This window comes from Empedobacter sp. UBA7248, assembly GCF_002472945.1.
Classification (GTDB): Bacteria; Bacteroidota; Bacteroidia; order Flavobacteriales; family Weeksellaceae; genus Empedobacter; species Empedobacter falsenii_C.
In genome coordinates this window covers 255,659-313,329 of sequence record NZ_DKSU01000016.1, presented here as the reverse complement: position 1 = coordinate 313,329, position 57,671 = coordinate 255,659, and the positions used below count along the sequence as shown (strand labels likewise).

The 57,671-nt window shown below is 31.3% G+C and carries 57 protein-coding genes (2 of these 57 running past the window's edge); 27 read left to right on the top strand and 30 right to left on the bottom strand.

The window, feature by feature from the left end; all coding sequences use genetic code 11:
• The 12 genes from B4A23_RS16020 to B4A23_RS15965 form a co-directional block, all read left to right on the top strand.
• Nucleotides 1-409 carry the end of a hypothetical protein gene (locus B4A23_RS16020; protein WP_291121380.1) on the top strand. 2,108 nt of this gene lie to the left of the window's left edge, so 409 of the gene's 2,517 nt are visible here — the last part of the coding sequence; its start codon lies off the left edge, out of view; the stop codon is at nucleotides 407-409.
• Nucleotides 410-424: 15 nt separating this feature from the next.
• The gene (locus B4A23_RS16015; RefSeq protein WP_291121378.1) at nucleotides 425-550 is read left to right on the top strand and encodes a hypothetical protein; all 126 of its coding nucleotides are present in this window, start codon (nucleotides 425-427) and stop codon (nucleotides 548-550) included.
• Between the two features lie 105 nt (nucleotides 551-655).
• On the top strand, nucleotides 656-838 hold the full coding sequence (locus B4A23_RS16010) for a hypothetical protein (RefSeq protein WP_291121377.1): 183 nt from the start codon (nucleotides 656-658) through the stop codon (nucleotides 836-838).
• 144 nt (nucleotides 839-982) lie between these two features.
• The gene (locus B4A23_RS16005) at nucleotides 983-1,429 is read left to right on the top strand and encodes a lysozyme (protein ID WP_291121375.1); all 447 of its coding nucleotides are present in this window, start codon (nucleotides 983-985) and stop codon (nucleotides 1,427-1,429) included.
• Nucleotides 1,404-1,958 (top strand): hypothetical protein, encoded by a 555-nt coding sequence (locus B4A23_RS16000; protein ID WP_291121373.1) that lies wholly within the window; start codon nucleotides 1,404-1,406, stop codon nucleotides 1,956-1,958. Before B4A23_RS16005 ends, B4A23_RS16000 begins: the two co-directional genes overlap by 26 nt.
• A 108-nt stretch (nucleotides 1,959-2,066) precedes the next feature.
• Nucleotides 2,067-3,920 carry a M1 family metallopeptidase gene (locus tag B4A23_RS15995; protein ID WP_291121371.1) on the top strand — a complete coding sequence of 618 codons (1,854 nt, stop codon included), beginning with the start codon at nucleotides 2,067-2,069 and terminating at the stop codon, nucleotides 3,918-3,920.
• A complete protein-coding gene (locus B4A23_RS15990) occupies nucleotides 3,920-4,693 on the top strand; it encodes a type III pantothenate kinase (RefSeq protein WP_286477316.1) in 774 nt (257 codons plus the stop codon). Before B4A23_RS15995 ends, B4A23_RS15990 begins: the two co-directional genes overlap by 1 nt.
• A 144-nt stretch (nucleotides 4,694-4,837) precedes the next feature.
• Nucleotides 4,838-5,413, top strand: a complete 576-nt coding sequence (locus B4A23_RS15985; protein ID WP_286486871.1) for an RNA polymerase sigma factor — start codon at nucleotides 4,838-4,840, stop codon at nucleotides 5,411-5,413.
• Complete coding sequence (locus tag B4A23_RS15980; protein WP_291121369.1) at nucleotides 5,397-6,059, top strand: hypothetical protein; 663 nt, start codon at nucleotides 5,397-5,399, stop codon at nucleotides 6,057-6,059. Before B4A23_RS15985 ends, B4A23_RS15980 begins: the two co-directional genes overlap by 17 nt.
• A gap of 29 nt (nucleotides 6,060-6,088) precedes the next feature.
• Nucleotides 6,089-7,129, top strand: coding sequence for a PorT family protein (locus tag B4A23_RS15975; RefSeq protein ID WP_291121367.1), 1,041 nt, complete (start codon nucleotides 6,089-6,091; stop codon nucleotides 7,127-7,129).
• A gap of 151 nt (nucleotides 7,130-7,280) precedes the next feature.
• A complete protein-coding gene (locus tag B4A23_RS15970) occupies nucleotides 7,281-7,730 on the top strand; it encodes a hypothetical protein (protein WP_219034524.1) in 450 nt (149 codons plus the stop codon).
• Nucleotides 7,730-8,200, top strand: a complete 471-nt coding sequence (locus tag B4A23_RS15965; protein ID WP_291121365.1) for a hypothetical protein — start codon at nucleotides 7,730-7,732, stop codon at nucleotides 8,198-8,200. Before B4A23_RS15970 ends, B4A23_RS15965 begins: the two co-directional genes overlap by 1 nt.
• Before the next feature lie 49 nt (nucleotides 8,201-8,249).
• Here B4A23_RS15965 and B4A23_RS15960 read toward each other — a convergent pair whose 3' ends face one another.
• The 5 genes from B4A23_RS15960 to B4A23_RS15940 are packed head-to-tail and all read right to left on the bottom strand — an operon-like array spanning nucleotide 8,250 to nucleotide 12,230.
• The gene (locus B4A23_RS15960; protein ID WP_280061879.1) at nucleotides 8,250-8,537 is read right to left on the bottom strand and encodes a hypothetical protein; all 288 of its coding nucleotides are present in this window, start codon (nucleotides 8,535-8,537) and stop codon (nucleotides 8,250-8,252) included.
• The gene (locus tag B4A23_RS15955) at nucleotides 8,538-9,035 is read right to left on the bottom strand and encodes a YkgJ family cysteine cluster protein (RefSeq protein WP_291121363.1); all 498 of its coding nucleotides are present in this window, start codon (nucleotides 9,033-9,035) and stop codon (nucleotides 8,538-8,540) included.
• Complete coding sequence (locus tag B4A23_RS15950; RefSeq protein ID WP_291121361.1) at nucleotides 9,017-9,448, bottom strand: pyrimidine dimer DNA glycosylase/endonuclease V; 432 nt, start codon at nucleotides 9,446-9,448, stop codon at nucleotides 9,017-9,019. The genes B4A23_RS15955 and B4A23_RS15950 overlap by 19 nt, the downstream gene beginning before the upstream one ends.
• A gap of 34 nt (nucleotides 9,449-9,482) precedes the next feature.
• Entirely contained in the window at nucleotides 9,483-10,838 is a 1,356-nt protein-coding gene (locus B4A23_RS15945; RefSeq protein ID WP_291121359.1) for a WG repeat-containing protein, read from the bottom strand.
• Between the two features lie 36 nt (nucleotides 10,839-10,874).
• The gene (locus tag B4A23_RS15940; protein ID WP_291121357.1) at nucleotides 10,875-12,230 is read right to left on the bottom strand and encodes a hydroxymethylglutaryl-CoA reductase, degradative; all 1,356 of its coding nucleotides are present in this window, start codon (nucleotides 12,228-12,230) and stop codon (nucleotides 10,875-10,877) included.
• Between the two features lie 177 nt (nucleotides 12,231-12,407).
• Between B4A23_RS15940 and B4A23_RS15935 the strand changes: the two genes are divergently transcribed.
• The 4 genes from B4A23_RS15935 to B4A23_RS15920 all read left to right on the top strand — a co-directional run bounded on the left by B4A23_RS15935 (nucleotide 12,408) and on the right by B4A23_RS15920 (nucleotide 18,796).
• Entirely contained in the window at nucleotides 12,408-14,567 is a 2,160-nt protein-coding gene (locus tag B4A23_RS15935; RefSeq protein ID WP_291121355.1) for a S9 family peptidase, read from the top strand.
• Between the two features lie 171 nt (nucleotides 14,568-14,738).
• Nucleotides 14,739-16,223, top strand: a complete 1,485-nt coding sequence (locus tag B4A23_RS15930; RefSeq protein WP_286474640.1) for a peptide MFS transporter — start codon at nucleotides 14,739-14,741, stop codon at nucleotides 16,221-16,223.
• A 29-nt stretch (nucleotides 16,224-16,252) separates the two neighbouring features.
• Entirely contained in the window at nucleotides 16,253-18,337 is a 2,085-nt protein-coding gene (locus B4A23_RS15925) for a peptide MFS transporter (protein WP_291121353.1), read from the top strand.
• 15 nt (nucleotides 18,338-18,352) lie between these two features.
• Nucleotides 18,353-18,796: a thioredoxin family protein gene (locus tag B4A23_RS15920; RefSeq protein WP_280046184.1), complete on the top strand. Its 444-nt coding sequence runs from the start codon at nucleotides 18,353-18,355 to the stop codon at nucleotides 18,794-18,796.
• Here B4A23_RS15920 and B4A23_RS15915 read toward each other — a convergent pair.
• Nucleotides 18,786-20,750 carry a ComEC/Rec2 family competence protein gene (locus B4A23_RS15915; protein WP_291121350.1) on the bottom strand — a complete coding sequence of 655 codons (1,965 nt, stop codon included), beginning with the start codon at nucleotides 20,748-20,750 and terminating at the stop codon, nucleotides 18,786-18,788. The two genes, B4A23_RS15920 and B4A23_RS15915, sit on opposite strands and share 11 nt — an antisense overlap.
• A 75-nt stretch (nucleotides 20,751-20,825) precedes the next feature.
• Here B4A23_RS15915 and B4A23_RS15910 point away from each other — a divergent pair, with 75 nt between their 5' ends.
• The gene (locus B4A23_RS15910) at nucleotides 20,826-21,263 is read left to right on the top strand and encodes a DUF2141 domain-containing protein (RefSeq protein WP_244957980.1); all 438 of its coding nucleotides are present in this window, start codon (nucleotides 20,826-20,828) and stop codon (nucleotides 21,261-21,263) included.
• Between the two features lie 16 nt (nucleotides 21,264-21,279).
• Here the strand turns inward: B4A23_RS15910 and B4A23_RS15905 are convergent, their stop codons facing one another.
• The 5 genes from B4A23_RS15905 to lpxB form a co-directional block, all read right to left on the bottom strand.
• Nucleotides 21,280-22,635, bottom strand: coding sequence for an outer membrane beta-barrel protein (locus B4A23_RS15905; RefSeq protein ID WP_291121348.1), 1,356 nt, complete (start codon nucleotides 22,633-22,635; stop codon nucleotides 21,280-21,282).
• Nucleotides 22,622-23,179: an RNA polymerase sigma factor gene (locus B4A23_RS15900; protein ID WP_291121347.1), complete on the bottom strand. Its 558-nt coding sequence runs from the start codon at nucleotides 23,177-23,179 to the stop codon at nucleotides 22,622-22,624. Before B4A23_RS15900 ends, B4A23_RS15905 begins: the two co-directional genes overlap by 14 nt.
• Nucleotides 23,180-23,192: 13 nt before the next feature.
• Nucleotides 23,193-23,621 carry a hypothetical protein gene (locus tag B4A23_RS15895; RefSeq protein WP_286501548.1) on the bottom strand — a complete coding sequence of 143 codons (429 nt, stop codon included), beginning with the start codon at nucleotides 23,619-23,621 and terminating at the stop codon, nucleotides 23,193-23,195.
• Between the two features lie 36 nt (nucleotides 23,622-23,657).
• Nucleotides 23,658-24,098, bottom strand: a complete 441-nt coding sequence (locus B4A23_RS15890; protein WP_291121344.1) for a hypothetical protein — start codon at nucleotides 24,096-24,098, stop codon at nucleotides 23,658-23,660.
• A 248-nt stretch (nucleotides 24,099-24,346) separates the two neighbouring features.
• The gene (gene lpxB / locus B4A23_RS15885; protein ID WP_291121342.1) at nucleotides 24,347-25,459 is read right to left on the bottom strand and encodes a lipid-A-disaccharide synthase; all 1,113 of its coding nucleotides are present in this window, start codon (nucleotides 25,457-25,459) and stop codon (nucleotides 24,347-24,349) included.
• 100 nt (nucleotides 25,460-25,559) lie between these two features.
• On the opposite strand from lpxB, the gene B4A23_RS15880 reads away from it, so the two are divergent.
• Nucleotides 25,560-26,069 (top strand): DUF2480 family protein, encoded by a 510-nt coding sequence (locus B4A23_RS15880; protein WP_291121341.1) that lies wholly within the window; start codon nucleotides 25,560-25,562, stop codon nucleotides 26,067-26,069.
• A gap of 41 nt (nucleotides 26,070-26,110) precedes the next feature.
• Here the strand turns inward: B4A23_RS15880 and B4A23_RS15875 are convergent, their stop codons facing one another.
• From B4A23_RS15875 to epsC, 5 genes are all read right to left on the bottom strand, one after another.
• Nucleotides 26,111-27,535 carry a lectin-like domain-containing protein gene (locus B4A23_RS15875; protein ID WP_291121340.1) on the bottom strand — a complete coding sequence of 475 codons (1,425 nt, stop codon included), beginning with the start codon at nucleotides 27,533-27,535 and terminating at the stop codon, nucleotides 26,111-26,113.
• A 7-nt stretch (nucleotides 27,536-27,542) separates the two neighbouring features.
• Complete coding sequence (locus tag B4A23_RS15870; RefSeq protein ID WP_280061866.1) at nucleotides 27,543-28,379, bottom strand: hypothetical protein; 837 nt, start codon at nucleotides 28,377-28,379, stop codon at nucleotides 27,543-27,545.
• Between the two features lie 245 nt (nucleotides 28,380-28,624).
• The gene (clpB, locus tag B4A23_RS15865) at nucleotides 28,625-31,237 is read right to left on the bottom strand and encodes an ATP-dependent chaperone ClpB (protein ID WP_291121337.1); all 2,613 of its coding nucleotides are present in this window, start codon (nucleotides 31,235-31,237) and stop codon (nucleotides 28,625-28,627) included.
• Nucleotides 31,238-31,394: 157 nt separating this feature from the next.
• Entirely contained in the window at nucleotides 31,395-32,303 is a 909-nt protein-coding gene (cysK, locus tag B4A23_RS15860) for a cysteine synthase A (RefSeq protein ID WP_291121335.1), read from the bottom strand.
• A 12-nt stretch (nucleotides 32,304-32,315) separates the two neighbouring features.
• A complete protein-coding gene (gene epsC, locus B4A23_RS15855) occupies nucleotides 32,316-33,089 on the bottom strand; it encodes a serine O-acetyltransferase EpsC (RefSeq protein ID WP_291121333.1) in 774 nt (257 codons plus the stop codon).
• 333 nt (nucleotides 33,090-33,422) lie between these two features.
• Between epsC and B4A23_RS15850 the strand changes: the two genes are divergently transcribed.
• Together B4A23_RS15850 and B4A23_RS15845 are read left to right on the top strand one after the other, a co-directional pair.
• Nucleotides 33,423-33,848, top strand: coding sequence for a DUF2147 domain-containing protein (locus B4A23_RS15850; RefSeq protein WP_038333244.1), 426 nt, complete (start codon nucleotides 33,423-33,425; stop codon nucleotides 33,846-33,848).
• Nucleotides 33,849-33,997: 149 nt separating this feature from the next.
• The gene (locus B4A23_RS15845) at nucleotides 33,998-35,830 is read left to right on the top strand and encodes an ABC transporter ATP-binding protein (RefSeq protein ID WP_291121331.1); all 1,833 of its coding nucleotides are present in this window, start codon (nucleotides 33,998-34,000) and stop codon (nucleotides 35,828-35,830) included.
• Nucleotides 35,831-35,888: 58 nt separating this feature from the next.
• On the opposite strand, the gene B4A23_RS15840 is transcribed toward B4A23_RS15845, so the two are convergent.
• The 11 genes from B4A23_RS15840 to B4A23_RS15790 form a co-directional block, all read right to left on the bottom strand.
• Nucleotides 35,889-37,118, bottom strand: coding sequence for a 3-phosphoshikimate 1-carboxyvinyltransferase (locus B4A23_RS15840; protein WP_291121329.1), 1,230 nt, complete (start codon nucleotides 37,116-37,118; stop codon nucleotides 35,889-35,891).
• Nucleotides 37,119-37,120: 2 nt separating this feature from the next.
• Nucleotides 37,121-37,447, bottom strand: coding sequence for a nucleotide pyrophosphohydrolase (locus B4A23_RS15835; RefSeq protein WP_038333238.1), 327 nt, complete (start codon nucleotides 37,445-37,447; stop codon nucleotides 37,121-37,123).
• An 88-nt stretch (nucleotides 37,448-37,535) separates the two neighbouring features.
• Nucleotides 37,536-39,542 (bottom strand): DUF3857 domain-containing protein, encoded by a 2,007-nt coding sequence (locus B4A23_RS15830; RefSeq protein ID WP_291121327.1) that lies wholly within the window; start codon nucleotides 39,540-39,542, stop codon nucleotides 37,536-37,538.
• A 7-nt stretch (nucleotides 39,543-39,549) separates the two neighbouring features.
• Complete coding sequence (locus B4A23_RS15825; protein WP_291121325.1) at nucleotides 39,550-41,442, bottom strand: DUF3857 domain-containing protein; 1,893 nt, start codon at nucleotides 41,440-41,442, stop codon at nucleotides 39,550-39,552.
• Nucleotides 41,443-41,463: 21 nt separating this feature from the next.
• A complete protein-coding gene (gene dtd / locus B4A23_RS15820; RefSeq protein ID WP_291121324.1) occupies nucleotides 41,464-41,913 on the bottom strand; it encodes a D-aminoacyl-tRNA deacylase in 450 nt (149 codons plus the stop codon).
• Nucleotides 41,914-42,047: 134 nt separating this feature from the next.
• Nucleotides 42,048-42,320, bottom strand: coding sequence for a hypothetical protein (locus B4A23_RS15815; RefSeq protein ID WP_291121322.1), 273 nt, complete (start codon nucleotides 42,318-42,320; stop codon nucleotides 42,048-42,050).
• Nucleotides 42,321-42,423: 103 nt separating this feature from the next.
• A complete protein-coding gene (gene rsgA / locus B4A23_RS15810; RefSeq protein ID WP_286486919.1) occupies nucleotides 42,424-43,344 on the bottom strand; it encodes a ribosome small subunit-dependent GTPase A in 921 nt (306 codons plus the stop codon).
• 6 nt (nucleotides 43,345-43,350) lie between these two features.
• Nucleotides 43,351-44,430, bottom strand: coding sequence for a bifunctional 3-deoxy-7-phosphoheptulonate synthase/chorismate mutase type II (locus B4A23_RS15805; RefSeq protein WP_286486920.1), 1,080 nt, complete (start codon nucleotides 44,428-44,430; stop codon nucleotides 43,351-43,353).
• Between the two features lie 46 nt (nucleotides 44,431-44,476).
• A complete protein-coding gene (locus B4A23_RS15800; protein ID WP_291065122.1) occupies nucleotides 44,477-45,325 on the bottom strand; it encodes a prephenate dehydrogenase in 849 nt (282 codons plus the stop codon).
• Nucleotides 45,322-46,464 (bottom strand): pyridoxal phosphate-dependent aminotransferase, encoded by a 1,143-nt coding sequence (locus B4A23_RS15795; RefSeq protein ID WP_291121319.1) that lies wholly within the window; start codon nucleotides 46,462-46,464, stop codon nucleotides 45,322-45,324. The genes B4A23_RS15800 and B4A23_RS15795 overlap by 4 nt, the downstream gene beginning before the upstream one ends.
• Nucleotides 46,461-47,282 (bottom strand): prephenate dehydratase, encoded by an 822-nt coding sequence (locus B4A23_RS15790; RefSeq protein WP_286513662.1) that lies wholly within the window; start codon nucleotides 47,280-47,282, stop codon nucleotides 46,461-46,463. The genes B4A23_RS15795 and B4A23_RS15790 overlap by 4 nt, the downstream gene beginning before the upstream one ends.
• A 243-nt stretch (nucleotides 47,283-47,525) precedes the next feature.
• Here B4A23_RS15790 and B4A23_RS15785 point away from each other — a divergent pair, with 243 nt between their 5' ends.
• On the top strand, nucleotides 47,526-48,221 hold the full coding sequence (locus B4A23_RS15785) for an ABC transporter ATP-binding protein (protein ID WP_286501511.1): 696 nt from the start codon (nucleotides 47,526-47,528) through the stop codon (nucleotides 48,219-48,221).
• A gap of 31 nt (nucleotides 48,222-48,252) precedes the next feature.
• Here B4A23_RS15785 and B4A23_RS15780 read toward each other — a convergent pair whose 3' ends face one another.
• Entirely contained in the window at nucleotides 48,253-48,765 is a 513-nt protein-coding gene (locus B4A23_RS15780; RefSeq protein WP_291121317.1) for a thioredoxin family protein, read from the bottom strand.
• 62 nt (nucleotides 48,766-48,827) lie between these two features.
• On the opposite strand from B4A23_RS15780, the gene B4A23_RS15775 reads away from it, so the two are divergent.
• Together B4A23_RS15775 and ychF are read left to right on the top strand one after the other, a co-directional pair.
• Nucleotides 48,828-49,229, top strand: a complete 402-nt coding sequence (locus B4A23_RS15775) for a hypothetical protein (RefSeq protein ID WP_291121315.1) — start codon at nucleotides 48,828-48,830, stop codon at nucleotides 49,227-49,229.
• An 82-nt stretch (nucleotides 49,230-49,311) separates the two neighbouring features.
• Nucleotides 49,312-50,403 (top strand): redox-regulated ATPase YchF, encoded by a 1,092-nt coding sequence (gene ychF / locus B4A23_RS15770; RefSeq protein ID WP_291121313.1) that lies wholly within the window; start codon nucleotides 49,312-49,314, stop codon nucleotides 50,401-50,403.
• 54 nt (nucleotides 50,404-50,457) lie between these two features.
• On the opposite strand, the gene B4A23_RS15765 is transcribed toward ychF, so the two are convergent.
• Nucleotides 50,458-51,597 carry a methionine aminotransferase gene (locus B4A23_RS15765; RefSeq protein ID WP_291121311.1) on the bottom strand — a complete coding sequence of 380 codons (1,140 nt, stop codon included), beginning with the start codon at nucleotides 51,595-51,597 and terminating at the stop codon, nucleotides 50,458-50,460.
• A gap of 107 nt (nucleotides 51,598-51,704) precedes the next feature.
• On the opposite strand from B4A23_RS15765, the gene B4A23_RS15760 reads away from it, so the two are divergent.
• The 4 genes from B4A23_RS15760 to B4A23_RS15745 are packed head-to-tail and all read left to right on the top strand — an operon-like array spanning nucleotide 51,705 to nucleotide 57,383.
• A complete protein-coding gene (locus B4A23_RS15760; protein ID WP_291121309.1) occupies nucleotides 51,705-53,555 on the top strand; it encodes a DNA topoisomerase IV subunit B in 1,851 nt (616 codons plus the stop codon).
• 42 nt (nucleotides 53,556-53,597) lie between these two features.
• Nucleotides 53,598-54,104: a hypothetical protein gene (locus tag B4A23_RS15755; protein ID WP_291121307.1), complete on the top strand. Its 507-nt coding sequence runs from the start codon at nucleotides 53,598-53,600 to the stop codon at nucleotides 54,102-54,104.
• A gap of 4 nt (nucleotides 54,105-54,108) precedes the next feature.
• The gene (locus tag B4A23_RS15750; protein ID WP_291121305.1) at nucleotides 54,109-56,676 is read left to right on the top strand and encodes a DNA gyrase/topoisomerase IV subunit A; all 2,568 of its coding nucleotides are present in this window, start codon (nucleotides 54,109-54,111) and stop codon (nucleotides 56,674-56,676) included.
• On the top strand, nucleotides 56,676-57,383 hold the full coding sequence (locus B4A23_RS15745) for a rhomboid family intramembrane serine protease (protein WP_114998285.1): 708 nt from the start codon (nucleotides 56,676-56,678) through the stop codon (nucleotides 57,381-57,383). Before B4A23_RS15750 ends, B4A23_RS15745 begins: the two co-directional genes overlap by 1 nt.
• A 70-nt stretch (nucleotides 57,384-57,453) precedes the next feature.
• On the opposite strand, the gene B4A23_RS15740 is transcribed toward B4A23_RS15745, so the two are convergent.
• On the bottom strand, nucleotides 57,454-57,671 hold the end of the coding sequence (locus B4A23_RS15740) for a C40 family peptidase (protein ID WP_038334971.1). It continues 415 nt past the right edge of the window; 218 of the gene's 633 nt are visible here — the last part of the coding sequence; its start codon lies off the right edge, out of view — the gene reads right to left on this strand; the stop codon is at nucleotides 57,454-57,456.

The following is a 57,671-nucleotide window of genomic DNA, read 5'->3' as shown; positions in this document are numbered from 1 at the left end:
AGCAATAGAATTCTCAGGCGCATCAACACATAATATTAATTATAATATTCAATCCAATTATTATATAGGATTTATTGGTGTTAATGACCAGCCGTTATTAACTACTAATGTAGAAGTAGGATTTCATGTAGTTAATACATATCAATCTACTGCTATTGATTTTTTACCTTCAAACACAGGAGCAGGGATAGCAGGGATGCCCATTGTAGATACAATATATTTTATGTTCAAAGGTAATATTTGTACAATGTATTTCTTTCAAAAAAACAAATTACAAATAGTTACAACTAATGCTTTAAAAGGTGATTTAGGTTTAAAAGTTTATAGAAATCAAGGAAATTTAGTAGGGGGTAATCTAAATCTAAATATCGCGACTAAATATGTCAAGAATATTCAAAATAGGCCATAAATAAAACTACTACCAATGGACAACGTGAAAGGAAGAATACTTTTAAAACAGCAAATTTCAAATCTGAAGGAAGTAGGATTTGAAGATATAGAACGTACAGTTAATGTAATGCAAGCGCATATTGATGGAGGTAATTACTAGCAATTTTATGTCAATTATTTCATCTCATACACTCGTGATGGTGTAGATGTTTCACATTTATTTAAAAATCAAACATCTTATGACTGGTATATCAATAATAGCGAAATGATTCAACAACGAGATGCAGATTTTAAACTACTCCTAGATGAAAAAGGAGAATTTATATTAGTCCCTGCTTTTGATTACATAATGGATGTATTTGATGGTTTGAATGCAATCTCATATGAAGTTTTAAAATTTTATATAATTGAAAATGATATCGATGGTAAATTGGATCTAACAGTGTAAATGGTTGCAGAGCTTGTTCCGAATTTTCGGCAAGAAGTTGTTCAACTTCACAGAAAAATAAACATTTAAAATAGTATTTAAAATCAATTTAAAAACATGTGTAAAATTACACATGCAGGATAACTCATTTTAAAAAATAAAAAAATGAATATAGGAAAAAAAGGCTTAATGCTTATAAAAAAATATGAAGGTTTTTACCCAAAACCATATCTCGATCCAATTGGTATTCCTACTATTGGTTATGGTGCAACATATTATCCTAACAAGGTAAAAGTAACTATGAAAGACAAATCTTTGACAGAAAAAGAAGCATCAGAATTATTAGTACAAATGCTAAAAGTATACGAAAATCAAGTTGCATTATTAGTGACAAAACCAATCAACCAATCTCAATTTGATGCATTAGTATCATTTACATATAATCTTGGTGCAACAAATTTATCTCACTCCACTTTGTTGAAAAAAGTAAACAAAAATCCAAATGATAAATCAATTGCAGATGAGTTTATTAAATGGAATCGGGCAGGAGGAGTTGTATTGAATGGTTTAACAAAAAGACGTAAGGATGAAGCAATTTTGTATTTTTCTTAGTATATTTTTTTTATTCTTAGCTTGTGCCACAAAACAAAAAGTAAAAGAGATTAAGAATGTAAAAATTGAGACAGAAAACTTAATAAAATTCGATTCTATTTCAGAACTAAAAACGATTCAATCAAAAACAGAAAAAATAGAAGAGTACAATAAAATTGAAAATGATTTTAATGAATTGTTTATTCAATATGATGGAAGTCAAAGTGATAATTTAAGTATTTTAGTTAATAGAAATTCTGAAAAAACAGAATTTAATATCACAGGAAAAGGAAAAGTATCATTTAACCAAAATAAATTGAAAGATGTAAAGTCTAATATTTATAAAAATTCATTGGATACAATTTATGAGCATACAGTAAACTTAGAGCAGGAAAAATTGATTAATCAAAAATCAACATTTAATTCTGATCAAAAAAAGAATGAAAAAACAACTAAAGGTATTCAGTTTGGATTTTATTTATTGATTTTTGGAATAATCCTCTGTTTTTTATTTGCATATATTTTTATTCGTTTTTTTAATAATAAGTAAACTAATCAATTTTTAAAAAGTATAAAAACCCAAAAGCTTGAAACAAAACTGACTTGTTTCAAGCTTTTTTGTATTTTTGAGAGATTAAAGTTTAATGATTAGTTAGAAATGAGAAAATTTACTTTACTAATTTGCCTTTGTTTGGTACAATTTGCTTTTGCGCAACGCAAAGGATATTGGCAACAAAAGGTAGATTATAAGATTGATGTTGATATGAAAGAAAAAGCATATCAATACGATGGAAAAATGCAATTGAAATACACGAACAATTCAGGACAAAGCCTGAATAAAGTTTATTTTCATTTGTATTTTAATGCTTTTCAACCAGGAAGTATGATGGATAATCGTTTGCAAAACATTCCAGATCCTGATAAAAGAATGGCAACGAATGTTGGAACAAAAGAAAATCCTAAATATGTTAGCCGTATTTCTGAATTAAAACCAGATCAAATCGGTTATCAAAAAGTGACTTCTCTTAAGCAAGATGGTAAAGCTGTTTCTTATAAAGTTGATGGAACAATCTTAGAAGTTACGTTAGCAAAGCCAATTGCAGAAGGACAAACTTCTACTTTCGATATGGTTTGGAATGCGCAAGTTCCTGAACAAATTCGTCGTTCTGGACGTAACTCCAAAGATGGTGTAGAATTTTCTATGGCGCAATGGTATCCAAAAATGGCAGAATTCGATCCAGAAGGTTGGCATTTAGATGAATATGTTGGTCGCGAATTTTTTGCTCCTTTTGGTAATTTTGATGTTACAATTAACATCGATAAAGATTATGTTGTGGGAGCATCAGGAGAATTACAAAATCCAAATAATGTAAAAGGTTATGTAAAAAATCCTACAATCAAAGCAAAAAATGGTAAAGTAGCTTGGAATTTCAAAGCTGAAAATATTCACGATTTTGTTTGGGCTGCAGATAAAGAATTTATTGTGGAGCACGAAAAATCTAAACATGGCGTAGATGTTTATTTAGTTTACCAAGATAATGATAAATCTTCTGCGTGGAGGCAAGCGATGCCTTATGCATTAGGTTTCTTCGATTATAATTCTGAACATTTTGGTGAATATCCTTGGAAAACGTATTCAATTATTCAAGGTGGTGACGGTGGTATGGAATATGGTACTGCAACTTTAATTGCTGGAGGAAGTAATTTAAATAGTTTAATCGGTACAATTTTCCACGAAGCAGCGCACTCTTGGTACCAACAATTATTTGGAATCAATGAAACGTACAACGAATGGTTCGACGAAGGTTTTACATCATATGTAGAGCAAATGGCACACCTTAATGTTGTAGATAAATTAAAAGTAATGCCTTCTAATCCAAATCCAGATGCTTACAAAGGATATATTAGTTTAGCACTTTCTGGAAAAGAAGAACCTGCAAGTTTATTGGCAGATTATTACAACACCAACTATGCATATTCTTTGGAAGCTTATTACAAAGGTCAAGTTTTAGCGATTCAATTGGGTTATATTATTGGGAATGATAATTTGAACAAAACATTTTTAGAATTCTATAAACAATGGAAATTCAAACATCCTTCTGGAAACGATTTCAAACGTGTGGCAGAAGAAGTTTCTGGAATTAATCTTAAATGGTATTTCAATTTATTTATCAATACAACACGCAAAATTGATTACGCTGTAGAAGCTGTAAACGGAAATACAATTACAATTGCTAATAAATCAGATTTTGCAATGCCGATTGATTTATTGGTTGAATATACAGATGGTTCTAGAGAATTATTTTACATTCCTTTACGTGAAATGCGCGGAGAAAAACCAGCAGAAAATTTAGTGGAATATCAAGGTGCTAAAAGAACAATTTTAGAAGATTGGTTCTGGACAAAACCTACATATGACGTTAAAGTTTCAAAAGAAATTAAACAAGTTACCATCGATCCAACAAAACGTTTGGCAGATGTAAATGATAAAAATAACGTATTTACAAAATAATGTTATTAGCAGTAAATATTGGAAATACTAATCTTCGTTTCGCGGTTTTCAAAAGTGAAACGGAGATTATTACATGGACAATCAATTCAAAACCTTATCGTACCGAATACGAATTTTTTGCAAAATTCTCGAACATGTACGAGCCTTTCGGAATTGAGAAAGACGATATTACAGATATTGTGATTGGTTCGGTTGTGCCACCACTTACAGCAAGCGTTAAGATTGCTTTACAAAAAATTCACAAGTTCAAACCAATGGTTGTAGATCGTAATACGCCATCAGCAATCAAGCATAAGTCAAACCAAATGGGAACAGATTTATATGCGAATGCGGTAGCTGCGCATTATCAAAATTATCAAGGTAAAAAAATTGTCATTGATTTTGGAACTGCGCTAACTTTTTTAGGGATTGACGAATCGGCAAATGTTGGTGGAGTAGTGATTGCTCCCGGAATTATTACTGCCTTAAATTCGTTGGTAGGAGAAACGGCTCAATTACCAACAGTCGAACTGAAAGCACCTAAAACTGTTTTAGGGTCTGATACAGAATCTTGCATGCAATCAGGAATGGTTTATGGTTTTTTGAGTATGGTCGAAGGAATGATTGATCGTATCAATGCTGAAGAAGGTGAACAATGTTATGTGATTTCGACAGGTGGAGTTGGCGGTGTTTACAAATCGTTGACAGATAAAATTGATATTGATGATCGTCTACACACGATAAAAGGTCTTAAAATATTATACGAATTGAATAAAGATTCGTTTCAGAAATAATTTATTTTAGATAAATATGATTAAAAAGCTCGCTAATTGCGAGCTTTTTTCGTTCTATATCAAATCATTTCAAAAAAAATGTTTAATTTTCTGTAACCTTTTTACAAACCTTGAGTCTATTAAGTAAGAAAGCAATTAACACACGTGAAATTATTTGTACTAAATCGAAAAAGTAAAGAAGAAATTTTAGTCGATCGACTAAAAAAGAACGATGCTTTGGCGCAAAAAGAACTCTACGAACAAAGCTCCAAAAAGATGTTGAGCGTTTGTAGAAGCTACATCGAAGACATGCATTATGCAGAAGATTGTATGATTAATGGTTTTTGTAAAGTCTTTAATCATATCGAGAAATTTCAAAATAAAGGAAGTTTCGAGGGATGGATGCGTCGAATTATGGTCAACGAATGTTTAACTTTTTTACGTGCAAATAAAACATTGATTTATGTTGATGATGTAAGAGTTTCTAATTATGATGAAGCGGATGAAGAAGTAGAGGAAACGTGGTTAAATTTTAATGTGCAAGACATGTTAGATCAACTTTCAGAACCTTATCGATTGGTGTTTAATCTTCATATTCTCGAAGATTATTCGCATCAAGAAATTTCAGAAATGCTGAATATTTCGGTATCGACTAGCAAAACGCAATTGTTTCGTGCAAAGGCAAAACTGAAAGAAATTGTTCTAAGTAAAAAGAAAATGACAAATGAAAAACAACGATAAAATATCAAACTATATAAAAGACGATTTAGAAAATCGTGAATTGAATCCTTCTCATGATGCGTGGGACAGAATTCAAGCTCGTATGGATGTCGCTCCATCACCACAAAAATCAAATTTTAAATGGTGGTTGTCTGCTGCGGTTGTGGCGTTATTTACGGTTTCTACATCAATTTATTTATTCTCGAATCAATCGAAAGATGATCAACCAAAAGAATTTGTAAATCATCAGGAACAAAATAATCCGCAACAAATTCAATCAGATTCTAATACAGTTCATTCTTCAGAATCGATTTTAGCGAATAATGAAAAGATTGATTCCTCTAAAAAAGAAGTTGAAATTCAGACACAAGAAGAGAAGAAACCAATTCAACATGGTAAAGTTCAAGTGGCAATAAACGAAGAATCTCAACAAGTTGAAATGGCTTTTCCAACGAAGAAAGAAGCTACTGTAGAGAAGAAAGAAGATTTAAAATCAGAAGCTCAACCAAAGAAAAATATTGCAGCTAACACAACATTAGATTCTGTAAAAGTGAACAAAAAGAAGAAGAATTTTGTGGATCCAAATATGTTGTTGTATTCGATCGAAAATAAAGAAAATCTAAAGGAGTCAAACCAATCGCGCGTGGTTTCTATCGGCTTCAAATAAAACATTAATATCCCTAAATTAGCAAGATTATGATAAAAAAACTTATCGTAGCAGGATTATTATGCTTATCAGCTACATCATTATATGCTCAAAAATTTACATTTGATTTGAATGATAAAAATGACGAAAAAATCAGTCCAATTGTAAAAGATCGCATCAGCGAATTTACGTTAGTGATTCGTCAAATTGTTCAGGAAGAAAAATCTGCAATGGAAAAGAAAATTGCGGCAGTTGACAAAGAATTAACAGAAGGAAAACTGAATGCTTCTGAGGCTACAGCGAAGAAAGAAGCGATTGCGAGCGTGTATTCGGGAACGATAAATGATCGTATTCAGGAGGTAAATTTCAATTTAGATGATATCATCAAACAACAAGTTGCATTTTCGATTATGAATGGTGAAGACCCAATTACGCCAAAAACGAAACAAGATGTGACGAAACGTTACCGAATTGCGAATCAAATTAACGGTTATGCTTCTTTTGGATACATGGCGTTTACAGGAAAAAAAGACGAAGAATTGAACAAACACGAGAAGTTTTCGAGCAATTTAACAGTAGGTTTAATGTATGAAAGACAATTATCGTTAACAAGTCCTGTTAACTTTTTGGCAGGAGGGTTATTTTCGTGGAGAACGTATCGCATCGACGATGATATGCGCTTTAATCGTGACGAAAATGGAAATGTTGGCTTGGTAAAAAGTGATAAATCGTTAGACAAATCGAAATTGCGTTCGGCTTATTTTATGGTTCCGGTTGGATTTAAATACAACTTTTCGAAAGTCAAAAATATTACCGAAGATTTTGCATATCGTCCGCAAGGAAAACACTATATCGCAGCGTATATGTATGGAGGAACGTTGTTGTCATCGAATAATATTTACAAAGGAGATGGTGTTCGCAACAAAGAACGTGGAAATTATAATGTGAATAATTTTATCTACGGAGCTGAAATAACAATTGGTTTAGGATTGATTGATGTCTTTGTAAGAAAAGATTTGAACAATTATTTTAAAGATAACACATTCGATAATCGTAAAATGATTCAGTTTGGCATAAATCTTGGTATATAAAAAATATCTCAATCATAGTTTTAGTGTTGAAATTTTATAACATAACATTTTTAAAATATAATGAACCTCAGATTTATCTGAGGTTTTTTATTTGTAGAAAAATTTTCTAAATCTGTTCAAAAAAATTGTAAATTAGTACAAATCCAAACAAATGGTAAAATCTAAACTTAGTTGGCAAACACTTCTTCTCGTCATCATTTTTCTATTATTAATGATGGTTAACTTTACGTTTGTCAAAGCTTTTTGGTTTGGAGGAAATTTTTGGATAGACGAACCTTTTTTGCGCATTGGCGTTTTCATGATTTCTTTGCTTGCGTCGATGTCAATTTTATATGATTTAACGTTTAATTTGACCTTATTTACGTTAAAAGAAGAAACGTTCGAAATCAGAACAATTTTCAAAAAAGATGAAATTCCATATCGAGCAATTTATTATTTGTACGAAGAAGAAGATATTTTTCGTTTGAATCGCAATCAAATTCTAACCATTCAAACCAAAAAATCAAAGTTCAGATTACGCAGTTTTTTTGATTCAAATTACGATGAGGTAAAAACTAAATTGACCGAAAAAGCACAGCAATACGTTAATTTATTGGCTTAATGAGTACCGAAAAGTCAACGATAAAAGCTGATGTTGCGATAAGATGGACAATATTAATTGTGTTGTCTATATTTTGTCTTGTAAAAATTGTTGGTGAAAGGAATAAATTTTCTTCAAAAAGTTTTGTATTCGTTACTCCTCAAAAATTAGATGAACAAGAAGATAGTTCATTTTATATAGTTTATAATTATTGGAAAAATCCAATTTATAAATATGATTCAACAATTATAAAGGTGAATTATAATAAAACTGATGCGGTTTATTATGCTGAATTAATCCAGAAAATGCAGAAAAATAATGTTGAAAAATCTGGAATTAAATTCAAATTAAATGATAATAATACGTTTGCTGATTTGACGAATTTGCTGCAAATTATAGAAAATGAAAATCATAAAAATTTCACATTCGATTTTGAAAACGATTATTTATATATTCTAAATCTAATTCAGATTCAGATAAAATCAAAATGATAGAAGCTCAATTATAAATTAAAAAACGTCGCTCACAGAGCGACGTTTTTTAATTATTACTATTGTTTTTTAAGTAAATCAGAATGTTTTGTATTAGCACTAAAATTGCAAGAGACGTAAAAAACATAAAGCCAACATAAATGGCAACTTGTTTGTCTTGACCAATTTTTATGAAGATAAAATAAGCCAAAAGCGTTCCCATGATTTGCATCAAAACGGCGCGCCAAGCAATTTTTTTTACAACAGCAGCGTCTTTGGTCCTAAATCCAGCAATTCCTTGATAAATTGTCGGAAATATCAACATAATAAATGCGATTATTTTTAGAGGTGTTTCCATTTATACTTTTATTTCTTTCTGCATTTGTTCCACAACTTCGTAGGTTGCAGGACAAATTAGCGTGTTTTTTAAGGTAAGATGATTAATTTGATAAAACTTTTTGCGATCTGTATGCGGATATTCACGGCAAGCCTTCGGGCGATCTTCGTAAACCAAACAATAATTGTCGCTATCCAAAAACGGACAAGGAACTTGCTGCAAAACGTAGTCGTTATCCTCATCAATTCGTAAGTATTTATCAATAAACTGACTTGGTTTCAAGCGAAAAACATGTGCCAAACGCTCAATATCTTTTTGCGTAAAAAGTGGACCAGTTGTTTTGCAACAATTTGCACAAGAAAGACAATCAATACGATTGAAAACATCTTCGTGAATTTCTTCCATTTTTTGATCCAAGTTTTTAGGTGGTTTTTTCTTCAACTTCTCCAAAAACTTTTTGTGTTCGCGTTGTTTTTCTTTTGCTTTCGCAAAATATTCTTCTAAGAAATGATCTCCCATTTTTCTATTTCTCCTTCTTTTACTTCGAAAATCTCAGCGCAATCAACCATTTTGAGGTTTTCAATTTGTTTGAATCGCTTAGGATCTCTTTGTTCTAACTTCTTTAATAAATGGTTGAATTCATATTGCATTTGACCTGTTGTAACCTCAATTTTAATCCTTTTGAAATCAAAATCAATTTTATTTCGATCAAAGTTATAACCTCGTCTTGTGGCTTCGTCCCAAACTTCTGCCAAATATTGATTAATCGCTCCAAGCGGTTTTTCTACAGCTTTGAAGCGAATTAATTGCGGATGATTTTTATAACCTTTTGTATTGCCTTCCAAAACATTTTTTGCCAAGAGCGTTTCGCGCCATAGAGCTACAATTCCTTTTGCATCGAGATATTTCGGATGAACAGACCAAATTCGCATTTGTAAGATTTCTTATTTATTTTTAATAAATTAACTATTCTTCGGGATTAACAAATTTGAATGTCTTTCCATCTTTTTCAAACTCAAATGTATTCTTATCATCATTAGAAATCTTATATTTATCATAAATAGTAGGAATTACCTCTTTTCCTTTAATATTAAACATACCTACTTTTTTATTTTTAGATACGAAAAATAGAAGGTAGTCATCGTTAGCTTTTTTTATATAATCATATTCTATAGGAATGATAATTTGGTTGTACTTATTTAATAAACCATATTTATCATTTTGCTCAACTATAAAGGTGTCATAAACAGGGAAGCTAATATTATCATAAATAGCTGGAATTATATAATTATTTTTTTGATCTTTAATTCCTTTTTTTCCAACTTCATCGATGTTAAAAAAATCACCCCAATTTGAAATTTTTGCAGAAGAAAATGGAATAATCATCTTTCCTTTGCTATTGATGACTCCCATTTCTCCTTCATTATTTTTTATAATAAATGTATCTTTAGCTCCATCATATCTCCAAAAATGAAAATCTGACGCGATAATATTTCTGTTAAAATCATAAATAACATCTGTATTATCTCTATCAACAAGTATAACTTTAGCATCTTCGTTTATAATTATATTTTGATTCATTCCTTCTTCTGGAAAATCTATTAATATTGATCCGTCTAGATAAAACAATCCTGCATTAGAATTATTTGTTTTGTAAATTTTAACAAACCTTTTTGCGTTAGAAGAAGATTTATGGGATACAGATTCTACTTCTTTATAAAAAGGAAATATGATTTTCTTAGATTCAAAATCGAAAATACTTTCTTTTCCATCTTTCGTTATAATTAAAATATCTTTTGGGTTAAATCTATCATATTCAATAGGTAATATTTCGTTGAACTCTAAATCAAAAATCCCATATTTATTATTTTTTTTTGCAAGAAGATATTTTTCTCCATAAATATATTTTACAAAATCTAATTTTAATTCGTCTTTTTTATCTATTATTTCTTTTGGATAATAATACTCTAACTCAGGAGGAGAAGTTTCTCTCTTCTTAAATAAGAGTTCTAATCTTGGTTTTCGAATTTCTTTATTTTCAAATTCATATTTATGTAACTCGTTAAATGCGTATATGTTATCTTTAGATAGAATCTCATAGTTTCCTTTTTTTGCAATTTCCTTTTGAAGTTTATCAATCTTCTTCAAATTATCCTCACAAGCCATTACCATATTATTAAAAGTAATCATAGCTTGTTTTGCATTATTATCCTTTAATAAATTTTTAATATCTTGATTATAATTTTCAAAACATCTTTTATCTTGAGAATATAATAAAATTGAAAAAAATATAAAAAGGAATGATATTCTATTCTTTATCATAAATATATTTTAATAAGTAATTGAATATGAGTAATTTTATTTATCTTTTTTGATGTCTTCTACATTTTCTACACCACGTAATCTGCAAAACTCTTCGATGACATTGTGATGAGAAACCGTTTTATCTTTGAAATAATTGACAAAATATTTCTTTTCTTCCTCTGTTGCTTCCAATTGATTCAAGATATTCATCAAGTGCATTTTCATGTGACCTTTCTGAATTCCAGTTGTAACCAAAGAACGCAACGCACCAAAGTTTTGCGCTAATCCAGCAACAGCAACAAATCCCATCAATTCTTTAGCATTTGGTTTTCCAAGAATTCCCATCGCTAATTTTACTAATGGATGTAAAGCTGTCAGTCCACCAATTGTTCCAAGAGCAGTTGGTAAATCAATCCAAAAACGGAAAACTCCGTCTTTTACTTCGCAATGTGTTAATGAAGAATATTGACCATCTTTTGCGGCATATGTATGCGCACAAGCCTCTACAGCACGAAAATCGTTGCCTGTTGCAATGACAACAGCATCAATTCCGTTCATAATTCCTTTGTTGTGAGTTGTTGCACGATAAGGCTCTATTTCTGCAATTCGAACCGCACGAGAAAACTTCTCTACAAATTCTTCTGAGGTTACATTCCCTTCTGCTAATTGCTCAACAGGACAAGAAACTTCTGCACGAACAATACAATCTGGCGTATAATTCGATAAAATACACATCACGATTTGAACTGAATCTTTTTCGTCATCTGTAAAAGTAGAATCAGCCTCGATTTCGTTTCGTAATGTTTTGGCAAATTGCTCTAAACAAGAATTGATGAAGTTCGCACCCATCGAATCCATCGTTTCGAAAGAAGCTTTTATTTGATAGTAATTCGCTAAATCTGCTGTTTTATCAATTAGCTCTAAATCTAAAATTCCACCACCGCGCGCGCGCATATTTTTAGTGATATCATTTGTCGTTTCGATTAATTGATTTTTAATCGTCGTTTCAAATGTATTTTGCAACTTTTCTTTGTCACCTTCGTACATAAAATGAACGTGACCTAATTTTGTTGTTGATAAAATAGCTGTTTTGAAACCACCACGAGTTTGCCAAAACTTCGCAGCCTTAGAAGCCGCAGCAACAACAGACGACTCTTCAACTGCCATTGGAATAGCGTATAATTCGTCATTGATTAAAAAGTTTGGCGCTAAACCAAACGGCATATAGAAATTAGAAACTGTATTTTCTGAAAATTCGTCGTGCAGTTTTTGTAAATCTGCATCATCATTCCAATATTGTTTCAATACTTTGATGGCAGATTCATCACCATTCAAATATTCATTGACAACCCATTCAATTTTTCCTTCTTTCGATAATTTCGAAAAACCTTCTACTGCTTGATGCTTCATATTGGATATTTTTTTATAAGACAAAATTACAAACGTTTTGATTGATAGAATGTATAAAAATACTTAAAACTTTTTGTACATCTTTTATTTATGTTCATTATTCGGTTGAAAGGGGTTTTCTAAAAAATATAATTGTTTATATTTGATTGTTTGAACTCACATGATTAGAAAATTAATATGAAAAAATTTATTTTAAGTTTAGCTGTCCTTGCGATGGGCGCTTATTCTTATGCACAACAAATAACCATTGAAGGGATATATGGCGGAAAATACCGCGAAAATTCATTGTACGGTGTGAACTCATTGAACGATGGAGAAAATTATACTATTCTGACAAAAGACGGATTGGTAAAACGTTCGTACGAATCGACATTGAAAAAAGGTCAGACTTCTGATGTAGTTGTTGTTCCTGGAAAGTTTGAAGGCTATGAATTTAGTTCTGATGAGCGTTACGTTTTATTACAAACTAATTCGCATCAAATTTATCGTCATTCGTTTACTGCAAAGTTTGAAGTATATGATACACAAACAAAATCGAAAGTATTGTTATTTGATGGAAAAGGAATTCAAGAGCCTTTGTTTTCGCCAGATGCGTCTAAAGTAGCTTTTGCTTTTGAGAATAATTTATATATTCAAGATCTTAAATCGAACAAAGTAACTCAAGTTACGACTGATGGTAAAAAGAATAATATTATCAACGGGATTAACGATTGGGTTTACGAAGAAGAGTTTGGTTTCGTAAGAAATTTTGATTGGAATGCAGATGGAACTTCGTTGGCTTATGTTCGTTTTGACGAATCGAAAGTAAAAGAAATTAATATTCCGATTTATCACAACAATCTTTATCCACAAGAATTACGTTACAAATACCCAAAAGCTGGGCAAGACAATTCGGAAGTTTCGTTACATGTTTTTGATACGAAGAATAACTCAACTGCAAATGTTAATTTAGGCGGAGTTCAGAATTATTACATTCCGAAAATTAAATTCTCTACAAAAGCGAATTTATTAACGGTTGTAACGTCTAACCGTCACCAAAATAATGTAGATGTTTCGTTTTATGATATCAACACGAAAAAAGTAAATAAATTATTTACTGAAACAAATAAAGCGTGGATAGAAACGGATAATTTAACGTTAGAATTTTTAGCAGATAATTCGTTCTTATGGACTTCTGAACGCGATGGAAATAACCATATTTACCATTATGCAGATAGCGGAAAGTTAATCAATCAAGTGACGAAAGGAGATTGGGAAGTAACGAATTACTATGGGTATAATCCTGGAAATAAAACACTTTATTATCAATCAAACTCAAATAATGGAAAACGTATTTCTACAGAAAGACAAATTTCATCAGTTAGTTTAGATGGTAAGAAAACTACAATGTTGACGAAAAATAATGGAACAAATTCGGCTGCTTTTAGTAAGAATTTCACGTATTTCATTAATACTTTTTCGAATACAACAACTCCAAAAACAATTAGTTTAGTAGAATCTAAATCTGGTAAAGATTTGGGTATTATTGTTGATAATACTTCTTTAAAAGATAAATTGACTACAGATAATATTGGAACAAAAGAATTATTTGTATTGAAAACTGCAGCAGGAAACGAATTGAATGCTTATGTAATCAAACCAAAAAACTTTGATCCAAACAAAAAATACCCAGTTTTGATGTATCAATATTCTGGACCAGGTTCTCAGAATGTGAACAATGCTTATTTCAACTCGAATGATTATTGGCACATGATGTTGGCGCAAGAAGGTTACATTGTTTTCTGTGTTGACGGTCGTGGAACGGGATACAAAGGAGAAGCTTTCAAGAAACAAACGTATTTGCAATTAGGAAAATATGAGGTAGAAGATCAAATTGCTGCAGCAAAAGAGATTGGTAAATTACCTTATGTGGACAAATCTCGTATTGGAATTTGGGGTTGGTCTTACGGAGGATTCATGGCTTCGAATGTATTATTCAAAGGGAATGATGTGTTCAAAGCGGCAATTGCTGTTGCTCCTGTAACAAACTGGCGTTATTATGATTCTGTTTATACAGAGCGTTTTATGCGTACACCAGAAGAAAATGCAGCTGGTTATGATGACAATTCACCAATCAATTATGCAAACGAGTTGAAAGGTAATTTCTTATTAATTTCTGGATCTGCTGATGATAATGTACATCCGCAAAACACATTCGAATTATCGGAAGCGTTGGTACAAGCGAACAAAGATTTTGATATGGCAATTTATACCGATAAAGATCACGGGATTTATGGTGGAAACACGCGTATTCAGCTTTACCGTAAAATGACAAACTTTATCAAGAAGAATTTGTAAGAAAAAAGCTGTATTTATTAGAATACGCCAATGAATAAGATGAAACATTATTCAAATTGACAAAAATCATACATTAAACAAAAAAAACCTCTGCATTGTCGGAGGTTTTTTTTATTTTCGTTGATTGCTAATAAAATCTAAATGATATATTAGCGCTTAGTTAAAGAAATTATGAGTCAAAAATTAACTTTAGAGCAAATTCAAAACTTTGAAGGGAAATACCCAAAACAGCTTTGGCATTTGTTTATGGTAGAAATGTGGGAGCGTTTCTGCTTCTATGGAATGAGAGGAGTTCTTGCCATTTTTATGGTAGATATGTTGGGATTAACGGATGCAGAATCAAATTTAAAATATGGAGCAATCCAAGCTTTTGTTTACGCATTTACTTTTATCGGAGGTATTTTTGCAGATAGAATCTTAGGGTTCAAAAAATCATTAGTCTTCGGAGGGTTGGTAATGGTTGCAGGAAACTTATTAATTGCAACAGATCCTCATCAATTTTTCTATTACGGAATTACATTAAGTATTATTGGAACAGGTTTTTTCAAACCAAATATTTCTTCGATGGTTGGAGAACTGTACAAAGCAGATGATCCAAGACGTGATGCTGGATTCGGTTTATTTTATTCAGGAATCAACATTGGTGCTTTTTTAGGAGGTATCGTTTGTGTTTATTTAGGTAAACAAGTTGGTTGGAATTATGCTTTCTTAGCAGCTGGTATCGTAATGATAATTGGAGTTGTTTTATTCTTATTTATCCGTAACGAGCTGGGACCAATCGGAGATTCTCCATTAGAAAAGATGGATCCTAAGAAAAGATTAATTAGAGAAGTCGCAGTATATGTAGGAGCATTGGTTTGTATTCCTTTAATTTTTATCATGATTCATAATACAGCATACACAGATATGTTTATGTTTACTGTAGGACCATTGGCTATTATTTATTATTTAATTCAATTATATAAAATACCAAGTTCTAAAGAAAAAAGTAAGTTTATTGCTGCTTTTATCATGATTACGTTCTCTATTTTATTCTTTGCAATTTTTGAGCAAGCAGGAGGTTCTTTAGCTTTGTTTGCAAACAAAAACTTACATTCAACTTTATTTAGCGTCCCATTAGATCCAAACATTGTGAATAATAGTGCAAACTCATTGTATGTTATTATTTTCTCACCTTTATTGGGATTAGTTTGGTTATGGATGGCGAAAAAGAAAATTGAGCCAAACACAGTTGTAAAATTTGGTTTAGCTTTCTTGATGTTAGCAGGGGCTTATTATATCTTCTATTCATTAAGATTCTTTGCAGACGAAAATGGATTATCATCATTAGAAATATTTGCATTAGCATATTTTGCAGTTACAATTGCAGAGTTGTGTTTATCACCAATTGGATTATCAATGGTAACAAAATTATCTCCAAAACACTTAGGAGGAATGATGATGGGATTATGGTTCTTAGCATCTGCTTACGGGCAATATTTAGCAGGTATTTTAGGAGCTGGAATGTCTGATCCTAGTCCAACAGCATCTTTAACAGATAAATTAATGGCATACACAGATGGTTATCAACAATTGGCAATTTACTCTTTAGTTGCAGGTGTTATTGTCATCGTATTGTCACCATTTATACGCAAATTAATGCAAGACGTAAAATAACTTTTAAGATATACTTTTAACAAACAAACATGAGTTCAAAATCGGAAAATTTCTTTGATTCAAAAGTACTAGGACATCCGTCGGGATTGTTCGTGCTTTTCTTTACAGAGATGTGGGAGCGTTTTTCATTCTACGGAATGCGCGTTTTATTAATTCAGTTTTTAACAGCTGCAGTTATTGGGTTAAATCCAGGTTGGGAATGGTCTATAGAAAAAGCAACCGCTTTATATGGAACATACGCAATGTTACTTTACATTACGCCCATCTTCGGAGGTATTATTGCCGATAAATACATAGGTTATCGTTGGGCAGTTGTAATTGGTGCGATTATTATGACTCTTGGTCACGCATTCATGGCTTTTGATACACCTATCTTTTTATATTTAGGATTGGCGTGTTTGGTTATCGGAACAGGATTCTTTAAACCAAATATGACATCTATCTTATCAGAAATGTACAAAGACTTTCCTGAGAAAAAAGATGGTGCTTATACAATTTTCTACATGGGAGTTAACGCTGGTGCATTCTTCGGAATGATGTTGTGTGGATTCTTAGCAGAAAAAGTAGGATGGCACTGGGGATTCGGTTTAGCTGGAATCTTCATGTTATTGGGTACATTACAGTTCTGGTTAGCAAAACCATTATTTGGACATATTGGAGAGGTTCCTTCAAAAACAGGAAATCAAATTACTGCGGATGATGATACTCCAAAATACGAACCAGGAGAAAAACCAAATCCATTTACAGTTTTAGATCAAATCTTAATCGTTATTATGACGCTTTTAGGATTAGGCTATGCGTTCAATGATCCGTTAAATGCAATTGGTGGAATTAACTTATTCCCATTCTCTATCGGAGGTTTATCAGGACAAAATGTTGTTATTTTAGTAGCATTATTCTTGTTCTTTTTTGTGGTAATTCGTCGTTTGGCAAATTACACAAAAGTAGTTCGTGACCGTATGATTGCGGTAATTATCTTTGCATTCTTCGTTATCTTCTTCTGGATGTCTTTCGAGCAAGGAGCTACATCATTGGTAATCTTCGCGCGTGATAATACAGAACGTAACTTGATTGGAGGTGCTGCAATGGCATTCAATGTTTTCAATACATTATTAACAGTTGTTCCATTATTGTTCATCTCGTATGTATTGATTTTATTAGCAAAACAAACATTCAAAAAAGCGGCTGCATCTAATATTGTTTTAGCATTTACTTTCTTAGGAATTTGGGCTGCGGCAATTTGGATGTTAAACTATAACTGGACTTCTCACTCTTACGATGTTTCTTACCAAGCAATTGAAACGGCTAAATTAGACGACGCTGGTAAACAAGTTATGAACGAAGAAGGAGAACCTGTTTTTGATAAAACACCAGTTACGGCTTCTTATGTGGCAAACTCTACAGATAAAATTGTAACTGAAACAATTAATTTAGCTTCTCAAGATGCTTTAACAAAAGGATCTGATATTAATATTCACAAAGAAGGGGACAAATTTGTATTAGTTTCTCCAGAAAGTTTAGTGAAATTAGATACTGAATATAAAAATCAAAATAAACCATCTGAAGTTGTTCCTGCGAAAGTAGCAGAGATTAAAGATTCTCAAGTAGAAATTACCGTTTCTTGGTTCTCAACTTTAAACTCATTCTTCATCATTGCATTAGCATCATTAGTTTCTCGTGTTTGGGATTCTAAATATAACCCATCAGCTTCTGTAAAATATGGTTTAGGATTAATCATTATGGCAATCGGATTCGGATTCTTAGCTTTCGGTTCTTACGGAATTTCAGAAGGCGTGCGCGTTTCTATCATCTGGTTAGTTTTAGCTTATTTATTCCACACATTGGGCGAGCTCTGCTTATCTCCAGTTGGACTTTCGTATGTATCGAAATTAGTTCCAGCACGTATGATTGCATTTATGTTCGGAATGTGGTACCTTGCAATTGCAATTGGTAACAAATTGGCAGCCATTTTAGGAGGTCAAATCGAAAATATTACAAAAGAATATTCGTTATCAACTTTCTTCTTAATCTTTACAATTGTACCAATTGTAGCAGGTTTAATCGTTATCGCATTAAATCCAGTCATGAAGAAATTGATGCATGGAGTTAAATAATAAAGATTGAAATTTATGAAATCAAGCTTAGCAATCGCTGCCCTAATTTTATCATCATTTCTTTTTGGACAAGAAATTAAATGGTTATCATTAGACGAAGCAACAAAAGAAATAAAAGCACATCCAGAAAAACCTGTATTGATTAATTTCTATACAACTTGGTGTGGATTCTGTAAGCGTTTGGACAAAGAAACTTTTACAGATAATAAAGTCGCAGATTATGTGAACAAAAATTACATTGCGGTAAAATTTGATGCAGAAACAAAGGATATGGTAAAATTCATGGGAATTCAGTACACGTATATTGCGCCTGCTAAAGCGAATTACATGGCGTATGCCTTTACAAACGGACAATTGAGCTATCCTGCAACTGTTTTGATGAACGGAAAAGGAGATGTTAACAAAATTGTTTTGGGTTATCGTAGTTCAACAGATTTCATAAACGATATCAAAATTTAATCGAGAAATAACCTTGTTGAGAGGTTTTCCATAAAACAGAATCAGAAGTTTCTTCAAGTTCTGTAACAATAGAAGGGTAGTTGCTGGCATCGGCAATTACCCTTTTTAATTTGTTATTATTTTCGAAAGGATAAAGCTTTGATTGATGAATTAACACATAGAAAGGAAGCGCTGAATCTTCTTCATTTAATAAGAGTTTAAATGACTTCGTTTCGATAGAATTTGGATGTTTGATAAAATGTTGATGTTTAAAGTCTGAATCATAAGAGTAGAAGCTAACATCTTTTATTCTTTCGTGGATTTTATAAGGTTTAATCGTAAAATTATATGTTTTTTCATCCAAAGGATTTTCGCTTAAAATTGCTAAACTTCGTTGATTTCTTATTCCGATAATACTATTTTTATATTGATTAAAAACGATCAATTCATTCGAATGATTGAGTTGATTAATTTGGTAAAATCGTTCCACTTGAATTAGAAATAAAGAAATTAGACAAACAAATAATGCTAGTTTAGATTTTTTCAGGAATAATGGTTTCGATGCATATAAAATAACGCCAATCAAAATCGCGGTAAATAAACTGATGTAAACATCTTTCGCAATAAACTTGAAGTTCGCTAACCAATAAATATATTGATTTGAATAATAGATAAAATGATTGAAAACCCATGTATAGATTGGAATATTAAGATCAAAAATGATGAGAAGAATACTAATTATTCCACCACAAATCATCAAAAAAGAAGCAGGAATCAAAACTAAATTTCCGAATAAAAATAAACCTGAAAATTGATTAAAATACAAGACTGAAATTGGTAAAGTTCCCAGTTGTGCAGATAAACTTGTCTCAATCATAATCTTAATTTTCTTAAGAAAATTATTTTTTACCTTCCAATAATGCTCGAAAATTGGATTGAGCCAAACAATGAAAAAGACTGCCGAAAAACTTAGTTGAAAACCAACATCAAACAAATAATTTGGTTGAAAAACTAGAATAATAAAAGCAGAAAGCGAAAGTGTATGAAAAATATTTTTTGGACGATTGAGTAATTCACTGATATAATAAATGGTAATCATCAACGCAGAACGAAAAACTGGCGGTTCTAATTCGACATAAAAAGCAAAAATCCAAATGAATATTAAGCTAATAATTATTCTAATTTTTCGACCATTTTTCAGTTTTAATAATGGCTGTAAAACGAATTGTAAAATCATGTAAATCATCATCACATGTAAGCCGGAAATAGATAAAATATGTACAACTCCGGTCGCCACATAACTTTGATTAAGTTCTTGCGAAAGCTCTGTTCTATCACCCAAAAGCATAGACGAAATTATCGCTCTACTTTCGAGCGAATAACCTTGTTCTGTTAATTTTTCTCGAATTTTCACTTTCGATTTGGCGACCCAATTTCTAAAACCATTTCCTTCTTTGTGAATCGAAATAATTTCATTTGTAAAGATTTGAGAATAAATTCTTTTTCTATTTAAGAAACGTTTGTAGTCAAATTGATACGGATTCAATGGTTGTTGAATTTCTCTTTTTTCTCCGAAAATGATGATTTCATCATTGGGATATAAAGTTTGTTGTTGAGGTTTGATATGGAGTAAAATTTGCTTATTCGTTTCGATATCTTTTACAACGTAATTGTTATATTTTTCAGTTGAATTAGAACTATAAACGACTTTTAGCAAATGAATTTTTGAAACAGATTCGAAGTCAATTCTTGAATGTCGATTATAATTTTGATGAATATAGTAGCCTAAAATCATCGAAATACCTAAAAAAGCGATGATATTTTGACGATTATTATTTTTTAACAAAGAGATAAAAAGTAGAATAATTAGTAAAAAAAATATAATTCGTAAATTTGTAGCAGGAATTAATAATTCGGATAAAATTATTCCGATTGAGAAACAAATTGTTAGGGTAAAAAAGAGATACTTTTTCATCCTAATAATTTATAATTTTATTTACAAATAGTTGGTTTTAATTATTTGTAAATGAATTAATTAAAAAATAGAGAAATGAAGAAGATTCTTATATTAGTTGTGTTGTTTTTTACGCAAATGGCAATGGCTCAAATCGATGTAAAACTATCAATCACAAACCTTAAGAAAATGAAAGGGAATTTGGCTATAGAATTTTATAGAAATGTAGAAAATTATACAAAAGGTCAAAATGCATTCAAGAAATTGTACGTTCCAGTTGCTGATATAGACAAGTATGAAACGGTTTTTAAAGATATTGAACCAACATTTTATGCGGTAAAAGTGTTTTTGGATACGAACAATAACAAAAAATTAGACAAAAGTTTTTTAGGCGTTCGTAAAGAACCTTATGGTTTTTCGAAAAACTTGGATCCTATTTTGCGCGAACCAACTTTTGAGGAAGCTAAAGTAGAAATGACCGAAGAAAATAACACAATTGTAATCAAATTAAACAATAACAAAGGCGAAGAATAATCTTCGTCTTTTTTTGTTAAAACTTAATTGAAAAACCTAAATTTAATCCTAATAAAGATGGGTTTTTAGCGTCAACATTTTTCAATGGATTTAGCATGTATCTGTAGTTCGGTTCAAGATTAATGCTTGATTTATTCGATAAATTATACTCTAATTTAACACCTGCATTTGCGCTATAACTCATATCATTCAAGTTGCTTGCCTCACCCAATTTATATTGAGACCTTGTGTTAACATCTGCCAAAGAAATTGTGTTTTTTGTGACTACATAATAACTTCCACCAGCAGTTGCTAAAAGATTGAATTTATCAAAACTTGTCAATTTGTATTCAACTTCTAACGGAATCTCGATATAATGCACTTTTTGCTCCATATTATTTGTTTCAGAAGACAACATTGTCATTACAGCATTTTGGTTTGATTGGTCGGGAATAACTCTAATATTGCTATGATAAGTAATGTTGTTGGCAGTTTTCGGATTGCTTGCAGAAAGCGCGTAAACACCCATGTTGATGCCCGAATTAATATTTGTTGTATTTTGTTCTAACTCAACTTTCGCAACTCCAGAACGGACATTTATCTTATCATTTATACGGACAGAAATCTTTGCACCGTAAGCGACAGTCAAATTATTTTTGATAGTATGATCGTTAAATTCATCTGCCAAAATAGATTTAGAATCTAACATTTTTGTAGGATTGATGTACGAAGAGACCGTCAGAAGTGGAGATTTCTGTTTGATTTCTACTTTCTCTTTTTCCTTCTTTTTTTCTTCTTGAAGAACTAATTCTAATGGTTTTTCCTCTAAAATGTTAGGTTTAACTTCTTTCTCAGAAACTTCATTTTTTGGAGTATTTATAGAATTATTTTGAACAAAATTATCTTTTTGAGTTGAATTCGTTTGAGATAATTCTTGTGTTTTATCTTCTTTTTGATTTGGAATTGTATTCGAAAATAAAGATGATTCTCCAATTATATTTTCAAAATATGAACTTGAATGTTGAATTATTTTTTGATTTGATTCAGAAGATTTTTTTACGGAAGAAACAATCTTTTTATCAGAAGACTTTTCATTTGTGTGTTCAATATTATTCCAATCTTTTTTGGTAGATTCTTTAGAAGTCGATTTCGTTTTTACAACTTCATTAGTCGGAGTATGATTAACGTTAACAGTGTCATTTTGATTAAAATAATAAATAGAAATCCCCGCAACTAAGCATGCTGCAGTAGAACCAATCCAATAAAATAAAGGAATGATTCGTTTTTTCTTTTCTTTCTCGTCCAATTTCTCTTGAATATTTTTCCAAGCATCCAAAGGAGGAAGTTGCGGTTGCGAGAGTTTATCTTTAATATGTTGATCAAATTTGTTCATCTTCTATGACAGTTTTTAATTGATTGAGTTTTTGTTTTAATAAATTTCGTGCTCTTGATAAGTTTGATTTTGAAGTTCCAACCGAAATGGTCAGCATTTCTGCAATTTCTTGGTGCGAATATTCTTCAAAAACGTAGAGGTTAAAAACTTGCCTGTATTGTGGTGGAAGATTATGAACAGCTTCTAACAATTGTTGATAATCAAAATATTCTTCAATTTCGTCATCATCTTCTTGTGTTATAATGAGATTTTCGAAATCTTCAAAAGGTAAACTATTCTTCTTTTTTAGTTTTTCTAAATTAAGATTTACCATTATCCGTTTCATCCAACCTTCAAAAGATCCTTCGAATTTGAATTGATTTATTTTATTGAAAATATGAATAAAACCCTCTTGAAAAATATCTTGCGCATCTTCGTAATTTTCGGCATAACGAAGACAGATCGAGAACAAAACAGGTGAAAACTCAACATAAATTTCTTCTTGAGCTTTTCTATTTTGTTCTTGACATTGCTTGATTAAAATTTCAAGAGAGTCACTATTCAAAACTTATTGGACTTTATTTTTCTTTAATGTCTAAAACTTGTTCAATATAAATATCTTTTGTTGGATCAATTATATCTTTTCCAGCCCATACTTTAATTGTATTTTTTCCTACTTTTTTAGGAGTAAACTTATAAATTTTAGTTATAGATTTTTTTTCATCTACACATGTATTTGAGTTGGTTTGTGTACCATATGCTCCTATACTTTTCACAGAATCATTACTTTCTTTTAATTCTTTAAATGTTACAAAAGTTTGACAAGAATTGTTAGTGGTAAAAGTAACATGAACATTAGTTGGTTGACCCACTGGCTGAATAGAATCTTGATTTACTTCAATTTTTGTCCCTGCAAAATATCCATCTGTAGTATATACATTATCATTATCATCGGTATTTAAACAACTAAATGTTGTTGAACCTAATAATGCTACAACAGCTAACATGCTTATTTTTTTGAGTGTTTTCATATTATGGTATAATTATTTTTCTTTAATATTTAAGACAATAGAATCATAAATTGGTTCAGTTGAATTTGGTTTATTTCCTGTCCAAAATCTCAATGTATACTCACCAGCTTCTTTAGGTGTAAATTTCAAAGTTTTTGTTTCGAACGAAGTATCTTGTGTGCAGTTTCCATTACTTTGACTTGCATAAACACCAATGTTGTGTTTAAAAGTTGTACTTCCTTGTAAAGAGCTAAACTGAATAAAACTTTGACAAGAATTTGTTTTTTCGTACGTTACTCGAATATTAGTTGTCTGATTAATAGGCATAATCGAATCTTGGTTAACGCTTATTGAAGTCGTAGGTAAAAAACCATAATTCATATAATCTGAGTCATCATTATTTAAACAACTAAATGTTGATAAACCTAAAATACCTACCAAAGCAAACATGCTTAATCTTTTCATTAATTTCATTGTATGAGTTTTAATCGTTATAAAAATAAGATATAGATTTTAGAAAAGGTTGCGTGAAAGAATAAAAAATTAACATATAGAATAAGAAATCCCCTTGAAAATCAAGAGGATTACCTTTGTTAGAATAGGTGTAAACTTTAATTAAGTCAATCCTGAAACATTTTAATAATTAGATCTGAATGACATCTATAGCTTACAAGATTAAAAAAACAATAAAAGGTTGCGTCAAACTTTTACTTTTTTTAAAATTATTTTTTTAAGTCCTCAATAATTAGTGAAGCGGTTCTTTCTGAAGCACCAATTCCACCAAGTTTATGATACAATTCTTCATAGCTTTTCATGATTTTTTCTCGTTTAGGAGAATTTAAAATTAAATCTAATTCTCGTTTGATATTTTCGTAGGTTAAATTATATTGAATCAGCTCTTTCACCACTTCTTCGTCCATAATCAAGTTTACTAAAGAAATAAAACGAATGTTTTTTACAACTCGTTTTCCAATTTCGTACGAAATAGCGTTTCCTTTGTAGCAAACAACTTCTGGAACTTTCAGTAAAGCAGTTTCTAATGTCGCTGTTCCTGATGTAACCAAAGCTGCATGAGAAACGCGCAATAAATCGTATGTTTTATTTTCTACAATTTTCAAATCATTTCCAGCGATTTTTTTATAATTTTCGATTGGTTGAGATGGAGCACCCGCCACAACAAATTGATAATTGGTAAAATCTTTTTCAACAGAAAGCATTAAAGGTAATTTGACTTTAATCTCTTGAGTTCGACTTCCAGGAAGTAAAGCAATAATAGGTCTTTCGTCTAAATTATGATCTTTTCTAAATTGCTGTTCATCAATTGGTGGTAGATTATTCAACGAATCCAATAATGGATTTCCAACAAAATCTACTTTGTAATCGTAACGTTGATAAAATTCTTCTTCGAACGGAAGAATCACAAACATTTTGTCGACAACTTTTTTGATTTTATGAACTCGACCAGTTTTCCAAGCCCAAATTTGTGGTGAAATATAATAGTAAACTTTAATTCCAAGACTTTTTACAAATTCAGCAATTCTTAAATTAAAACCAGGATAATCAACTAAAATAACAGCATCTGGTTTATATGCTTCGATATCTTTTTTGGCAACAGAAATATTTCCTAAAATCGTTCTCAAATTCATTACAACTTCAGCAAAACCCATAAACGCCAAATCTCTGTAATGTTTGACCAAAGTTCCGCCTTGCACTTGCATCAAATCGCCTCCCCAAAATCTGAATTCAGCTTGTGGATCTTTTAATTTTAATTCTTTCATTAAGTTCGATGCGTGTAAATCGCCCGAAGCTTCACCTGCAATGATATAGTATTTCAATGGAAATCATTTTTCTTCTTACAAAGATAGGAGAAATCTATAAGTGGAGTAGATTTCAATGTTTTTTATTGCGTAAATTTACTCTTTCAAACAAAGAAAAATGTCAGACGAAATTATAAATAAAGTTGCCAATAGTAGTTTAGTAACAATCGATTTGCAGGATTTTTATCCAGACGGAGAGCGTGTTGTTTTTGACTTGAAAGATTGGTTATATGAAGAGTTGATTCTTAGAGAAAAAGATTTTAGAGAGAATCTTAAAAATCATGATTGGACGCAATATCAAGATAAATATGTAGCGTTAACATGTACTGCTGATGCGATTGTTCCGTCTTGGGCTTATTTGTTGGTAACAACCTATTTGTCGCCAATCGCGAAACGAATTGTACATGGAAGTTTACAAGATTTAGATACGATTTTGTATACAGAAATTGTAGATCATTTGCCTTATGAAGATTATGTTGATGGAAAAATAATAGTAAAAGGTTGCTCTCACAAACCAGTTCCAGATTCGGCTTATATTCAATTAATCGAACGTTTACAACCAATTGTAAGTTCGTTAATGTTTGGTGAAGCGTGTAGCACTGTTCCGCTTTATAAAAAGAAGAAATAAAAAAAAGGCTATTTTACGAAATGTGAAATAGCCTTTTTTATTTACTTAGTTTTAATGTATAACATAGGATTTGTTACAATTTCGCATTGATATCTTTTTACGATATCTGTTGATGTATTATTGCTTAAATCAGGGTCTACAATTTCATTAGATGAAACATTCACAGTATTAACTATTTGTGTATTCGGCTTTTTTATAGTTCCTTTTACAAAAATACTTCCAGAACTATCTGCTGGTAAACCAATTGTTCCGTTGAAGCTATTGTTTTGATTCAGAATATTTTGATTCGTGACGTTACTTGAATAGGTAATACTTGTAATAGAAAAAAGGTTTGTATTGATTAATGAGCCTCCAACTTTATCTAAAAATTTACCATCAACTTGAATTGAATTTAGTGGTGTTGCATTTGAATTGTTGACATCCACTCGGAAAGTAACTTCTTGTGTTTGTTTTTCATTACAAACTAAAGGAATGTCTACAGAATTAAAAACACTTAAATTTCCTGTTGTTGTTATTTGCAAATTTCGAATATCATGATTGTTATAAGCACCTCCAGTAGAAGCAGCAAAACCAATTTTTAGAGTAGAAGGGATGGGTTGTGTAGTTGTATAGTCTATGAGAGGATTAGAACTATAATCAGAATTTAAAGTTTTAGACATATAAACCTTAATTTGATATCTGGTTGTAGATCCTGTTATAGGAAGAATTACAATTTTTACTTTTCTATAAAATAGAGCGTCTGTTGGACGAGTTGGAGTCAATACGTCGTAATCTAACTCACTAATTAGTCGCATTGCACTTCCATTAACACTTCTATCGCCCAGTTTTGCATAGCCTAAGATTGGATTGGAAGAAGAAGTAGTTGTTTCGTTTGTGGCACCTCTCAATACAATAGTATTCGGAATTGTTCCATCATTTACATTTGGATCTTTAGGGATTGGTGAATTTGTGCTTGATATTAAACCATTTTTACCTTCTCCAACATTTCCAAAATTTCCATAAGAGTCAAATCCTATACCAACATATCCACCTAACAAACCATTGTTAACAGCAGGAGATGTAGCTGTATTTCTTGCATACCCTAAAGAACCACCGTATCCACCAATTCGGAAAGATGCTGAAGAAATAGAACCATCAAATAAAAAAACAGAGAATCCATCACCACCAGTATAAGAACCAGATTGTGTTGATCGCCATGCTTTAAATTCAAATTCTGCGGTAATTCCTAGAGCTGAAGGAAAAGCTTCATTGATAAATGCATAGCCTTTTTTGTTTGCTTGTGCAGGTGTAAGTCTTAACCAACCATCTCCATCAGGATCTGTTTTTCCTCCTGTTAATGTAGCTTCACCTCCAAGAATAATATTACTTGAAACTTTATTTGATTTGAAATTTTCTTTTATGATAAATTGTCCAAATAACGCATTTCCTAATAAAAGGAAAAGGTTAATGATTAAGTATTTTTTCATAGATGAATTATTTAACAACAAATACAATATTCATATAAGAAGAGCTTGTAGCTGATCCAATAACATTATACGTCATTAAACCATTTGCGTCTACAGAAGTTACAGAAAATACATTTGGATCAAAATAGGTTACATAATAATAAAGTTGATCTTTTGTATAAGTAGGGATTGAAGAAGGAGCACCTTGGCTTCCAACTTTCGGGCTTCCGAATTGACTTAAATAAGCGGCATATAAATCTACTGTTTTTCCTGTTGCTAAAGTAGAAACGTCTAATGTAATAGAAGGCATGTAGAATACTTTTGGTAAAGCCGAGTTTACAACTTTTAATACACCATTTGTATCTGTTGTTACAATCTTATCTGTTATATTATTTCCAGTTTGTAAACCTGTGATAGCAAGTGTATTTGTAGAAGATGTTGCAACAGACGTAGGGCTATTTAAACTTCCTCCTAAAGCAACATTCTGATTAGAATTAATATTCAAACCATTAGTTGCGGAAACTACATTATCTTGACTATTCATTAACTTGACCCATTTCCCAGATGTTGTAGCATTAATTTGTTTCCAATAATAATACCCTTCTGTAACATCATTTTGAGAAGAAGTGTTATAAACTAACATCGAATTTGCTAAAAATTGCTCAGCAATTGTCGTTGCCCCATTTAGTTTATAAGTTGTTGTATTTGTTAGAGCAATTCTAGGAATTAGAATTCCTGCTGTAGAAGATCTAACATCTAAAATAGAAGAGGAATTTGGTGTGTTTGTTCCAATTCCTACCTGAGAAAACGTTGAAATACAAATTGTAATAAACGTAATTGTTAATAATTTTCTAAACATATCCATTCAAATTATTTAGCAAAACTATTTCAAATATGACTTCTATAATGATGATTTTATACATTAAAAAGATGAAAAAAAACATTTAACATTTTTAATAAATTATCTTTTTATATATTAATTTTAGACGTATTAATTCTATTGATTTTTAACATTTTTATCATGATATTTGATTAGATTTATAATAAGAAGAAATAAAAAAATCCGCTCAAAGAGCGGATTTTTTACACATGAATAAAATCGTAATATACTTATTGATTAGTTCTGAAAACTAATTTATTATCTCCAGGTTTTTCTTCGAAATAATCGATTAAAACCGCATCATTATCATTTATTGTTCCTTTCAAAATTTCTTTCGAAAGTTCATTTAATACATCTTGCTGAATAACTCGTTTCAATGGTCGCGCTCCAAATTGAGGATCGTAACCTTTTCTTGCTAAATAATCGACAGCTTCTGGCGTAATATCTAATGTAATATCGCGTTGCGCTAATTTCTTCGCAACTCCGCTTAAATAGATATTCACGATTCCAGAAATTTGGTTTTCGCTCAACGGACGGAACAAAATAATTTCATCAATACGATTCAAAAATTCTGGTCTAAAGTTTTGTTTCAATTCTTCAAAAACGACATCTTTTGTTTCATCATAAACTTGTGCCACATTATTTTCGTCAATGTTTGAGAATTTATCCAAAATCGTATGCGAACCAAAATTCGATGTCATAATGATAATCGTATTTTTAAAGTTAACTACACGACCTTTGTTGTCTGTCAAACGTCCATCATCCAAAACTTGTAACAAAATATTGAAAACATCTGGATGCGCTTTCTCAATTTCGTCCAACAAAATAACTGAATAAGGACGACGACGAACCGCTTCTGTTAATTGTCCACCTTCGTCGTAACCAACGTAACCCGGAGGTGCACCAACCAAGCGAGAAACCGCATGACGCTCCTGATATTCGGACATGTCGATACGAGTCATTGCATTTTCATCATCGAATAAAAATTCAGCCAAAGCTTTTGCTAACTCAGTTTTCCCAACACCAGTCGAACCTAAGAATAAGAACGAACCAATTGGTTTTCCTTCGTCACTAAGACCTGCGCGAGAACGACGAATTGCATCAGAAACAGCCGTAATTGCTTCTTCTTGTCCAAGTACACGTTTGTGTAATTCGCTTTCTAAATTCAATAATTTTTCGCGGTCCGATTGCATCATTTTTTGAGCTGGAACTCCAGTCCATTTTGATACAACTTCTGCAATATCATCAGCATCAACAAACTCTTTAACGAGTTTATTTTGTTTATTTTCTTCAAGATTATGTTCAGCTTCTTCTAAATTATTTTTTGCATTAACTAAATCTTCAAACTCTAATTTGGAAGCTTTTGCATAATCATAATCACGTTTCGCACGCTCAATTTCGAATTTGATATTTTCGATAGATTTTCTTAAATCTTGAACTTCATCGGCACGATTTCTTTCCGCTTCCCATTTCGAATTCAATTGATTTCTTTCATCTTGAAGATTAGATAATTCTTCTTTCAAAAGATTCAATTTTTTCTCATCATTTTCACGTTTTATCGCTTCAATTTCGATTTCTAATTGAATAATTCTACGATCTAATTTATCTAAATCTTCTGGTTTAGAATTCATTTCCATTCTCAACTTAGAAGCCGCTTCGTCCATCAAATCGATGGCCTTATCTGGTAAAAAACGATCTGTAATATAACGTGTTGATAATTTTACAGCCGCAATAATTGCTTCGTCTTTAATTCCAATTTTATGGTGTTGCTCGTATTTATCTTTGATTCCACGCAAAATAGAAATTGCAGATTCTTCATCTGGTTCTTCAACCATTACTTTCTGGAAACGACGCTCTAAAGCTTTATCTTTTTCGAAATATTTTTGATATTCATTTAAAGTAGTAGCACCAATCGAGCGTAATTCGCCACGAGCCAAAGCAGGTTTTAGGATATTTGCTGCATCCATCGCACCTTCTCCACCACCACCAGCACCAACAAGCGTGTGAATCTCATCGATGAACAAAATTATTTCTCCATTAGAAGCAGTTACCTCTTTTACAACGGCTTTCAAACGCTCTTCGAACTCACCTTTGTATTTTGCACCCGCAACCAAAGCTCCCATATCCAATGAAAAAATTTGTTTATTCAAAAGATTTTCAGGAACATCTCCATTGATGATACGATGTGCTAAACCTTCTGCTATAGCGGTTTTACCAACACCTGGTTCACCAATAAGGATTGGATTATTTTTTGTACGACGTGATAGAATTTGTAAAACACGACGAATTTCTTCGTCACGTCCAATTACAGGATCTAATTTTCCTTCTTTTGCTAAATCTGTTAAGTTTTTAGCGTATTTATTTAATGAATTATATGTTCCTTCTGCGTTTTCAGAAGTTACTCTTTCTCCGTTTCTCAATTCTGTTACTAATTTTTTTGTGTTGTCGAATGTTACACCTCTATTTTTTAATAACTGACTTACAGGCGATACATTCTTGATTATACCTAATAATAAATGTTCTAATGTGATAAAATCATCGTTCATCTCTTTTGCAATTTCTTGTGCAGATTGCAAAATTTGGTTAGATGAATTGGAAAGATGATTTCCTTGTTGACCTTCAATTTTTGGATATTTATTGATTTCTAAATCCAGCTCAGGTTTCAACATATCCATTTTTACACCTTGTTTTTCTAAGATTAATGATAATACGTTTTCATCAACATCTATTATTCCGCCTAAAATATGAGCTGGTTCTATTGCTTGATTTTTTTGAGCAACTGCAATTTGCTGCGCTGCTTGAATCGCCTCACGACCCTTTATTGTAAATTGATTAAAATCCATTGGTTTTTAGTTTTTTATATTGGTTTTGTTTGGTGTATTCCATCAAAAAAAATTCCAAAGTAGAAATAAAACCTAAAAACTGACTTTTTGACTATATTGAATAAAAAAAGGAGACATTTTGACAACATCTCCTTTCGTTTAAAAATTTTTATAGTATTTAAAATAAACCTTCTACTGATAAATAGCGTTCGCCAGTATCGTAGTTGACAGTTAATATTTTCGCGTCTTTGTCTACTTCATTCAATGTTTTTGCAACTGCAGCTAGCGAAGCTCCTGTCGAAATTCCGACAAATAAACCTTCTACTTTAGCCACTTTTTTTGCAAATTCAAATGCTTCTTCTTTTGTGATTTGAAGAGAAGAATCAACGATTGAAGTATCTAAATTAGTTGGAATAAATCCTGCTCCAATTCCTTGAATCGCGTGTGGACCAGGATTTCCTCCTGAAATGACAGGAGAATCTGTTGGTTCTACAGCGATAACTTTTGTTGAAGAATTAATTTCTTTTAATGCTTTTCCAATTCCAGAAAGATGTCCACCTGTTCCAACTCCTGTGATTAAATAGTCTACTCCTTGTGGAAAATCTGAAAGAATTTCTTTTGCAGTTGTATTGTAATGGACTGTCGGATTCGAACTATTCTCAAATTGTTGCGGAACCCAAGCGCCTTCTATTGTTTCGGCTAATTCTTGTGCTTTTGCAATAGCGCCTTTCATACCTAGTTCTTTTGGCGTTAAAACAAATTCAGCACCATAAGCTTCCATAATTTTACGACGCTCAATTGACATTGATTCTGGCATTGTGATAATCATTTTGTAACCTTTTACAGCTGCAACAAATGATAAGCCAATTCCTGTATTACCTGAAGTAGGTTCTATAATTGTTCCTCCAGGTTTTAAAATTCCAGCTTTTTCCGCATCTTCAATCATTGCCAAAGCAATACGATCTTTGATTGATCCACCCGGATTTTGTTTTTCTACTTTAATATAAACATTATGATTAGGAAATAATTTATTCAGTTTAATAATTGGTGTATTCCCTATGGTTTCTAATACATTATTGTAAATCATTGTTGTAAGGTTTTAGATGATATAATTGATATGTTGTCCTTTTTTTTGTTTTTTTATTTGTGGCTGATTCTCTTGATAGACAACAGAATCTTCTTCTATACTTTCTGTAATCCAAACATTTCCACCGATTACAGAATTTTCTCCAATTACAGTTGTTCCTCCCAAAATAGTGGCTCCAGCATAAATTGTGACATTGTTTTCTATTGTTGGATGACGTTTTTTATCAGCCAAATTTTTCGAAACATAAAACGCTCCTAATGTTACGCCTTGGTAAATTTTTACATGATCACCAATCAATGTTGTTTCTCCAATCACAATCCCTGTACCATGATCGATATAAAAATTTTTACCAATTGTAGCACCAGGATGAATATCAATTCCAGTTTTAGAATGTGCATATTCAGAGAAAAAACGTGGAAGAATTGGCGTATTTAATTTATAGAGAATATGTGCTAAACGGTGAATTGCAATCGCGAAAAAACCAGGATAAGCTAAAATGATTTCAATTTCTGATTTAGATGCAGGATCATTTGCATAAAAAACAAAAATCAGTTCTTCTAATTCTTGTCTAAGTTGTTTGAATTGTTCAAAAAAGTATAAACTAATTTGATTCGACTTCTCCTCAGGAACAATTTTTAACAAGATAGAATTGAATTGATTGAGTAAATCTTCTTTCTTATACAAAGGATTTGGTTGTTGAAAAATCTCATCATAAATAATGGATTCTATCAACGGTTCTACTTCTTGTTTTCTAAATGGTAAACTGTATTTCGTAAGCTGATGCATTCTTCAATCTATAAACTCTATAAAAATAGTAGACAAATGTATTCATTTTTTTTATTCTTGAAGAAGAAATTGTCGAAAAAATGACAAAAACCATAAAAATGCTTTCTCTTTTATTATTGCTATGTAAGCATAATAATACACTGTTTTGACTTTTATGAATAAAATTTATATTTATTTATTTAAAATTATTTATTAAATTAAATAGCTGATAATTAACGCTATAAAAGGGTTTATGTGTTTAAAAAAGATTATTTTTATAAAAAATAAAGCATAGTGTTTTATTTACACTAAAAAATAGTTATTTTAGTGAAATAAATTTTAAAGGATAAAAATATGAAAAAATCAATTTTATTCGGATTATTCTTTATGTTGACATCTTTAATGTATGCGCAATCACCAATTGGAACTTGGAAAACAATTGATGATGAGACAAAACAGGCGAAGTCTTACGTAGAGATTTTCGAGAAAGATGGAAAACTTTATGGTAAAGTCACTAAGATTTTAACAAAAGGAAAAGAAGATGCAAAATGTACAGATTGTTCAGGCGCATTAAAAAATAAACCAATTTTAGGAATGCAAATTCTTTCTGGTCTTAAAAAAGATGGAAAAGAATGGAATGGTGGAAAAATCATTGATCCTAATAGTGGAAAGGAATACAAAGCAAAAATGTCTCTTAACGGAAATGATAAATTAGACGTAAGAGGTTTTATCGGGATTTCTCTTGTAGGAAGAACGCAAACTTGGCAACGAGTTAAATAAAAATCAAAACAAAAACGAAAAGGTTACTCTGAGTAATCAAACCCACAAAATTTTACTCTATAATGACTATTTCTAAAAGAATAGTCATTATTTTTTTTGCGTAAATTTGTAGCTTCAAAACTAAGGTTTTGATTTTCTAAAATAAATCAATGAGTTTAACTAAAAGAGCGTTTTCGTACGCAAAACCATATAGAACTTCGTTTGTTACAGCGATTATATTCAATTTACTCTATGCACTTTTCAATGTAATTGCATTGGCTTTTATGATGCCAATTTTGAGTGTTTTGTTTGGTGAAAAAACAACTGGAGTTATCGCAAAACCTATTTATTCTGGTGATTTGGGTGATTTGAAACAATTTTTTTCAGATTATTCAGCTTATTATATGAATGAGCTTTCACAAACTCAAGGACCAGTTTATGTGTTAGCGATTTCGTGTGTGATATTTATTATTGCATTTTTATTTCGAAATATTTTCAGTTTTCTTTCAGAAACTTGTTTGGTAGACTTACGTTCTGGTGTGACACGTGATTTACGTGTTGATATTCACAACAAAATTATTGATTTGCCAGTTGCTTATTTTACTGAAAAACGAAAAGGAGATATGATTAATCGTATTTCAAGTGATGTAAACGAAGTAGAATCTAACATCTTAAATTCAATAGTAGAGATTGTTCGTTCGCCAATTATGATTATTGTTTTCGTTGTAGTATTATTTACAGTTAGTTATCAATTAACAATTTTCGCTATTTTGGTTTTTCCGATTATGGGAACAATTATTTCATTGATTGGAAAAAGTCTGAAAAAAGCTGCTGCTCATGCGCAAGACGAATTATCTAACATTATTACTTATGTAGACGAAACACTTTCTTCGCTTAAGATTATCAAAATTTTTAATGCTGAAGATCAAGTAAAAGGACGTTTTGATGAATCGATTAATCGTTATCGAAAATATCTTCAAAAAGTAATGAAAAAACGTGCTTTGGCCTCACCAACAAGTGAATTTTTAGGAGCTGTTACAATTGGATTAATTGTATTTTTTGGAGGAAAATTATCGTTAGAAGGAAATGGTTTAACCGGTTCACAATTCATCTTTTACATCGCAACATTTTATACATTATTAGATCCGATTAAACGTTTTTCGAAAGCATTATCAGATGTACAAAAAGGAGAAGTTTCTGCAAAGAGAATTTTTGAAATTTTGGATGCCGATGTTTCGATAAAAGATGTTCCAGATGCTAAAGGAATTGAAGCTTTTGAAGATAAAATTGAGTTTAGAAATGTGACATTTGCTTATGGTAAACATAATGTAATTGAGAATTTTAATTTAACGATTAACAAAGGAGAGACCGTTGCTTTAGTTGGGCAGTCTGGTTCGGGAAAATCAACTTTGGCTAATTTAATTACTCGTTTTTGGGATGTAAAATCTGGTCAAATTTTGATTGATGGAATTGATATCAAACATATAAAATTACATGATTATCGCTTGTTATTTGGTTTGGTTACGCAAGATTCGATTCTGTTTAATGATACAATTTTTAATAATATTTCATTAGGTGATAAATCTCCAAATTTAGAAAAAGTAGAACATGCAGCGCAAATTGCAAATGCGGAAGAGTTTATTGTAAAAATGCCAGAAAAGTATCAAGAGTCAGTAGGTGAGGGTGGAAGTAAACTTTCTGGTGGACAAAAACAACGTTTAAGTATTGCACGTGCGGTTTATAAAAATCCACCGATTATGGTTTTGGATGAAGCAACTTCTGCTTTGGATACTAAATCTGAAAAATTGGTGCAAGTTGCTTTGAATAATATGATGCAAAATCGTACTTCTTTGGTTATTGCGCACCGTTTATCAACCATTCAGAATGCAGATAAAATTGTGGTAATGGAAGCAGGAAGAATTATTGAAGAAGGAAATCATCATTCGCTTATCGAGAAAAAAGGAGTTTATGCTAATTTGGTAAACATGCAAAATTTTGAATAAAACTTAACTTTATAAACTAAAAAAATCCGCTTATTAAGCGGATTTTTTAGTTTATATTTTAAATCGATTTAATTTCAAAACCAAGTTGTTTCCAATCTTCCCAAAATGTTGGATATGATTTTTCTACAACCATTTCATTCTCAATTCGAATTGGGTAAATTTGAGCCAAAGGCGCCATACACATTGCCATTCTGTGATCATTGTAAGTCGCTAAAGTTGGCGTTTCAGTATAATTATTATAACCCTCAATTGTTAAAGAATCGTTTGTAATTGTAATAATTGCTCCAAATTTTTCCAACTCATTTTTAAGTGCAACCAAACGATCAGTTTCCTTAATTTTTAGTGTTTCTAAACCTGTTAAATGACATTTTGCTTTCAATCCCACACAAGTTGAAGCAATCGTTTGTGCAATATCAGGAGTGTTGATTAAATTTAATTCGATGATTGATTTTAGAATGAAATTCTCATCATTTTTCAATGTTAAAATTCCATTTTCAAAAGTTGAAATTACACCAAAATTTTCTGCATAAATATGTTGTAAAGCTGAATCTCCTTGTAAAGAATCTTCGAAATAAGTAGAAATCTTCACTTCTGAATTTTGTGATAAAGCAATCAAACTATAATAGTATGAAGCCGAACTCCAATCTGATTCTACTTGTAAAGTTTGAGCTTTGATGTTTTCAGTAAAAGGAATTTTGATTGTATTTCCTTCGAAAATTGCATTAATTCCGACTTTATTCAACAACTGAATTGTCATTTGAATATAAGGAACAGAAATAATTTTTCCGTCCAAATTAATCGTTAATCCATTTTCTAATTTTGTTCCTATCAAACATAAAGCTGAAATATATTGAGAACTAATATTAGAAGGAATTGTAATAGAATCTTTCGTTATTTTTTTTCCTACAATCGATAAAGGTGGATAACCTTCGTTTTCTTGATACGAAATTTCTGCACCCAACTCATTCAAAGCGTCAACTAAAACTTTTATTGGTCGTTGTTTCATTCTTTCAGAGCCTGTTAACGTTATTTTTCGTCCATCTTGAATAGAAAAATAAGCTGTTAAAAATCGCATAGCAGTTCCCGCATGGTGAATATCAACTAAATCAGTTTTGTTCGCTAACGCTTTTTGCATTAATTGAGAATCTTCTGAATTTGAAACATTTTCTAATGTCAAAACATTCTCAAATAATTGACTTAATAACAACAAACGATTACTTTCGCTTTTAGAACCTGTGATGGCTAATTGATTTTTTATCGGAGATTTTAGAGCAGAAATTTCAATCATATTTATTTTAATTTATCATTATTTTGATGACGATCGTGGTCACGTTTTGTTTTGTAATCTAATTTTTTGTAAAAAGCTGATTCTAAATCAACACCTGTTTGATTTGCCAAACAAAGTGCTACAAAAATAACATCTGCCAATTCTTCGCCAAGATCTTTGTTTTTGTCTGATTCTTTCTCCGATTGTTCACCGTAACGACGTGCAATAATACGTGCAACTTCTCCTACTTCTTCAGTTAATTGTGCCATATTTGTTAACTCGTTAAAATAACGAACACCATGTTCTTTGATCCAATTATCAACGTCTGTTTGTGCTTGTTTAAGGCTCATCTTATCTTAAATTTTAAAAGTTAAAGGTACAAAAATAAAAAGCCAACTCGTATTTGGAGTTGGCTTTATTCGATGTTTAGAATATTTTTTATTGTTTTACCAAAATCACTTGCTGACTTTCTGCATTAATAATATTTGTTAAAAATTCTTTCAATGGTTTGTAGTATTGAGCAGGCAAAATACTATATGGAATGACTTTTTGAGCTTGAGCGACAATAAAACCATCTTTCTCAATTACATTATATGCATAACCACCAGCTTGATCGGGCATTGTAAATTGCTTTTCTGTAGGCAAAGATTCTACTTTGTAACCTTCTGGAATTTTAATTTTAACTGTATTTGTATTCGTAGTTGGCGCACCAAACTCAATGTTATAATTACGTTGATCTAGATTTAAATTATGTTTTGTATTTGCAATGAACAAAAATGGATTGAATAATATTTTATTTCCAGCTACATCTACTTTTATATCATCAAATTTGAATTGATGACGAATTACATTTTGTTTGTTGTCTTGTGTTTTGAAATCAGAAATTTCAAAATTATAATCTTCTACAAATTCTTTTTCGAATGCTTTTGGATCATCTGCAATTTCACTTTTATCAAACATATAAAAATAATTATCGCGAACATTAGAATAAGTTCCTGTTAATTTTCCGTCTGCTTTTAAATCTGCTGTAATTGATATTTTATCATTGGTCATCACCGAATTACGAAGAGGAACTTCTTTGATTCCTTTGTCATTCACCATAAATCCACGATCGTTAATTGCTCGAATAGGTAATAAATTGATTTGAGCATTTTTATCAGTTGCATCCATTAAATAAAACTCATTATCTATTGTTGTTCCAACAATCACATAATTCAATTTACTACGAGAAGGAAACGAATAATTGATTATACCATTTTGCAACGTACTCAAAACAATTGGATTTGCGTCTAATCCAGCTTTACGCAACATAGTTGTAAGCATAAGATTAATATCTGCTGAATTTCCTGATTTTTCGTTAAATGCTTTTCGAATTCCTTTATCTGTATATTGACCTAAATAATCATTCCAAGCGATATTATTTTTTACGTAATCGAAAATTGCTTGAGCTTTTTCAATATTTGTTGATTTTCCAGCAATTGTAGTATTTACAGTTTCATCTAAAAAGTTATTTCCATTTAATTGTCGACCAAACTCTTCATGATCCATCAAATCTTTTCCAATTCGGTCCCATGTTGTAGAGAAACTTTCTGAAGTTCTACCTGGAGCAACAAAAGAAGCTAACTCAAATTGAACACTTGCTAACATATTTCTCGGATTAAGTACATAGGCTTCGCGAGAATAAGAAGGTAAATTAGTTAATGAATAAGTTTGTGTATTGATTTTCATTTTAGCATTATCAATACTTGAATTTTGAGTTGTCCTTCCGTAGATATCACTTTCTCTTTTATTGTGAATTGTATAATTATCTTCTTTAGAATTTGTAGAAATTTTTGGGGCAAAACCACCTCTTAAATCTTGTTGATAGTTAAAATATTCTTGATTTTGCATCGTGAAATTACTCGCAACGACAGGAATAGATTGTTGAAAATACCACGTATCAGTATTTCCGTAAAATGGAGAAATAATTTCGTATGTATATTCTAAGATTGATCCATTTTTTACATTAGGAAAAGTAAACGTTTGTATATCCATAAAACGATGAACTTTATCTAAGAAAATATCTTTTTTCTCGACTTTTTGTTCAATAATTTTCCCATTTTCAAGGTTGTAAGTAACCGCTTTTAAGGTAATTAATTTATCTTGATCAGACCCTGAGTTTTTTCGTAATGGAATTTCAACTTTCAAAACATCATCTGGTGTTTTATCTTTATCAAAAACAATTATCCTATAAAAAACTTTCTTTGTTTGCTCAACACCGCCTTGATTGGTATTAAAACTAACTTTATAATTTCCGTCAGCATATAAAACTTCTGCAGGAGCGTCAGCTTGAATTGTACTTTTTGTTTTCTCGAAATCTTGTTTTGAGAGTTTTCCAAATTTTACATCTTGTGCAAAACTCGAAACTGTTGCAACAGTAGCAACAATTGTAAATAGTGTTTTCATAGTAGTGTTATAATTTTTCTAAAAGTAGTTTTGTGTTGTCGTAACCTGAAATTTGTCTTCTAAATTCTACATATTCGTTGTATTTTTCTTTCGAAAAAGTTCCTGAAAACTGTTTGTAAATTCGTTTAATTTCGAATGTATTATTTTCTTTCTGATTAATTTCTAATTGATATTCTCCAAAAGCAGATTTCACTGTAATTGCTTCAAATTTTTGTGGCAATTTATAGCCAGAAGGAAGCGTCAATGTATAGAAAACTTCGTCAACATATCCTGTCTCGATGTTGAAATCAAACTTTCTATCTTTCATTTTTTTGACAGAGGTCTCTTCTTTATTCACTGGAATAATATTCAGAATGATATTATTTCCTTGTATTTTAGCATAATTTGGTGCTGAAAACTCAAAATTTGAAGTAAAAACAGCATTTTTCCAATCATTATCAAATTCTTTCTTTTTGAATGATATTCCTTGCAAATAAGAAAAACGATTTTTTAGACGAACATCAAGATCTTTCTCGCTTAATTGATTAAATCTTGCAAAATTCTCGTAAATCAATCCTTTTGAAGTTTCAGAAAAATTAAAATTTAATGTTCCATCCGCTAAAAGTGTTGCATTTCCATTGATTAACAATTGATTATCTTCAGTTTTAAATTGTTGCGAAGGAATAATTTTTCCACCTTTTTCATCAACAATTAGTACTTTTCTATTTCCGGCAAAATCACCCAAATAATTGTAAGGAGCCGTTTGACTTGTGGCTTCTAACCAAATATCTTTTCCGTTTAGAGGCACATAAACAATCATGTGATTTCCTTGTTGATACATCATTTGTTCGTCAATATCAATTGGATTTCCAGCAAATAATATCGTATGATACGATTTAATATTCACCGCATCTAACATTCCAATCATATAATTAGATAATGCTTTACAATCTCCATAACTTTTACTCTCAACATAAGAATTTGGAAAAGGCGAAAGTCCTCCAATTCCTAATTGTACACCAATATATCGAACTTTATTTTGCAAATGTTTGTACAAAATCTGAACTTTTTCTTCGTCCGATTTTGCATCTTTTACCATATTTTGAAAAACTGATTTTTGAGCTGGAGTAAAATCTAATTTTGAACGAATTAAATTATCAAAAGTCCATTTTCCGTAATCATTCCAATTATCAAAATTTCCTTTAACACCATCGATATTAATTTGATTTGAAGCTAAAATAGCGCGAGGAAATATTTTTTGACTTCCAACCATTTGATCTTCTTCATTAAATGCCAAAACATTATTTAATGAATAGCTCAAATTATTGTTATCTCCTGTTTTTGCAATGTCAAAACCTTTAAAATTATCTTCTTTTAATCGAATGGTTGAAGATGTTTTGTTGACAAATTGATAAGATGATTTTTCAATCGATAAATTTGCTGCTCGTATAGGCGACCAACGCGGAATCCAAAGTGTATTTTTGTTTGTTGTAACGATTTTATAATGTATCGTGTAAGGATAAGTAGTTGGAGTATAATTCAAATATTTGATGCGATCATCCGTATACATTTGTCCACCCGTTACATAACTTTGATCACCAAAATCTTTGGTTTTGAATTTTTTAATTTCCTTTCCGTTTGCATCATACAATGTTGCCTCGAATAAGTCAATTTTCGTGTTTGCATCATAATTCGCTTGCGCACCAACATAATTATCGCCCGCTTTACTCAAAACCGTTACGACAACGTCTTCCGTGTATTTTAATTCATCAACTTTTAAAAGTTCTATTTTTTCTTCATTTTTTCGTACAACTGCATAAGCATCTTTTATCAAATCGGCTGGAATTTGATCGACTGCATAGTTTTGCGCAAAAGAAAAAGAACTAATTAAAAAAGTTGAAAAAAGTAGAGTTTGTTTCATTCAGTATCAGTGTTAATGAGGTTATTCTTTATTTTTTGAATCGATAAAAATGGTTACAGGACCATCATTCAGCAATTCGACTTTCATATCTGCACCAAAAATTCCTCTTTGTACAGGTTTAAAATTTGATTCTAAAACGTTCAAAAATGTTTCATATTGTTCATTTGCTAGATCTGGTTTTGACGCTTTGATATATGACGGACGATTTCCTTTTTTCGTTGATGCATGTAACGTAAACTGAGAAACAACCAAAATATCTCCATCAGTTTGTTGTACATCCAAATTCATCACATCATTTTCATCATTGAAAATTCGGAGTTGAATTATTTTTTTCGAAATCCATTCAAAATCTTCCTTCGTATCATCAGGTTCAAAACCTACCAAAGCTAAAATTCCGTTTTCTATTTTTCCTGTTATTTCTCCATCTACCATTACAGAAGCATGTTGCACACGCTGTAAAATCACTCGCATAATTCTAGTTTTATTGATTTAAAATCGATTTGAATTTAAGAAATTATTAACAAATAAAAAAGCGTTAAAACTCATCTATTAAATGTGCAATAACGCTTGTTGTAATTTAAGTTTAGAAAGCAATCGCTTAATGTTTAAGTTAATTGGTTAAAATAGATTTCCTCATCTGCAATTATCGCATAATCTAACTCATAGAGCTTTGATATTTTTTTTGCATTGATGATTTCTTGTTCTATATTTTTTAGTCTATTTTCTTTATTTTCAGAATTATCAAATTCAGCAATCCACAATTTATTTGGATTTAATGGTTTCCAATTTAAATCTTCTAAATGCAACAAAAATCTTTCTTTTTGTTCTTTTGTACATTCCACAAAATCTAAAGCGATTTGTACGGAAAAATTGCTCATTCAATTAATTTTAACAAAAATAAAATGAGAAATTGAATTATTTTTACGTGAAACCGTAATTTGAGAAAATAAAAAAGCCATTTCATAAGAAACGGCTTTTTTATTATTTTTCGTTATAAATATCTTCTTCTAAAAAAGTGAGATAATTTTCGTAGCGAGAAACTGCGATTTCTCCATTTTCTACTGCATCACGCACAGCACATTTTGGCTCGTTAACATGAATACAATTATCAAATTTACAATTGTGTTTCAATTCTAAAATTTCAGGAAAATAACCTTGTAATTCGGTTTTGTCGATATGAACCAAACCAAATTCCTTAATTCCAGGCGTATCGATAATGAAACCTCCAAAAGGCCATTCGTACATCTGTGCAAAAGTTGTGGTATGTTGTCCTTTGCTATTAAAATCAGAAACTTCGTGCGTTTTTAGGTTTAAATCAGGATTTAAAGTATTCAATAACGTTGATTTTCCAACACCAGAATGTCCCGAAACCAAACTCACTTTATCTTTCATTCGATCTTTTACAAGGTCTAAATTTAGTCCTGTTTCAGCAGAAATATCTAAACTTTCGTAACCGATAGAATTGTAAATTGATTTATAAATTTCTAACTCAGCCATTTCATCTTCCGTGTACGAATCCATTTTATTAAATAAAATCACAACGGGAATATGATAAGCCTCGGCAGTAATCAAAAAACGGTCAATAAAACCAAACGAAGTTTTGGGATTAGAAAGCGTTACAACCAAAAAAGCAACATCAATGTTAGATGCAATAATGTGCGTTTTTTTGGATAGATTAACAGATTTTCGAATGATGTAATTTTTGCGATCATGAATTTTTGTAATGACAGCAATATCATCTTTGTCAATCTCAAACTCAACCTCATCTCCAACAGCAATTGGATTGGTATGTTTGATATTGGCTATTCTAAATTTTCCTCTAATTCTTGCCTGATAAGTTGTACCATCTTCGGTTAAAAGATGATACCAACTACCAGTAGATTTTATGACAATTCCTTTCAATATTGTTTAAATTTTTTCTTCTTTTTTTACCATAATTTGGTTTTGTTGTGCAACAGATTCTTGGTGAATTGCTTGCAATAATTTGTCAACAAAATCCTCAGATAAACCTAAAGAAACTCCTGCTTTTACAGAATTATCTTTGATTTGTTTCCAACGATCTGGCTGAAAAACTGCCACATTATGTTCTTTTTTCAATTCTCCGATAGAGTTTGCAACTTTCATACGTTGAGCAATTGCATCTAAAATAGAATTATCTAATTCATCAATTTGATGACGTAAATTCTGAATTCCAGTTTTGTAAATTGCATCTGGATCATCAGAAACACGAATTTCTAAATCTTTCAAGATTTCTAATAAACGAGCTGGTGTTACTTGTTGAGCTGCATCAGACCAAGCTTCATCAGGATTGTTATGCGTTTCGATCATCAATCCATTATATTCGAAATTGAAGGCTTGTTGAGCAACATCAAATAATCCTGTTCTGTTTCCGCAAATATGTGATGGATCACAAATAATTGGCACATTTGGCAATTTATTTTTGAAATCTAATGCAATTTGCCATTGTGGATCATTACGATATTTTGTCTTTTTGTACGTTGAGAAACCACGGTGAATAGCACCTAAGTTTTTGATTCCTTGACCTTCTAAACGTTCCAAAGCACCAATCCATAAATCTAAATCTGGGTTTACAGGATTTTTAACCAAAACAGTTTTATCTGTTCCTCGTAAAGCTTCTGCAATTTCTTGTACTGTAAAAGGGTTTACCGTAGAACGCGCACCAATCCAAAGAACGTCAACATCATATTCTAACGCTAATTTTGCGTGATTTGCATTAGCAATTTCAGTTGCGATTTTCATTCCGAATTCGTCTTTTACTTTTTTCAACCAGTTTAACCCGATTGCTCCAACTCCTTCGAAACAGTTTGGTTTTGTACGAGGCTTCCAAATTCCTGCGCGGAAAACTTGCACATAATCTTTGTCCAAATCTTCAGCGATTGTCATCATTTGTTTTTCACTTTCTGCACTACAAGGTCCAGCGATAATCATTGGTTTGTCGTATTCTTTTATCCAGTTATTATTTTCCATAACATTTACAAATTTAAGATTTAATATTTATTTTATTTGAGAGTAATTATTTATTTAATATTCGACGTATGTCGTTTGTGTTTTTTAAATATTGATGAATATCTTCGGCATCTTTTTCTTCGATCATTTTTCTGATTTTAGAAATTTGAGTTTGATAAGCATCAATAGCATTGAGTAAATTTTCTCGATTCTGAATCAAAATTGGCGTCCACATATCTGGTGAACTTTTTGCCAAACGAACCGTAGATTCGAAACCAGATCCAGCCATATCAAAAATTGCATCTTCATTCTTTTCTTCTTCCAAAACTGTTTGTCCTAAAGCAAAAGATGTAATATGTGAAAGATGAGAAACGTACGCAATGTGCGCATCATGTGCCTCCGAAGTCATTGTTTTGACATTCATCCAAAGCGATTGATAAATTTTTCTCACTTTTTTTACTGCTTCTTTTTCGCTTTGTTCAACATCACATAAAATCGCAACTTTGTTTAAAAACAGTTCAGGAAAAGCAGCTTTTGGTCCAGAATTCTCCGTTCCTGCGATTGGGTGTGTGGCTACAAACTGTTTTCTTTTGGGATGATTTGCCACTTTTTTACAAATTCCAGCTTTTGTTGATCCCATGTCCATCACAATTGTTTTATCATTAATTTGATCTAAAATTTCTGGTAAAACATTTTGAATTGAATTAATTGGAACTGCAATTACAACTAAATCTGACTGAGAAAGCGCTTCATTCAAAGGAGCAATTTCATCCACAATTCCTAATTCTAAAGCTTGTATTTGATGTTCAATATTTTGATCAACACCGATTATTTTTTCGGCAACACCAACTTTTTTTAGTGCTAAAGCAAACGAACCTCCGATTAATCCTAAACCGATTACTGAAATTGTTTTCATGCTTCTAATCTTTTCTTTACTTCAATTAACTTCTCAACGGGTGCACAAAGTGAAAATCTTATAAATCCTTCACCATTACTTCCGAAAATACTTCCTGGCGTGATAAATACTTTTTTATTGTATAAAATGTCATCAATAAATTCTTTATCATCTTTTCCTTCCGGAAGTTTAGCCCAAATAAACATTCCTGCTGCATTGGGATTATATTTTACATTTAAGATATCAGCGATTTCCCAAATAATTTTTCGTCTTTCTGCATAAACTTTTGTCAACTCATCGTACCAAGAATCATCAACTAAAAGAGCTTTTGTCGCGGCTTTTTGTATCGCAAAATTCATTCCCGAATCCATATTTGATTTCACTTTTAGAATAGAATTGATAAAACTTTCTTTTCCAATCACCATTCCTACTCGCCAACCTGCAATATTAAAGGTTTTGCTTAATGAATTCAATTCAATACAAACATCTTTTGCACCTTCAATTTCTAAAATACTTGTTGGTTCATCGTTCAAAATAAAACTATAAGGATTATCATTAACAATTAAAATATTGTGACGAGTTGCAAACTCTACTAATTTTCTAAGAACGTCTTTCGGAGCTTTTGCGCCTGTTGGCATATGTGGATAATTAAGCCACATGATTTTCGGTTTTTGTTCGGCTAGTTTTTCTAACTGATCAAAATCTGGAAGCCAATCATTTTCATTTTTCAAATCGTAAAACAACGGTTCTGCTTGAACTAATTCTGTAACCGATGAATAGGTTGGATAGCCAGGATTTGGAATCAAAACTTTATCACCTTCATTCAAAAAAGCCATCGAAATGTGCATAATTCCTTCTTTAGATCCCATTAATGGTAAAATTTCAGTTGAAGGATTGGCGTCTACATCAAATTTGTTTTTGTAAAAACTTGCCATAGCTTCGCGCATTTCTGGAACTCCACGATAACTCTGATAGCCATTGATTCCGCTTTGTGAACTTTTGATTAATTCCTCGATCACATCTGGATGAGGTTGTAAATCTGGACTTCCAATTCCTAATGAAATGATAGGAATGTCGGTTTTCATGTTCGCTATTTCTTGTAATTTTTTCGAGAAATAATATTCCTGAACACTTTGTAATCGTTGGGCTTCTGCTATCATTTTTTCCCCAGTTTATATTCGCCTAATATTTCTAAATCAGTTAATTTTCGTGCAATTTTTCCAAGCAATTCATAATATTGTTCTTTTTGCTCGAACGTAATATCAATGTGAAAAGAGTATTCCCAAGGTTTTTCAATAATCGGAACAGATTGTATTTTGTCCATATTTATTCCACATTCTGCAATTTGATTTAACACGTCAACCAAAGCACCAGACTGGTGTGGAACAGAAAAACGCATCGAAACTTTGTTGAAATCTTCGTAATCGTTATGCTCGCGTTGCAATACAAAAAAGCGAGTAAAATTATCTTGAAACGTCTGAATACTCGAAGCTAAAATGTCTAATCCATATACTTCTGCCGCTTTTCTCGACGCAATTGCTGCAACATCATTCAAATCTTGTTCTACAATATCTTTGGCTGTTAATGCGGTGTCGATATCATTTACAACTCGCCATGTTGGATGTTTTTCAAGGAACTTATCACATTGTAACAATGCCATTTGGTGCGAACGAACTTCTTTTACATCGTCTAAAGTTTGTCCTTTTTTGACCATCAATTGATGTTGGATTGATAAATAAATTTCTCCAACAACTTTCAGATTGTATTTCGTTAGCAACGCATAGTTTGGTAAAATTGCTCCAGCAATTGTGTTTTCAATTGCCATGATTGCTTTGTCAACTTTTCCCTTTGCAAGTGACTTTGCTAAAGTTTTGAATGTGTCGCATTCTACAATTTCGATGTCATTTCCTAAATAATTATTGGCAGCTTCGTGATGATATGAACCAATGTAACCTTGTATTGCAACTCTTTCTTTCATTTTTTTCCACAAAAAAAGTCCCACAAATTGCGGGACTTTATATTATCTTATTATGAATGTTAACAATCAATTTTGACAACGCAGTCCCTGCTCTTCTGGATAATACCCAAAAAAGTAAAAAAAGAATGCGTTAAAATAATTGAATGTTGCCATTTCGTTTTTCTAATTGTTTTACAAATCTAAAAAATAATTTTTCAGTTATCCAAATCTTTTTTGCTAATTTTATCGAAAATTTTTCATCAAATGGGAATAATCATTACAGATTTAGTAAAAAAATACGGTGAACAAGTGGCTTTAGACAACGTTTCATTTTCTATAAATAATGGCGAAGTTGTTGGCTTACTTGGACCAAATGGAGCAGGAAAATCTACTTTGATGAAAAGTATTACCAATGCAATAAATGCAGATTCTGGTGAAATTTCTGTGAATGATTTTAATGTTTCGACGCAACCAATTGAATCGAAAAAGTTGATTGGATTTTTGCAAGAAAATAATCCATTGTATATGGAAATGTATGTGAAAGAGTATTTGGAATTTGTCACAAATATTCGAAATGTGCCTAAATCTAAAATTGATGAAGTCATCGAAAAAGTAGGTTTATCACCAGAAAAACATAAGAAAATTCATCAATTATCAAAAGGATATAAACAACGTGTCGGATTGGCGCAAGCGATTATCTCGAGTCCAGAAATTTTGATTTTAGATGAACCTACAAATGGTTTGGATCCAAATCAGATTATCGAAATTAGAGAAGTAATTAAAGAGATTGGAAAGGAAAAAACGGTGATACTTTCGACACATATTATGCAAGAAGTAGAAGCGCTTTGTTCACGTGTAATCTTGTTGAATAAAGGTAAAATAGTGGCAGATCAACCGATAGAAGAGTTTAAAGGACAATATAAAAACTTGGAAGAAGCTTTTCATGTTTTAACACAATAAAAAAATCCGCTAATTAGCGGATTTTTTTAATTTATTTCTTTTTCAAGATAAAAACTTCTTTGATTTTTTCTGGATCAACTTTATCGTTTTTCGATGTTTTTTCAAGTTTTGTAATCAAATGATTTACTTCTTCTTCAGAAGCTGGACCTCCAAGATTTTCTCCATTTACGCGAGAATCTTCTAGAACTTTTCCAGTCGAATCTAAAATTACCCAAAAAGGTAAACCTTGATCTTTTCCACCTAATTTCTCATTGACAGCATCTCCGCCTGGCGTTTCTAAATTTTTCTTTTCAGCACGTTCTTGTACAGTAATAAATGTTTTGACATAATTCGCATCAAAATATGGTTTCACAGCTGGATCGTCCATATTTTTTTCCATCTTTTTACACCATCCGCACCACGAAGCATGAAAAATTAAAAAGACATTTTTATTTTCAACTTTCGCTTGGTTTTGAGCTTTAGTTAATATTTCTGTTGCTGTTTGCGCGTTTACGATTCCTGCGAAAGCAATCATAAAACTTACGATTAAGGCTTTTAATTTCATTGTAATAAGTATTTAAGTAAATGTAAATAAATAATTGTATTTTCAATAAAAAATTAACACTTATGAAACATTTTTTAGGATTTATCTTTTTGCTATTTCTCACAAGTTGCACATCCAATAACATAAAAACAATTGAAGGAAAATGGAAACAAGATTTTTTGGATTATAAATCGAAAGTGGTAGAAGTTCCTTTGTCGAAAAGTGATGCGATTATGGATGTTTCGAGAAATAAATCAAAATTGAAAATAGAATTTGATTTTCAGGATGGTTATGAAAAAGATGTGACAGATTCTATTGTGTTTAAATTTCCTCAACTCAAATTCAGAAAGATAAATCTTGATAAAACTTCTAATTATTATGATTTGGCTTATAATGCGACTTGCGATTGTTTTTATGGTGAAATGAAATCATATTCTGGAAATGTATTAAACATAAAATTGAACAGAGTTTCTTCGGTTAAATAAATTTAATGGAAATCATTATCTTTGCACAAAATTATTAGAACATCTTTCTAATATTCAATCATTAAAAAAAGAGACAACATATATGAAATGTGGAATTGTTGGATTGCCTAATGTTGGTAAATCTACTTTATTTAACTGTTTGTCGAATGCAAAAGCGCAATCGGCGAATTATCCTTTCTGTACAATTGAACCAAATGTAGGAACAGTTTCTGTACCAGATACTCGTCTAAATCAGTTAGAAGCAATTGTAAATCCAGAGCGCGTTGTGCCTGCTGTTGTAGAAATTGTAGATATTGCTGGTTTGGTAAAAGGAGCAAGTAAGGGAGAAGGTTTAGGAAATCAATTTTTAGGAAATATCCGCGAGTGTAATGCAATTATTCACGTTTTACGTTGTTTCGAAAACGAAAATATTACACACGTTGATGGTTCTATTAATCCATTACGCGATAAAGAAACAATCGATATTGAGTTGCAATTAAAAGATTTGGATACAGTTACAAAACGTATCGATAAATCTAAAAAAGCAGCAAAAGCGGGAAATAAAGACGAACAAAAAGTTGTAGAAGTTTTAACAGCTGTAATCGCTCATTTAGAAGAGTTGAAAAATGTTCGTGAAATGGATTTGGACGAAAAAGAGCAAGAAATTGTGGATTCGTTACAATTGATCACTTCTAAACCAGTTTTGTACTTATGTAATGTAGACGAATCTGCTGCAAAAGACGGCAACGAATGGGTAGAAAAAGTAAAATTAGCTGTAAAAGATGAACACGCAGAAGTGCTAATTTTAGCGGCACAAATTGAAGCTGACATCAATGAATTAGAAACGTTTGATGAACGTCAAATTTTCTTAGAAGAATTAGGATTAGAAGAGCCAGGTGTTAATCGTTTGATTCGTTCTGCTTATACATTGTTAGATTTAGAAACTTATTTCACGGCAGGTGTAAAAGAAGTTCGTGCTTGGACAATCAAAAAAGGTTCTACAGGACCACAAGCGGCAGGAGTTATTCACACTGATTTCGAGAAAGGATTTATTCGTGCAGAGGTTATTAAATTTGAAGATTTTATTACTTACGGATCAGAATCTAAATGTCGTGAGGCAGGAAAATTGAACGTAGAAGGAAAAGCATACATTGTACAAGATGGAGATATTATGCATTTCTTATTTAATGTTTAAGATTTAAATTATATCTATATAAAAAGCTCAATCGAAAGATTGAGCTTTTATTTTCTATAAACTTTTCAAATTTTCTAAAGCCATTAAAAGTGTTTCATCCTTTTTAGCGAAACAAAATCGGATGACTTTGTTATCTGTTTTATGATGGTAAAATGCCGAAATTGGAATAGTTGCAACTTTATTTTTGATGGTTAACTGTTTTACAAATTCATCATCAGGTAAATCATTTATTTTAGTATAATTTGCACTTACAAAATAAGTTCCTTCACAAGGCAAAACTTCAAAATTTGTTGAAGCTAAACCTTTAACAAATAAATCTCTTTTTCGTTGAAAAAAATCATTTAAATGCAAGTAATGATCTGGGTTTTCTAAATAATCTGCAATTGCATATTGTGATGGCGTATGGGTAGAAAACGTATTAAATTGATGACATTTTCTAAACTCTTTCATCAATTCTTTTTCGGCTAAAATGTAACCGATTTTCCAGCCTGTAATGTGAAATAATTTCCCGAAAGAACCAACAATAAACACTTTGTCTTTTACCGATTTCAATTTTGCGAAACTTTGATGCGATTTTCCATCAAATGTAATATGCTCATAAACTTCATCTGCAAGTAAATAACAATTCGAATCTTTTAGGATTTGTTCAAATTGTTTCAAATCATTTTCGGATAAAATTTTTCCAGTAGGATTATTCGGATTATTAACGATAATCAATTTCGTTTTATCATTGATTTTTAGCTTCAATTCTTCAAAATCGATTGAATATTCAGGATATTTTAGCTGAATTGGAACAATTTTTCCTCCAAATAATTCAACCGTTGGTTGATATAAATCGTAAGCAGGTTCAAAAATAATTACTTCATCATTTGAATGAATTAATGTAGAAATAACATTAAAAATCGCTTGACTTGCACCACTCGTAATGTTAATTTCATTCTGAAAATCGTAAGTTGAATGATAAAGATTAGAATATTTTTCTGAAAGTAATACACGCAATTTTTCGACGCCAGTCATTGGCGCGTACTGATTGTAATTTTGTGTAGAATAATAATTTAAACGACTAATTAATTCAGAATCTGCATTAAAGTCAGGAAAACCTTGCGCCAAATTAATGGCTTGATGTTCATTTGCAAATTGACTCATTACCGAAAAAATGGTTGTTGAAACATTGGGTAGTTTAGATTTTATCATATTGGTAAATTAGGTCGTTTTTGCTCAAAATCAAAACAATAAACCTTAATATTTTTAGGAAATTTTTTCTTATTTTTGTAAAACTCGTTTAACACTCAACAACTCAAATGTCAGAATTAGATCAACAAGTAAATTATACGGAAGACAATATCAAAACCCTTGATTGGCGCGAACATATTCGTATGCGACCTGGGATGTATATTGGGAAGCTGGGAGATGGTTCGTCTCAAGATGATGGAATTTATATTTTGTTGAAGGAGATTGTAGATAACTGTATCGATGAATTTGTGATGGGTGCAGGTAAAACAATCGAAATTAATCTGCGCGAAGATGAGGTAACGGTTCGTGATTATGGTCGTGGAATTCCGCTTGGAAAAATGGTTGATGCCGTTTCTAAGATGAATACAGGAGGAAAATATGATTCACAAGCCTTCAAAAAATCGGTTGGGTTGAATGGGGTTGGTACAAAGGCAGTAAATGCGTTGTCAACATCATTTCGAGTGCAATCTATTCGAGATGGAAAAACACGTATTGCAGAGTTTGAGCAAGGGATTTTAGTCAATCAAGAAGATGAAAAAGAAACATCTTTGCGAAAAGGAACTAAAATTACATTCGTTCCAGACAAATCGATTTTCTTAAATTTCAAATTCAGAAAAGAATATGTAGACAAAATGTTGAAAAACTATGTTTACTTAAATCCAGGATTGAAAATTATTTTCAATGGTGAAGAATTCTTTTCGAAAGATGGATTGAAAGATTTATTGAAAGATAATATCGAGGAAGAAACGATTTATGATATCATCCATCTGAAAGGAGAAGATATTGAATTGGCGTTGACGCACAGCTCGAAATCATATTCGGAAACGTATTATTCTTTTGTGAATGGTCAAAATACAACGCAAGGAGGAACGCATTTAACAGCTTTCAAAGAAGCGGTTGTGAAAACTGTTCGCGAATTTTATAACAAAAATTATGATCCTGCGGATATTAGGAAATCAATTATTGGAGCAATTTCGATCAAAGTAATTGAACCCGTTTTTGAATCTCAAACGAAAACTAAACTTGGTTCTAATGAAATTGGACCAGGGATGACAACGGTTCGTACGTTTGTAAATGATTTTATCAAAACAAATCTTGATAACTTTTTACACAAAAATACAGAAGTAGCACAAGCTTTAGAACGTAAAATAAAACAATCAGAAACCGAACGAAAGGAACTTTCTGGTATTCGAAAATTAGCACGTGATCGAGCGAAAAAAGTTAGTTTGCATAACAAGAAATTGCGCGATTGTCGTCAACATTATAACGATCCGAAAGCTGAATTACGTTTAGATACAACTATTTTTATTACCGAGGGAGATTCGGCAAGTGGATCTATTACCAAAAGTAGAAGTGTAGAAACGCAAGCGGTATTTAGTTTGAGAGGAAAACCGTTGAATTCGTATGGTTTGACAAAGAAAATTGTTTATGAAAATGAAGAATTTAATCTTTTGCAAGCAGCACTAAATATTGAAGAAGGATTAGAAGATTTACGTTACAATAATGTTGTAATTGCAACTGATGCTGACGTCGATGGAATGCATATTCGTTTGTTGATTATTACATTTTTCTTACAATTTTTCCCAGAATTAATCAAAGAAGGTCATTTGTATATTTTGCAAACGCCACTTTTTCGTGTGAGAAATAAAAAGGAAACACGTTATTGTTATTCTGAGCCTGAACGTATAAAAGCGTTGGAAGAAGTTAAAAATCCTGAAATTACACGATTCAAAGGATTAGGTGAAATTTCGCCAGACGAGTTCAAGCATTTTATCGGAAAAGATATTCGTTTAGAGCCTGTAATGATTGGAAAAGATCAAACTATCGAAAGTCTTTTAGAATTTTACATGGGAAAAAATACACCAACAAGACAAGAATTTATTATTAACAACTTAGCCATAGAATCTATTAAAAATTAAATAAAAACCAAACCAATCCTAACCTAAAAACACCTATCAATTATGAAGAAAAATAATAAAAAGGTCATTCAGTTGTTCAAAATACTGAATCTCACCATCGTTATTTTAATCATTCTAAACCTTATTATGTATACTGGTATTTTACCTTACAAGTATCACATAATACCACCTTATGTTGTCGCAATTTTTATAGCATTGCTTATTTATGTAAGCTATAAAAGTGGAAATCAATTTTTTGCAATCGACACAAAAGGTGAAACCATAACTTTTGAAACGAAGAATGTTGGATTTTTATCCTTCTTAGATTCAAAAACAAATAAAATCGATTTACCGAAATATAAATTGATCAAATACGATTTTCAGAAAGGAATTTTTTCAAAGAACGTTATCTTTTATATTAACAGTAAAAAGAATCCTACCAATTTAACAAAAGTCAAATTTCGTTTAGCATTCATTTCTAATCGAAATATTAATATTATTTTGACTGAATTAGACAAAATTGTAGAGTCTAATTGTATGGTCAAAAACAATGTAGAAGTAGCTATTTAACATGATGCAAGACAATCAAGAGAGCATCAAGAAGGTTTCTGGTATGTACCAAGAATGGTTTCTTGACTATGCCTCTTATGTAATTTTAGAACGAGCAATTCCATCTATTTACGATGGTTTGAAACCAGTTCAGCGTAGAATTTTACATTCAATGCGCGAGTTGGAAGACGGACGATATAACAAAGTTGCGAACATTGTAGGAAATACGATGAAATATCACCCACATGGTGATATGGCGATTTCTGATGCAATGGTTCAAATTGGTCAAAAAGAATTGTTGATCGATATGCAAGGAAACTGGGGAAATATCTACACTGGTGACCGAGCGGCTGCGTCGCGTTATATCGAAGCTCGATTGACTAAATTTGCGTTAGAAGTTGTCTATAATCCAAAAACTACAAAATGGCAACCGTCTTATGATGGTCGTAATAAAGAACCAATCGATCTTCCAATCAAATTTCCTTTGCTTTTGGCGCAAGGAGTGGAAGGGATTGCAGTTGGTTTGTCAACGAAAATTTTACCGCATAATTTCAATGAGTTAATTGATGCGTCAATTTTACATCTGAAAGGAAAGAAGTTTCAAATTTTTCCAGATTTTTTAACTTCTGGATTGGTTGATGTTTCCGATTATAATGATGGATTGCGTGGTGGTAAAGTACGCATTCGTGCAAAGATTTTACAAGAAGATAAAACAACGTTAAAAATTACGGAAATTCCGTACGGAACAACGACAGGATCTTTGATTGATTCGGTTTTGAAAGCTAATGATAAAGGTAAAATCAAGATCAAAAAGATTGAAGATAATACAGCAGCTGAAGTTGAGATTTTAATTCATCTTGTTCCGGGAAGTAGTCCAGATAAAACGATTGACGCATTGTATGCATTCACGGATTGTGAGATTTCTGTTTCGCCAAATGCCTGTGTGATTAATGAACAAACACCTGAATTTTTAACAGTTTCTGAAATTTTAATTCACAATACAAACAATACGGTTGAATTGTTGAAAAAAGAATTAGAAATTGAGTTAGATGAATTACAGGAACAATGGCATTTTTCTTCGTTGGAAAGAATTTTTATCGAGAATAGAATTTATCATGATATTGAAGAAGAAGAAACATGGGAAGGCGTAATTTCTGCAATTGATAAAGGATTAAAACCGCATATTGCGCATTTAGTTCGTCCAGTTACGGAAGAAGATATTACACGTTTAACAGAAATTAGAATCAAACGTATTTCCAAATTTGATTTAGATAAAGCACAACAATTCATAGAATCGTTAGAAGATAAAATCGAAAATGTAAAACATCATTTAGCAAATTTGATTGACTACGCGATTGATTATTTCAAAAATCTTAAAACAAAATACGGAAAAGGAAAAGAACGTAAAACAGAAATTAGAACGTTTGATACGATTGATGCGACAAAAGTTGCCGTTGCAAATACACGTTTTTATGTAGACAGAAACGAAGGTTTTATCGGAACTTCATTGAAAAAAGACGAGTATTTATTCGAATGTTCTGACATTGATGATATTGTGGTTTTCAAACATGATGGCTCGATGATTGTGACAAAAGTTGATGCAAAAACTTTTGTTGGAAAAGGAATTATTCATGTCGGAGTTTGGCACAAAAATGATAAACGTACTATTTATAACTTGATTTATCGCGATGGAAAAAATGGTCCAGCTTATCAAAAACGTTTTGCTGTTACAGGAATTACGCGAGACAAAGAATACGATTTAACGGCTGGTAACAAAGGTTCGGAAGTGTTGTATTTTTCAGCGAATCCAAATGGTGAAGCCGAAGTTGTATCAATTATTTTGAAAACTCATCAACGAATTAAAAAATTAAAATTTGATATTAATTTTGCTGATTTAGCGATTAAAGGTCGTGCATCAAAAGGTAATTTAGTAACAAAATATCCAATCAAAAAAGTAGAATTGAAAGAGGAAGGAGTTTCGACTTTAGCACCTCGTCAAATTTGGTTTGATACAGATACAAAACGTCTTAATGCTGACGGATTGGGACTTTTATTAGGTTCTTTTAAAGGAGATGATAAAATTTTAACGATTAATAAAAAAGGTGAAGCGAAACTGGTTTCGTTTGATTTGAGTAATCGTTTTGACGAAGATTTAGAAATTATCGAAAAATGGAAACCTGCAAAACCGATTTCTTGTGTGTATTATGATGCAGAAAAAGATCGTTATTTTGTGAAACGTTTCCTTTTAGAAGATACATTTTCTCCACAAGCTTTTTATACGTTAGAAGATGGTAAATCTTCAATCAAAGTTGTTTCGACCGATTATTTACCAGTTATTGAGTTGATTTTCCCGAAAGTAAAAGGTTTAGAAAAAGAACCAGAAGTGATAAATTTAGAAGAATTTATTACAATTAAAGGAATCAAAGCGCAAGGAAATCAGTTGACGACGTATAAGTTAAAACAAATTAATGTGTTGGAACCGCTTCCATTCGAAGAACCAGAAGAAGAGGAAGAACCAGAAGAAGAGCCACAGCCGACGCTATTTGATGCAATCGAGGAGAATAATAATGAAGAAGAAAATATAGAAGAATAATGGGAGATATCTCTATTGTGGCATTAGTCGTTATTGGACTGAATGTTTTGGTAAGTTGGAAAGGTTTTAACGATTTAGCTTTTTTTGAAAAATATAAATTCCAAGTTGGGTCGATATTATATAATAAGGAATACTATAGAATTTTAAGTTCAGGATTTTTGCATGTTGATTTCACTCATTTGTTATTCAATATGTTAACTCTTTACTTCTTTGCAAATCCTGTTATCGGATTTTTTGCGAGTCCAGAAGGATTTTTATTAGGCGACTTTTCGAATGCTAAACTAAATGTAGGTTATGGAATGTTTCTTTTAGTTTTTTTAGCAGCGGTTATTGGCGGAAATCTATTGTCGTTGTTAATTCACAAGAAAGAAACTTTTTATTCGGCAGTAGGAGCTTCAGGCGGAGTAACAGGAATTTTGTTTGCTGCAATTGCAGCTTTTCCTGAAATGGAGTTAAGATTATTTTTTGCTTTACCAATTCCAGCTTGGATTTTCGGAATATTATATTTAGGATATTCAGTTTATGGAATGAAAACTAATTTAGGGAACATCGGACATTCAGCACATTTAGGTGGCGCGATTGTGGGATTATTATCTGCAATATTATTTTACCCAACAATTTTACAAATCAATATGTATTATATTTTAGGAATGATTGTTCCATTAATTGTATTGTTTGTGATGATTTTGAGAGAACATCGAAAATAAAAAATAAGACAAAAAAAAGCATCAAGATTACTTGATGCTTTTTTTATATGATAATGAAATTATACTATTATTATAATATTCTTTTTACGTATAAGAATTTTGGTCCCCAATATCTATCATTTAAAGAAGATACCATAACGCCTTGAGAAGTAGATGAATGAATAAATTCTAAAACTCCATCTTTATTTCTTCCATGAACAATTCCTACGTGCGAAACTCTACCGCGACCTCTTGTTGCAAAGAAAACTAAATCTCCTTCTTTTGCTTCGTCTGTACTAACTGTAAAAC

Coding starts and splice junctions, on each gene's coding strand:
- B4A23_RS16015 (WP_291121378.1), top strand. CDS start 425: ATGGACAACGTGAAAGGAAGAATACTTTTAAAACAGCAAATTTCAAAT.
- B4A23_RS16010 (WP_291121377.1), top strand. CDS start 656: ATGATTCAACAACGAGATGCAGATTTTAAACTACTCCTAGATGAAAAA.
- B4A23_RS16005 (WP_291121375.1), top strand. CDS start 983: ATGAATATAGGAAAAAAAGGCTTAATGCTTATAAAAAAATATGAAGGT.
- B4A23_RS16000 (WP_291121373.1), top strand. CDS start 1,404: ATGAAGCAATTTTGTATTTTTCTTAGTATATTTTTTTTATTCTTAGCT.
- B4A23_RS15995 (WP_291121371.1), top strand. CDS start 2,067: ATGAGAAAATTTACTTTACTAATTTGCCTTTGTTTGGTACAATTTGCT.
- B4A23_RS15990 (WP_286477316.1), top strand. CDS start 3,920: ATGTTATTAGCAGTAAATATTGGAAATACTAATCTTCGTTTCGCGGTT.
- B4A23_RS15980 (WP_291121369.1), top strand. CDS start 5,397: ATGAAAAACAACGATAAAATATCAAACTATATAAAAGACGATTTAGAA.
- B4A23_RS15975 (WP_291121367.1), top strand. CDS start 6,089: ATGATAAAAAAACTTATCGTAGCAGGATTATTATGCTTATCAGCTACA.
- B4A23_RS15970 (WP_219034524.1), top strand. CDS start 7,281: ATGGTAAAATCTAAACTTAGTTGGCAAACACTTCTTCTCGTCATCATT.
- B4A23_RS15965 (WP_291121365.1), top strand. CDS start 7,730: ATGAGTACCGAAAAGTCAACGATAAAAGCTGATGTTGCGATAAGATGG.
- B4A23_RS15960 (WP_280061879.1), bottom strand. CDS start 8,537: ATGGAAACACCTCTAAAAATAATCGCATTTATTATGTTGATATTTCCG.
- B4A23_RS15955 (WP_291121363.1), bottom strand. CDS start 9,035: ATGGGAGATCATTTCTTAGAAGAATATTTTGCGAAAGCAAAAGAAAAA.
- B4A23_RS15950 (WP_291121361.1), bottom strand. CDS start 9,448: ATGCGAATTTGGTCTGTTCATCCGAAATATCTCGATGCAAAAGGAATT.
- B4A23_RS15945 (WP_291121359.1), bottom strand. CDS start 10,838: ATGATAAAGAATAGAATATCATTCCTTTTTATATTTTTTTCAATTTTA.
- B4A23_RS15940 (WP_291121357.1), bottom strand. CDS start 12,230: ATGAAGCATCAAGCAGTAGAAGGTTTTTCGAAATTATCGAAAGAAGGA.
- B4A23_RS15935 (WP_291121355.1), top strand. CDS start 12,408: ATGAAAAAATTTATTTTAAGTTTAGCTGTCCTTGCGATGGGCGCTTAT.
- B4A23_RS15930 (WP_286474640.1), top strand. CDS start 14,739: ATGAGTCAAAAATTAACTTTAGAGCAAATTCAAAACTTTGAAGGGAAA.
- B4A23_RS15925 (WP_291121353.1), top strand. CDS start 16,253: ATGAGTTCAAAATCGGAAAATTTCTTTGATTCAAAAGTACTAGGACAT.
- B4A23_RS15920 (WP_280046184.1), top strand. CDS start 18,353: ATGAAATCAAGCTTAGCAATCGCTGCCCTAATTTTATCATCATTTCTT.
- B4A23_RS15915 (WP_291121350.1), bottom strand. CDS start 20,750: ATGAAAAAGTATCTCTTTTTTACCCTAACAATTTGTTTCTCAATCGGA.
- B4A23_RS15910 (WP_244957980.1), top strand. CDS start 20,826: ATGAAGAAGATTCTTATATTAGTTGTGTTGTTTTTTACGCAAATGGCA.
- B4A23_RS15905 (WP_291121348.1), bottom strand. CDS start 22,635: ATGAACAAATTTGATCAACATATTAAAGATAAACTCTCGCAACCGCAA.
- B4A23_RS15895 (WP_286501548.1), bottom strand. CDS start 23,621: ATGTTAGCTGTTGTAGCATTATTAGGTTCAACAACATTTAGTTGTTTA.
- B4A23_RS15890 (WP_291121344.1), bottom strand. CDS start 24,098: ATGAAATTAATGAAAAGATTAAGCATGTTTGCTTTGGTAGGTATTTTA.
- B4A23_RS15880 (WP_291121341.1), top strand. CDS start 25,560: ATGTCAGACGAAATTATAAATAAAGTTGCCAATAGTAGTTTAGTAACA.
- B4A23_RS15875 (WP_291121340.1), bottom strand. CDS start 27,535: ATGAAAAAATACTTAATCATTAACCTTTTCCTTTTATTAGGAAATGCG.
- B4A23_RS15870 (WP_280061866.1), bottom strand. CDS start 28,379: ATGGATATGTTTAGAAAATTATTAACAATTACGTTTATTACAATTTGT.
- clpB (WP_291121337.1), bottom strand. CDS start 31,237: ATGGATTTTAATCAATTTACAATAAAGGGTCGTGAGGCGATTCAAGCA.
- cysK (WP_291121335.1), bottom strand. CDS start 32,303: ATGATTTACAATAATGTATTAGAAACCATAGGGAATACACCAATTATT.
- epsC (WP_291121333.1), bottom strand. CDS start 33,089: ATGCATCAGCTTACGAAATACAGTTTACCATTTAGAAAACAAGAAGTA.
- B4A23_RS15850 (WP_038333244.1), top strand. CDS start 33,423: ATGAAAAAATCAATTTTATTCGGATTATTCTTTATGTTGACATCTTTA.
- B4A23_RS15845 (WP_291121331.1), top strand. CDS start 33,998: ATGAGTTTAACTAAAAGAGCGTTTTCGTACGCAAAACCATATAGAACT.
- B4A23_RS15840 (WP_291121329.1), bottom strand. CDS start 37,118: ATGATTGAAATTTCTGCTCTAAAATCTCCGATAAAAAATCAATTAGCC.
- B4A23_RS15835 (WP_038333238.1), bottom strand. CDS start 37,447: ATGAGCCTTAAACAAGCACAAACAGACGTTGATAATTGGATCAAAGAA.
- B4A23_RS15830 (WP_291121327.1), bottom strand. CDS start 39,542: ATGAAAACACTATTTACAATTGTTGCTACTGTTGCAACAGTTTCGAGT.
- B4A23_RS15825 (WP_291121325.1), bottom strand. CDS start 41,442: ATGAAACAAACTCTACTTTTTTCAACTTTTTTAATTAGTTCTTTTTCT.
- dtd (WP_291121324.1), bottom strand. CDS start 41,913: ATGCGAGTGATTTTACAGCGTGTGCAACATGCTTCTGTAATGGTAGAT.
- B4A23_RS15815 (WP_291121322.1), bottom strand. CDS start 42,320: ATGAGCAATTTTTCCGTACAAATCGCTTTAGATTTTGTGGAATGTACA.
- B4A23_RS15805 (WP_286486920.1), bottom strand. CDS start 44,430: ATGGAAAATAATAACTGGATAAAAGAATACGACAAACCAATGATTATC.
- B4A23_RS15800 (WP_291065122.1), bottom strand. CDS start 45,325: ATGAAAACAATTTCAGTAATCGGTTTAGGATTAATCGGAGGTTCGTTT.
- B4A23_RS15795 (WP_291121319.1), bottom strand. CDS start 46,464: ATGATAGCAGAAGCCCAACGATTACAAAGTGTTCAGGAATATTATTTC.
- B4A23_RS15790 (WP_286513662.1), bottom strand. CDS start 47,282: ATGAAAGAAAGAGTTGCAATACAAGGTTACATTGGTTCATATCATCAC.
- B4A23_RS15785 (WP_286501511.1), top strand. CDS start 47,526: ATGGGAATAATCATTACAGATTTAGTAAAAAAATACGGTGAACAAGTG.
- B4A23_RS15780 (WP_291121317.1), bottom strand. CDS start 48,765: ATGAAATTAAAAGCCTTAATCGTAAGTTTTATGATTGCTTTCGCAGGA.
- B4A23_RS15775 (WP_291121315.1), top strand. CDS start 48,828: ATGAAACATTTTTTAGGATTTATCTTTTTGCTATTTCTCACAAGTTGC.
- ychF (WP_291121313.1), top strand. CDS start 49,312: ATGAAATGTGGAATTGTTGGATTGCCTAATGTTGGTAAATCTACTTTA.
- B4A23_RS15765 (WP_291121311.1), bottom strand. CDS start 51,597: ATGATAAAATCTAAACTACCCAATGTTTCAACAACCATTTTTTCGGTA.
- B4A23_RS15760 (WP_291121309.1), top strand. CDS start 51,705: ATGTCAGAATTAGATCAACAAGTAAATTATACGGAAGACAATATCAAA.
- B4A23_RS15755 (WP_291121307.1), top strand. CDS start 53,598: ATGAAGAAAAATAATAAAAAGGTCATTCAGTTGTTCAAAATACTGAAT.
- B4A23_RS15750 (WP_291121305.1), top strand. CDS start 54,109: ATGCAAGACAATCAAGAGAGCATCAAGAAGGTTTCTGGTATGTACCAA.
- B4A23_RS15745 (WP_114998285.1), top strand. CDS start 56,676: ATGGGAGATATCTCTATTGTGGCATTAGTCGTTATTGGACTGAATGTT.